The organism is Alkalihalobacillus sp. BA299, assembly GCF_017745675.1.
Taxonomy (GTDB): Bacteria; Bacillota; Bacilli; order Bacillales; family Bacillaceae_F; genus Alkalihalobacterium.
In genome coordinates this window covers 288,357-337,520 of sequence record NZ_JAFLJM010000004.1, presented here as the reverse complement: position 1 = coordinate 337,520, position 49,164 = coordinate 288,357, and the positions used below count along the sequence as shown (strand labels likewise).

General features: G+C 38.3%; 44 protein-coding genes (1 of these 44 cut by a window edge). 41 read left to right on the top strand and 3 right to left on the bottom strand.

The window, feature by feature from the left end:
* The first annotated feature begins 150 nt into the window (after positions 1 to 150).
* The 15 genes from ileS (at position 151) to J0N78_RS07670 (ending at position 18,478) form a co-directional block, all read left to right on the top strand.
* A complete protein-coding gene (gene ileS, locus J0N78_RS07740; RefSeq protein ID WP_209122455.1) occupies positions 151 to 2,916 on the top strand; it encodes an isoleucine--tRNA ligase in 2,766 nt (921 codons plus the stop codon).
* Between the two features lie 138 nt (positions 2,917 to 3,054).
* Positions 3,055 to 3,705 (top strand): TraR/DksA C4-type zinc finger protein, encoded by a 651-nt coding sequence (locus tag J0N78_RS07735; protein ID WP_209122454.1) that lies wholly within the window; start codon positions 3,055 to 3,057, stop codon positions 3,703 to 3,705.
* A 183-nt stretch (positions 3,706 to 3,888) separates the two neighbouring features.
* Complete coding sequence (gene lspA, locus J0N78_RS07730) at positions 3,889 to 4,386, top strand: signal peptidase II (RefSeq protein ID WP_209122471.1); 498 nt, start codon at positions 3,889 to 3,891, stop codon at positions 4,384 to 4,386.
* Positions 4,373 to 5,278, top strand: a complete 906-nt coding sequence (locus J0N78_RS07725; RefSeq protein ID WP_209122453.1) for an RluA family pseudouridine synthase — start codon at positions 4,373 to 4,375, stop codon at positions 5,276 to 5,278. Before lspA ends, J0N78_RS07725 begins: the two co-directional genes overlap by 14 nt.
* A gap of 275 nt (positions 5,279 to 5,553) precedes the next feature.
* Complete coding sequence (gene pyrR / locus J0N78_RS07720) at positions 5,554 to 6,102, top strand: bifunctional pyr operon transcriptional regulator/uracil phosphoribosyltransferase PyrR (protein ID WP_209122452.1); 549 nt, start codon at positions 5,554 to 5,556, stop codon at positions 6,100 to 6,102.
* A 156-nt stretch (positions 6,103 to 6,258) separates the two neighbouring features.
* Positions 6,259 to 7,566: a solute carrier family 23 protein gene (locus tag J0N78_RS07715; RefSeq protein ID WP_209122451.1), complete on the top strand. Its 1,308-nt coding sequence runs from the start codon at positions 6,259 to 6,261 to the stop codon at positions 7,564 to 7,566.
* Positions 7,567 to 7,720: 154 nt separating this feature from the next.
* Positions 7,721 to 8,608 (top strand): aspartate carbamoyltransferase catalytic subunit, encoded by an 888-nt coding sequence (locus J0N78_RS07710; RefSeq protein WP_209122470.1) that lies wholly within the window; start codon positions 7,721 to 7,723, stop codon positions 8,606 to 8,608.
* A gap of 4 nt (positions 8,609 to 8,612) precedes the next feature.
* Positions 8,613 to 9,893: a dihydroorotase gene (locus J0N78_RS07705; RefSeq protein WP_209122450.1), complete on the top strand. Its 1,281-nt coding sequence runs from the start codon at positions 8,613 to 8,615 to the stop codon at positions 9,891 to 9,893.
* A complete protein-coding gene (locus tag J0N78_RS07700) occupies positions 9,893 to 10,981 on the top strand; it encodes a carbamoyl phosphate synthase small subunit (RefSeq protein ID WP_209122449.1) in 1,089 nt (362 codons plus the stop codon). The genes J0N78_RS07705 and J0N78_RS07700 overlap by 1 nt, the downstream gene beginning before the upstream one ends.
* Positions 10,982 to 11,000: 19 nt before the next feature.
* On the top strand, positions 11,001 to 14,189 hold the full coding sequence (gene carB, locus J0N78_RS07695; RefSeq protein WP_209122448.1) for a carbamoyl-phosphate synthase large subunit: 3,189 nt from the start codon (positions 11,001 to 11,003) through the stop codon (positions 14,187 to 14,189).
* A 124-nt stretch (positions 14,190 to 14,313) separates the two neighbouring features.
* Positions 14,314 to 15,090: a dihydroorotate dehydrogenase electron transfer subunit gene (locus J0N78_RS07690; protein WP_307794910.1), complete on the top strand. Its 777-nt coding sequence runs from the start codon at positions 14,314 to 14,316 to the stop codon at positions 15,088 to 15,090.
* Positions 15,087 to 16,001, top strand: a complete 915-nt coding sequence (locus tag J0N78_RS07685; protein ID WP_209122447.1) for a dihydroorotate dehydrogenase — start codon at positions 15,087 to 15,089, stop codon at positions 15,999 to 16,001. The genes J0N78_RS07690 and J0N78_RS07685 overlap by 4 nt, the downstream gene beginning before the upstream one ends.
* A complete protein-coding gene (gene pyrF / locus J0N78_RS07680; protein WP_209122446.1) occupies positions 15,998 to 16,711 on the top strand; it encodes an orotidine-5'-phosphate decarboxylase in 714 nt (237 codons plus the stop codon). The genes J0N78_RS07685 and pyrF overlap by 4 nt, the downstream gene beginning before the upstream one ends.
* On the top strand, positions 16,708 to 17,340 hold the full coding sequence (gene pyrE / locus J0N78_RS07675; protein WP_209122445.1) for an orotate phosphoribosyltransferase: 633 nt from the start codon (positions 16,708 to 16,710) through the stop codon (positions 17,338 to 17,340). Before pyrF ends, pyrE begins: the two co-directional genes overlap by 4 nt.
* Positions 17,341 to 17,821: 481 nt before the next feature.
* Positions 17,822 to 18,478 carry a class I SAM-dependent methyltransferase gene (locus J0N78_RS07670; protein ID WP_209122444.1) on the top strand — a complete coding sequence of 219 codons (657 nt, stop codon included), beginning with the start codon at positions 17,822 to 17,824 and terminating at the stop codon, positions 18,476 to 18,478.
* Between the two features lie 376 nt (positions 18,479 to 18,854).
* On the opposite strand, the gene J0N78_RS07665 is transcribed toward J0N78_RS07670, so the two are convergent.
* On the bottom strand, positions 18,855 to 20,564 hold the full coding sequence (locus J0N78_RS07665) for an Rqc2 family fibronectin-binding protein (protein ID WP_209122443.1): 1,710 nt from the start codon (positions 20,562 to 20,564) through the stop codon (positions 18,855 to 18,857).
* 290 nt (positions 20,565 to 20,854) lie between these two features.
* Between J0N78_RS07665 and J0N78_RS07660 the strand changes: the two genes are divergently transcribed.
* The 14 genes from J0N78_RS07660 (at position 20,855) to spoVM (ending at position 36,949) form a co-directional block, all read left to right on the top strand.
* Positions 20,855 to 23,560 carry a cation-translocating P-type ATPase gene (locus J0N78_RS07660; RefSeq protein WP_209122442.1) on the top strand — a complete coding sequence of 902 codons (2,706 nt, stop codon included), beginning with the start codon at positions 20,855 to 20,857 and terminating at the stop codon, positions 23,558 to 23,560.
* Positions 23,561 to 23,696: 136 nt separating this feature from the next.
* A complete protein-coding gene (locus J0N78_RS07655; RefSeq protein WP_209122441.1) occupies positions 23,697 to 24,578 on the top strand; it encodes a YicC/YloC family endoribonuclease in 882 nt (293 codons plus the stop codon).
* Positions 24,579 to 24,724: 146 nt separating this feature from the next.
* The gene (remA, locus tag J0N78_RS07650) at positions 24,725 to 24,985 is read left to right on the top strand and encodes an extracellular matrix/biofilm regulator RemA (RefSeq protein ID WP_209122440.1); all 261 of its coding nucleotides are present in this window, start codon (positions 24,725 to 24,727) and stop codon (positions 24,983 to 24,985) included.
* A gap of 102 nt (positions 24,986 to 25,087) precedes the next feature.
* Positions 25,088 to 25,702: a guanylate kinase gene (gmk, locus tag J0N78_RS07645; RefSeq protein WP_209122439.1), complete on the top strand. Its 615-nt coding sequence runs from the start codon at positions 25,088 to 25,090 to the stop codon at positions 25,700 to 25,702.
* Between the two features lies 1 nt (position 25,703).
* Entirely contained in the window at positions 25,704 to 25,910 is a 207-nt protein-coding gene (gene rpoZ, locus J0N78_RS07640) for a DNA-directed RNA polymerase subunit omega (protein ID WP_209122438.1), read from the top strand.
* 220 nt (positions 25,911 to 26,130) lie between these two features.
* A complete protein-coding gene (gene coaBC / locus J0N78_RS07635; protein ID WP_209122437.1) occupies positions 26,131 to 27,345 on the top strand; it encodes a bifunctional phosphopantothenoylcysteine decarboxylase/phosphopantothenate--cysteine ligase CoaBC in 1,215 nt (404 codons plus the stop codon).
* Entirely contained in the window at positions 27,342 to 29,753 is a 2,412-nt protein-coding gene (priA, locus tag J0N78_RS07630; protein WP_209122436.1) for a primosomal protein N', read from the top strand. Before coaBC ends, priA begins: the two co-directional genes overlap by 4 nt.
* Positions 29,754 to 29,793: 40 nt before the next feature.
* On the top strand, positions 29,794 to 30,729 hold the full coding sequence (fmt, locus tag J0N78_RS07625) for a methionyl-tRNA formyltransferase (RefSeq protein WP_209122435.1): 936 nt from the start codon (positions 29,794 to 29,796) through the stop codon (positions 30,727 to 30,729).
* Position 30,730: 1 nt separating this feature from the next.
* The gene (rsmB, locus tag J0N78_RS07620) at positions 30,731 to 32,080 is read left to right on the top strand and encodes a 16S rRNA (cytosine(967)-C(5))-methyltransferase RsmB (protein WP_209122434.1); all 1,350 of its coding nucleotides are present in this window, start codon (positions 30,731 to 30,733) and stop codon (positions 32,078 to 32,080) included.
* A gap of 165 nt (positions 32,081 to 32,245) precedes the next feature.
* Positions 32,246 to 32,998: a Stp1/IreP family PP2C-type Ser/Thr phosphatase gene (locus J0N78_RS07615; RefSeq protein ID WP_209122433.1), complete on the top strand. Its 753-nt coding sequence runs from the start codon at positions 32,246 to 32,248 to the stop codon at positions 32,996 to 32,998.
* A 5-nt stretch (positions 32,999 to 33,003) separates the two neighbouring features.
* Positions 33,004 to 34,992 carry a Stk1 family PASTA domain-containing Ser/Thr kinase gene (gene pknB, locus J0N78_RS07610; RefSeq protein WP_209122432.1) on the top strand — a complete coding sequence of 663 codons (1,989 nt, stop codon included), beginning with the start codon at positions 33,004 to 33,006 and terminating at the stop codon, positions 34,990 to 34,992.
* Positions 34,993 to 35,067: 75 nt separating this feature from the next.
* Complete coding sequence (rsgA, locus tag J0N78_RS07605) at positions 35,068 to 35,949, top strand: ribosome small subunit-dependent GTPase A (RefSeq protein ID WP_209122431.1); 882 nt, start codon at positions 35,068 to 35,070, stop codon at positions 35,947 to 35,949.
* A gap of 2 nt (positions 35,950 to 35,951) precedes the next feature.
* Entirely contained in the window at positions 35,952 to 36,596 is a 645-nt protein-coding gene (gene rpe / locus J0N78_RS07600; RefSeq protein ID WP_209122430.1) for a ribulose-phosphate 3-epimerase, read from the top strand.
* A gap of 272 nt (positions 36,597 to 36,868) precedes the next feature.
* Complete coding sequence (gene spoVM / locus J0N78_RS07595) at positions 36,869 to 36,949, top strand: stage V sporulation protein SpoVM (RefSeq protein ID WP_075385605.1); 81 nt, start codon at positions 36,869 to 36,871, stop codon at positions 36,947 to 36,949.
* Positions 36,950 to 37,167: 218 nt separating this feature from the next.
* On the opposite strand, the gene rpmB is transcribed toward spoVM, so the two are convergent.
* Positions 37,168 to 37,356 carry a 50S ribosomal protein L28 gene (rpmB, locus tag J0N78_RS07590; RefSeq protein WP_209122429.1) on the bottom strand — a complete coding sequence of 63 codons (189 nt, stop codon included), beginning with the start codon at positions 37,354 to 37,356 and terminating at the stop codon, positions 37,168 to 37,170.
* Between the two features lie 226 nt (positions 37,357 to 37,582).
* Between rpmB and J0N78_RS07585 the strand changes: the two genes are divergently transcribed.
* The 11 genes from J0N78_RS07585 (at position 37,583) to rnc (ending at position 48,304) form a co-directional block, all read left to right on the top strand.
* Positions 37,583 to 37,945, top strand: coding sequence for an Asp23/Gls24 family envelope stress response protein (locus J0N78_RS07585; protein WP_209122428.1), 363 nt, complete (start codon positions 37,583 to 37,585; stop codon positions 37,943 to 37,945).
* Positions 37,946 to 37,965: 20 nt separating this feature from the next.
* On the top strand, positions 37,966 to 39,648 hold the full coding sequence (locus tag J0N78_RS07580) for a DAK2 domain-containing protein (RefSeq protein ID WP_209122427.1): 1,683 nt from the start codon (positions 37,966 to 37,968) through the stop codon (positions 39,646 to 39,648).
* A 142-nt stretch (positions 39,649 to 39,790) separates the two neighbouring features.
* Positions 39,791 to 40,453 carry an L-serine ammonia-lyase, iron-sulfur-dependent subunit beta gene (sdaAB, locus tag J0N78_RS07575; RefSeq protein WP_209122426.1) on the top strand — a complete coding sequence of 221 codons (663 nt, stop codon included), beginning with the start codon at positions 39,791 to 39,793 and terminating at the stop codon, positions 40,451 to 40,453.
* An 18-nt stretch (positions 40,454 to 40,471) separates the two neighbouring features.
* Positions 40,472 to 41,359 carry an L-serine ammonia-lyase, iron-sulfur-dependent, subunit alpha gene (gene sdaAA, locus J0N78_RS07570; protein ID WP_209122425.1) on the top strand — a complete coding sequence of 296 codons (888 nt, stop codon included), beginning with the start codon at positions 40,472 to 40,474 and terminating at the stop codon, positions 41,357 to 41,359.
* On the top strand, positions 41,356 to 43,398 hold the full coding sequence (gene recG, locus J0N78_RS07565) for an ATP-dependent DNA helicase RecG (RefSeq protein WP_209122424.1): 2,043 nt from the start codon (positions 41,356 to 41,358) through the stop codon (positions 43,396 to 43,398). Before sdaAA ends, recG begins: the two co-directional genes overlap by 4 nt.
* Positions 43,399 to 43,472: 74 nt before the next feature.
* Complete coding sequence (gene fapR / locus J0N78_RS07560) at positions 43,473 to 44,027, top strand: transcription factor FapR (RefSeq protein ID WP_209122423.1); 555 nt, start codon at positions 43,473 to 43,475, stop codon at positions 44,025 to 44,027.
* Between the two features lie 141 nt (positions 44,028 to 44,168).
* Complete coding sequence (gene plsX, locus J0N78_RS07555; protein WP_209122422.1) at positions 44,169 to 45,167, top strand: phosphate acyltransferase PlsX; 999 nt, start codon at positions 44,169 to 44,171, stop codon at positions 45,165 to 45,167.
* A 106-nt stretch (positions 45,168 to 45,273) separates the two neighbouring features.
* Positions 45,274 to 46,215 carry an ACP S-malonyltransferase gene (gene fabD / locus J0N78_RS07550; protein ID WP_209122421.1) on the top strand — a complete coding sequence of 314 codons (942 nt, stop codon included), beginning with the start codon at positions 45,274 to 45,276 and terminating at the stop codon, positions 46,213 to 46,215.
* Between the two features lie 2 nt (positions 46,216 to 46,217).
* Entirely contained in the window at positions 46,218 to 46,961 is a 744-nt protein-coding gene (gene fabG / locus J0N78_RS07545; protein WP_209122420.1) for a 3-oxoacyl-[acyl-carrier-protein] reductase, read from the top strand.
* A 122-nt stretch (positions 46,962 to 47,083) separates the two neighbouring features.
* Positions 47,084 to 47,317: an acyl carrier protein gene (gene acpP / locus J0N78_RS07540; protein WP_209122419.1), complete on the top strand. Its 234-nt coding sequence runs from the start codon at positions 47,084 to 47,086 to the stop codon at positions 47,315 to 47,317.
* A gap of 198 nt (positions 47,318 to 47,515) precedes the next feature.
* On the top strand, positions 47,516 to 48,304 hold the full coding sequence (rnc, locus tag J0N78_RS07535) for a ribonuclease III (RefSeq protein ID WP_209122418.1): 789 nt from the start codon (positions 47,516 to 47,518) through the stop codon (positions 48,302 to 48,304).
* An 80-nt stretch (positions 48,305 to 48,384) separates the two neighbouring features.
* Here rnc and J0N78_RS07530 read toward each other — a convergent pair whose 3' ends face one another.
* Positions 48,385 to 48,606 carry a DUF1128 domain-containing protein gene (locus J0N78_RS07530; protein WP_209122417.1) on the bottom strand — a complete coding sequence of 74 codons (222 nt, stop codon included), beginning with the start codon at positions 48,604 to 48,606 and terminating at the stop codon, positions 48,385 to 48,387.
* A 440-nt stretch (positions 48,607 to 49,046) separates the two neighbouring features.
* Here J0N78_RS07530 and smc point away from each other — a divergent pair, with 440 nt between their 5' ends.
* Positions 49,047 to 49,164: the 5' end (the start) of a chromosome segregation protein SMC gene (smc, locus tag J0N78_RS07525; RefSeq protein ID WP_209122416.1), read on the top strand. 3,449 nt of this gene lie beyond the right edge of the window; only the first 118 of its 3,567 coding nucleotides appear in the window; its start codon is at positions 49,047 to 49,049; the stop codon falls past the right edge of the window.

Genomic DNA, 49,164 nt, shown 5'->3' with positions numbered 1-49,164 from the left:
TGGACTTCGCTCTCCTCCTTACGATAAGGCAACATCGGTTCGCATGCGCTCTCCGTGTTTTCTTTATCTCATACGGAGGGCTTCAGTCCATACGTCGCTAAGCGGGTACTTCCGCTTTTCTTGTCTACATATTATTTAGGAGGATTAAAAATGGAATATAAAGACACATTATTAATGCCAAAAACAGAGTTTCCGATGAGAGGAAACTTACCTAATCGAGAGCCTGATATGCAAAATAAATGGGATGAAATGAACATTTATGAAAAAGTCCAACAACGTACAAAAGGACGCTCATTATTTGTTCTTCATGATGGACCACCGTATGCAAATGGTGATATTCATATGGGTCATGCGTTAAATAAAGTATTAAAGGACATTATTGTTCGATACAAATCAATGAGTGGTTACCATGCTCCTTACGTTCCTGGGTGGGATACTCATGGACTTCCAATCGAAACAGCGCTAACAAAAAATAAAAAAGTAAAACGTAAAGAAATGAGTGTAGCAGACTTCAGAAAGCTTTGTGAAGAATATGCTCTAGAGCAAATTAACCGTCAGCGAGAACAATTTAAACGTCTAGGTGTTCGAGGGGACTGGGAAAATCCTTATATTACTTTAAATAAAGAGTATGAAGCTCAACAAATTAAAGTATTTGGGGAAATGGCGAAAAAAGGTTATATCTATAAAGGTTTGAAGCCTGTTTATTGGTCTCCTTCTTCTGAATCAGCTCTTGCCGAAGCTGAAATCGAGTATCATGATAAACGTTCGCCTTCTATTTATGTAGCTTTTCCAATAAAAGACGGAAAAGGAGTTTTAGAAGGTGATGAAAAAATTGTCATCTGGACAACAACACCTTGGACGATTCCTGCTAATCTTGGAATTACTGTTCATCCTGATCTTGAATACAGTGTTGTTCAAGTAGAACAGGATAAGTTCGTTGTAGCATCAGGTCTGCTTGAGACGTTAGTCAATGAGTTAGAGTGGAATAACAATTATAAAGTGGTGAAAACATTTAAAGGTGATCAGCTAGAAAATGTAGTGGCAACGCATCCGATTTACGATCGTGATTCATTAGTCATGTGTGGAGAGCATGTTACACTTGATGCTGGTACTGGTTGTGTTCATACGGCACCTGGTCACGGGGAAGATGATTACATTGTTGGTCAAAAATATAATTTAGATGTATTATGTCCAGTAGACGATAAGGGTGTTATGACAAGTGAAGCTGAAGGCTTTGAAGGGTTATTCTATGACGAAGCGAATAAACCGATTACTGAGAAGTTAACGGAAGTAGGAGCGCTTTTAAAACTTTCATTTATTACTCATTCTTATCCGCATGACTGGAGAACTAAAAAGCCTGTAATCTTCAGAGCAACAGCACAATGGTTTGCTTCCATCAAAGACTTTCGAGAGGAATTACTTCAAGCGATTAAAGAAGTAGAATGGATTCCTACTTGGGGAGAAACTCGTCTTTATAACATGGTCCGTGATCGCGGGGACTGGTGTATTTCTCGCCAGCGTGCATGGGGTGTACCTATTCCAATTTTTTATGGTGAAGATGGAGAGCCGATTATTACAGATGAAACCATTGACCACGTTTCTGCATTGTTTAGAGAGCATGGGTCAAATATTTGGTTTGAATGGGAGACTGAGAAACTTCTACCAGAAGGGTTCACATCATCACATAGTCCAAACGGTAAATTTACCCGTGAAATGGATATTATGGACGTTTGGTTTGATTCTGGCTCATCACATCAAGCTGTTCTTGTCGAACGTGATGACTTGCAGCGTCCTGCTGACTTGTATCTTGAAGGTTCAGATCAATATCGTGGTTGGTTTAATTCCTCATTATCAACAAGTGTAGCGGTTTCGGGTAAAGCTCCTTATAAAGGCGTATTAAGTCACGGTTTTGCCTTAGATGGCGAAGGTCGTAAAATGAGTAAATCTTTAGGAAATGTCGTTGTACCTAATGATGTTATGAAGCAATTAGGAGCAGATATTCTCCGTTTATGGGTTGCATCGGTTGATTATCAAGCAGATGTTCGCGTATCAGATAATATTTTAAAGCAAGTTTCTGAAGTGTATAGAAAAATCAGAAACACATTCCGCTTCCTTTTAGGAAACTTAAATGGATTCGATCCAAAAACAGACGCTGTATCCATTGAAGATTTACCAGAACTTGATAAATATATGCTCGTAAAATTACATGATGTCATTGGTAAAGTAAATAAGGCGTATGAACAGTATCAATTCTCTAATGTTTATCATGCGTTAAATAATTTCTGTACGGTTGAACTAAGTTCATTTTATATGGATGTTGCAAAAGACACGTTATATATTGATGCACCAAACAGTCATGCACGTCGTTCTATTCAAACAGTTATGTATGAAACGGTTGTTGCATTAGCGAAGCTTGTCTCACCAATTTTATCTCATACGGCAGATGAAGTATGGCCGCATATTCCTGGAAGCGAAGGAGAAAGTGTTCAATTAACAGATATGCCAAACGCCGAAACATTTACGAATGTAGAAGACCTTGTTCAAAAATGGGATCATTTAATGAATGTGCGTAACGATGTCTTAAAAGCATTAGAAAATGCACGTAACGAAAAGAAAATTGGTAAATCTTTAACTGCACAAATTGCTTTATATCCTACAAAGAATTTAATGACTATTCTTGAAAATGTTGATTTACAAAAATTGTTTATTGTATCTCAAGCTACAATCGCTGGAGAGAAAGTAACTGCACCGGAACAAGCTGATATTTATAATGAACTCGCTATCGTCGTTGAAAAAGCTGAAGGAAAAACGTGTGAACGTTGTTGGGTCGTTTCAAAAACGGTTGGAGAGAATGAAGATCACCCGACATTATGTACTTCTTGTGCAACTATTGTTACTGAACATTATAGTGGTTAATTGGATGGAGGCTGACGATATGTCAGCCTCTTCTTCTATAATTAACATTCGATTACAAATGTTGTTTCGGCTAACAATAATCAATTCGGTCAAACTAAAGGTGTACATGTTCATTGTGTACCAAAAAGGGGGAGAAGAATGGGACAGTATGACCAACTTAAAAGGGAACTTGAGCAACGCAAAGCAAGCTTAGAGGAAAGAAAAAAAGAAGCCGATCGTTATGGGTTAGCAGTTACTTCAAGCTTCTCAACAGGAGAGTTGTCACAATATGATAATCACCCAGCTGATACTGCTACTGACTTATATGAACGTGAAAAAGACATTGCCATTTTCGAAAAACTGGAGAAGGAATTGGAAGATGTGAATTATGCGTTAAATAAAATAGAAAATGGTTCGTATGGGACATGCGAAGTAACAGGTCAACAAATTCCTTATGATCGATTAGAGGCAAACCCTACGGCGAGAACTGTTGTTGAGTACTCAAAAGGTCAATTAGCTAATCACCGTCCAGTCGAAGAAGAAGTGTTAGGCAATTTTGATCAATATAATTTTGACAACCGTGATGATGAAACAGAATTTGATGCAGAGGACGCATATCAATCAGTCGCGTCTTTTAATGAAAATAGTATGGTCTTTGAAGATGCATCTATAGACCGTACGGGTGAATTAGTCGGCTATGTAGAAGAATTGGAAGCATTTGCTTCAACTGACATTTATGGATATCAGGGTGATGAATCGGTTGATTTTCAAAGAAACATTCATTATGATCAATATTTAAATGACAAATAAAAGAAGCTGAGTGATGCTCGAGTGCCAAGTACCTCTATGTTTATACATTTCACAAAATACTGTTGGAAAATTTAGGGGTGCTTGCACTTTGAGTTAAATAACAACAATCTTTTAGAAAAGAGTCATACTAAAAAAAGACACTTTCATCATTTTATGCTAAAATGCTAACGTATGTATAAAGAGATGGAGGAAATGACTTTGATTTGGTTATATTATGTTATTGCAATTTTTATTATTGTGTTTGATCAATGGACAAAATGGATTGTCGTAAAAACAATGGAATTAGGTGAACGAATCCCACTTATTGAAAATGTCCTTTATTTTACATCACATCGTAATCAAGGTGCAGCTTTTGGAATTCTTCAAGGACAAATGTGGTTTTTCTATATTATTACACTTATCGTCGTCGGTTTTCTTGTATATTATATTCAAAAAGAAGCAAGGAAGAGTCTTTTGCTTGGCATTTCGCTAGGATTAATTTTAGGTGGAGCAATTGGAAATTTTATCGATCGCGTGTTTCGTGGAGAAGTTGTAGATTTTATTGATACATTTATCTTTACATACAATTTCCCTATATTTAATGTAGCTGATTCTGCCCTATGCGTTGGAGTAGCATTAATTTTCATTAAAATTATTAACGACGAAAGAATAGCAAAGGGGAAGAAGAATGGAAAATTATGAATTCCTAATCACCGATGAACAAGCAAATGAACGAATTGATAAATTAATGACAACCTTTCATCCAGAGTGGTCAAGAACACAAATTCAACAATGGATCAAAGACGGAAATGTTACTGTTAATGGTCAGCAGGTAAAAAGTAATTATAAAGTCCAGTTAAATGATACTTTAGAGTTAGAGATACCAGAGCCAGAACTTTTAGAAGTAGAGCCAGAGCCTATCGATTTAGATATTGTTTATGAGGATGAGGACGTCATTGTTGTCAATAAGCCACGAGGAATGGTTGTTCATCCAGCACCTGGTCATTACACAGGAACATTAGTAAATGGCTTAATGTACCATTGTAAAGATTTATCAGGAATAAACGGTGTCATACGACCAGGGATTGTTCATCGTATTGATAAAGATACGTCTGGATTATTAATGGTAGCTAAAAATGACATGGCACATGAATCTCTTGTTGAGCAATTAAAAGCAAAAACGACAAAACGAGTATACAAAGCAATTGCACATGGTGTTATTTCACATGATTTTGGTACAATTGAAGCACCAATTGGTCGAGATAAGAAAGATCGACAAAGTATGACTGTTACAGAAGATGGTCGAGATGCGATCACACATTTTACTGTACTTGAGAGATTTGATGATTTTACGTACGTTCAATGTGAACTAGAAACTGGAAGGACACATCAAATTCGTGTGCATATGAAATATATTGGGTATCCATTAGCTGGAGATCCGAAGTATGGACCGAAAAAAACGTTAAATATTGAAGGGCAAGCACTTCATGCTGCCGTTTTAGGCTTTACTCATCCGCGAACAAAACAAGAACTACTATTTGAAGCACCACTGCCTCAAGAAATTGTGACTTTACTTGAAGAGTTAAGAAGATAATTGTAAGAACTGTCTTACTATTTTTAAATTAGAAAAACGAATTGACTTTATTGTCGAATAGTGGAATAATAACGATAACAACAATATGATATGATCCTTTAATTACAGTCCCGTGAGGCTGAGAAGGAAGCGGAATTAAGTTAATTTATGGGTGAAGTATGTCCATTAACTAACAACCACTAAACCTCTCATCGTAACGGTGAGAGGTTTTTTTAATTAATACCAACCGCTTTCATGATAGGACAGTAATAATAAAAAGTGTGGAGGTGTTTACTATGGCGAGAGTAATTCTTGATGAACAAGCTATTAGAAGAGCGACAACTCGAATTGCACATGAAATTATCGAACGGAATAAAGGTATTGATAATTGCATTCTTGTAGGAATAAAAACACGCGGGATTTACGTAGCGAAAAGATTAGCAGATCGAATTGAACAAATTGAAGGTGAAAAAATCCCAGTAGGAGAAGTCGATATCACTCTTTACCGAGATGATCTAACTGTTAAGACAAATGATCAGGATCCATTATTACGGGGATCACATATACCTGCTGATATTGCCGATCGTAAAGTGATTTTAATTGATGATGTCCTTTATACTGGTAGAACCGTTAGAGCTGCTTTAGATGCTCTTATGGATTTAGGAAGACCATCACAAATACAGCTTGCCGTATTAATTGATAGAGGTCATCGCGAATTACCGATCCGCCCTGACTATGTTGGCAAGAATGTGCCTACATCAAAAAGTGAAATTATTGCTGCAAAGTTAAAAGAAGTAGATGGTAAAGATGAAGTAAGTATTATTCAATACGAAGCAACTAAATAGATCCTCTTTAAATTAGTCCTGTGAGGCTGACAAGAGACTTTTTATATAGAAAATCGGGAGCTATTCTGTCATTTTCTGTATACATGCCCTCTTTGTCAAGTGTATGGACGAAGAGGGTTTTTATTAACAACAGGAATTAAAGGGAGGAGAAAAATTATGTCACAGCAAAAAGAAATTGGTATCAAAGAGGTACCTCGAATCGATAAATGGTTTATTTTTAGTATTCAACATTTATTTGCAATGTTTGGTGCAACAATATTAGTACCATACCTAGTTGGTTTAAGTCCTGCAGTCGCTTTATTCTCAAGTGGTTTAGGAACTTTAGCTTACTTATTCATTACACGAGGAAAAATACCAGCTTATTTAGGGTCATCCTTCGCATTTATCGCACCCATTATAGCTGCTTCAACGATCGGCGGTCCAGAAGGGGCGATGATCGGAAGTTTTCTAGCTGGGATTATTTATGGAGTGGTTGCTCTATTAATAAAGGCAAGTGGAGTTAATTGGCTGTTTAAAATATTACCTCCTATTGTTGTTGGACCTGTGATTATGGTTATCGGACTAGGGTTAGCAGGTGTTGCCATTAACATGGCGATGAATGTTCCAGGTACATCAGAGTATAGTGGAGTATTGTTCTCTGTGGCGATTGTTACTTTAGGTATTACGATATTATCGGCATTTTTCTTGAAAGGCTTCTTTGGACTAATCCCATTTCTTTTTGGAATTTTTGGAGGATACGTTTATGCATATATTATGGGTGTTGTAGACCTCACACCAGTGAAAGAAGCGGCTATCTTTGCAGTCCCAGACTTTATTATTCCATTTGTAACTTATACACCTAGCTTTAACTGGCATATTGCTGCCATTATGGTACCGATTGCGGTCGTAACAATATCAGAGCATATTGGGGACCAGATGGTTCTAAGCAAAGTAGTTGGGAAAAACTTTATTAAGAAGCCTGGTTTACATCGCTCTTTACTAGGTGATGGAGTTGCGACGATGATTGCATCTCTCCTTGGAGGACCACCTAACACAACGTATGGAGAAAACATTGGAGTATTAGCAATTACAAGAGTATTTAGTGTGTTTGTAATCGGTGGGGCTGCAGTACTAGCAATGACTCTAGCTTTCTTTGGAAAATTCGCAGCATTAATTCAAACCATTCCAACAGCGGTGATGGGTGGTGTTTCGATCCTACTCTTTGGGGTAATTGCCTCATCTGGTTTACGTATGTTAATCGAAAACGGAATTAATATGGGATTAAAACGCAATCTAATAATATCTTCAACGATCCTTGTTATTGGGATTGGGGGAGCATTCATCCAAATTTCAGATGAAATACAAATTGCTGGGATGGCATTAGCGACGATCATTGGGATTGTTCTTCACTTAGTTCTTCCAAATAAAGAACTAAGTTACGGATCGAAATCGATGTTTGAAGACGATCAACAAGTTAATAATTAACTATCCTTTAACATAAGTCCTGTGAGACTTTGAAGGGTTTAGAGACGGACAGTTGATTTACTACTGTCTTTCTTTTAAGCACCCTTCTCTAAAAAAAGGGTGCTTTTTCTAGAAATAATAAAGTAGAGTGAAAATCAAGGAGAGGAAGATGAATATGCACGTATTAACGATGCCATTACTTAAAACGAATGAAATTCATCACATTTTGCATGAAGCTCAAGCATTCTTAAATGGTGACCGTTGGATGCCGAATCGAGAAACATTTGTAGCCAATCTTTTCTTTGAACCAAGCACAAGAACGAAATTTAGTTTTGAAGTTGCAGAAAAGAAACTTGGCCTTCAAGTGTTAAACTTTGAAGCGCAAACATCAAGCGTTACAAAGGGGGAAACCCTATACGATACGGTAAAAACGTTGGAGGCAATTGGAACGAATATCGTTGTTATCCGCCACCAACAGGATCATTATTTTGATGAACTTGTCGGAAAAGTTTCAATTCCAATAATTAATGGTGGCGACGGTTGTGGACATCATCCTACTCAATCTTTACTTGATTTATTAACAATAAAGCAAGAATTTGGAACATTTGAAGGTTTAAAGGTCGTTATTGTAGGTGATATTAGGCACAGTCGTGTTGCTCGCTCCAATGCAGAAGTTCTTCATCGATTAGGTGCGAGTGTATGGTTTTCAGGACCGCGATCATGGATTGATGACTCGATCCCGTATGGCAACTTTATAGATATTGACGATGCTGTTGAAATGGCCGATGTGATGATGATGCTTCGTATACAACACGAGCGGCATGCGGTAAAAATGGTAACGACCAAAAGCGACTATCATCAACAATATGGTTTAACAATAGAAAGAGAACAACGTATGAAAAAAGACAGTATTATCATGCACCCAGCTCCAATTAATCGAGATGTAGAAATTGCAAGCGAACTTGTCGAATGCGAGCGATCTAGAATTTTTAAACAAATGACAAATGGTGTAGCAGTTCGAATGGCAGTATTGAAACGTGCAATTGATAAAGGGAGGGCTTAATAAAATGAAAACTTTAATTAAAAACGGAAAATTACTTAATGAAGCTGGAGAACTTATTGAAGGTGCTGTCCTTATAGAGGACAAAAAAATTGTAAAAATCGGAAGTGAATTAGTAGAAGAAGCTGATGAGGTCATTGATGTTAACGGTAATCTAATCATTCCAGGAATGATTGATTTACACGTGCATTTAAGAGAACCAGGTGGAGAACATAAGGAAACGATTGAAACAGGAACATTAGCTGCAGCAAGAGGTGGATTTACAACAGTAGCTCCAATGCCAAACACACGACCTGTTCCAGATACAAAAGAACAGTTAGATTGGTTGCAAAACAGAATTAAAGAAACCGCACATGTTAGAGTGCTTCCATATGCTTCGATTACGATCCGAGAATTAGGTCAAGAACTAACCGATTTTGAAGCACTTGCAGAAAGTGGTGCGTTTGCTTTTACCGATGATGGAGTTGGGGTACAAAATGCTGACATGATGCTTCAAGCTATGAAAGAAGCAGCGAAAACTAAAAAAGCGATTGTAGCACATTGTGAAGAAAATACACTAATTCATAAAGGCGCTGTACATGAAGGAACATTTTCTGCGAAACATGGAATTAATGGAATTCCGTCGGTATGTGAGTCAGTACATATTGCTCGTGATGTGCTGCTTGCTGAAGCTGCAGATGCTCATTATCACGTATGTCACATTAGTACAAAAGAATCAGTACGTGTCGTTCGTGATGCTAAAAGAGCGGGAATTAAAGTCACAGCAGAAGTAACACCACATCACTTACTGCTTTGTGATGAAGACATTCCAGGTTTAGATCCGAATTATAAAATGAACCCGCCATTAAGAGGGAGGACAGACCTTGAAGCATTAATTGAAGGTTTACTTGATGGAACGATTGATTTCATCGCAACTGACCATGCCCCTCATGGTTCGGAAGAGAAAGCATTAGGAATGGAAAAGGCACCGTTTGGAATTGTCGGTCTTGAAACGGCCTTCCCGCTGCTATATACAAATATGGTTGAAAAAGGAATAATTACGTTAAAACAGTTAGTAAACTGGTTAACCATTAAGCCTGCCGATGCTTTCGGTTTACCATACGGTACCCTTGTTGAAGGTGTCGAGGCAGATATTACTGTCATTGATTTAGAAACAGAAGAGGCGATTAACCCAGAAACGTTTGTATCAAAAGGAAAAAATACACCATTTGCTGACTGGAGCTGTAAAGGTTGGCCGACACATACATTTGTCGCTGGTAAGCTTGTATGGAAAAAGGGGGAGCAGTAATGAAAAGACAGTTAATTTTAGAAGATGGAACCGTATTTGTTGGAAAAGCATTTGGAAGTGAATTTGAAAAAGAAGGCGAAGTTGTTTTTAATACAGGAATGACAGGATATCAAGAAATTTTATCAGACCCGTCTTATTGCGCACAAATCGTAACATTAACGTATCCATTAATCGGAAACTATGGAATTAATCGTGATGATTTTGAGTCAATTGAACCCGCGATCCATGGGCTAATTGTCAAAGAAGCAGCGATACACCCAAGCAACTGGAGAAGTGAAGAATCGATCGATAATTTATTAAAAGCAAAAGGAATTCCTGGCTTAGAAGGAATCGATACGAGAAAACTGACAAGACTCATTCGTAAGCATGGTACGTTAAGAGGCAGACTTTGTAGTATGGAAGTAAATGTGGAGGAAGTTGTTAACCAATTAAATACCGGAGAAGAGCCAAAGGACCAAGTAAAACGAGTTTCAACGAAAGATCCATACCACTGCCCTGGAAGAGGACATCGTGTCGTCCTCGTTGATTTTGGAGCAAAACACGGGATTATTCAAAACCTAATTCAACGAGATTGTGATGTAATTGTCGTACCGTACAATACAACCGCTGAAGAAATTTTAAGATTATACCCAGATGGCATTATGTTATCGAATGGACCTGGAAATCCAGTTGATGTACCAGAAGGGATTGAAATGATTAAAGGCTTACTCGGTAAAGTTCCGATTTTCGGAATATGTTTAGGGCATCAATTACTTGCATTAGCTAGTGGGGCAAGAGCGGCAAAATTAACTTTTGGACACCGCGGTTCAAACCATCCAGTAAGAGAATTAGAAACAGGTAAAATTGATATCACTTCACAAAACCATGGGTATACGATTGAGGAAGACTCGCTTGAAGATACACGCTTAATTGTTACGCATAAAGCAGTTAATGATGGAACGGTAGAAGGTGTAGCCCATTTAGATTATCCTGCTTTTAGTGTTCAATATCATCCAGAAGCATCACCTGGACCAGAAGATTCAAACCATTTGTTTACTAAATTTATTAATTTAATCGAAGAACATAAACAAAGCCGAGTGCGCATTTAACAAATAAGGGGGAGACAACATGCCAAAACGTACGGATATAAATAAAATTTTAGTAATTGGGTCAGGACCCATTGTCATTGGGCAGGCAGCTGAATTTGACTATGCAGGAACACAGGCTTGTCAAGCGCTGAAAGAAGAAGGGTATGAAGTAATACTTATTAACTCGAACCCAGCAACGATTATGACAGATACGACAATGGCTGACCGAGTATATATTGAGCCGATTACGTATGAATTTGTGAGCCGAATTATTCGTCAAGAACGTCCAGATGGTCTTCTGGCAACATTAGGTGGTCAAACAGGTCTAAATATGGCTGTTGAACTAGAAGAATCAGGAATTTTAAAAGAGTACAATATTGAATTATTAGGAACACATCTTGATGCGATCAAACGTGCGGAGGACCGTGATTTATTTAGATCATTAATGAATGAATTAAATGAGCCCGTTCCAGAAAGCGATATCGTTCATAATTTAGAAGAAGCTTACCGGTTTGTGGAGCGTGTCGGTTATCCGATAATCGTTCGTCCGGCTTACACGCTTGGCGGTACTGGTGGCGGTCTCGTATATAACGAAGAAGACCTTATCGAAATTGTTACGAGTGGTCTAAAATATAGCCCTGTAACTCAATGTTTATTAGAAAAAAGTATCGCAGGGTTTAAAGAAGTAGAATACGAAGTAATGCGCGATGGCAAAAACCAAGCGATCGTAGTATGTAACATGGAAAATATCGATCCAGTCGGTGTTCATACAGGAGACTCGATCGTCGTTGCACCGAGTCAAACGCTATCTGATCGTGAATATCAAATACTTCGAAACTCATCATTGAAAATTATTCGTGCATTAGGAATTGAGGGGGGCTGTAACGTACAGTTCGCACTGGATCCTGATAGCTATCAATACTACATTATCGAAGTAAACCCGCGGGTAAGTCGCTCTTCAGCACTTGCATCGAAAGCAACAGGTTATCCAATTGCAAAGATCGCTGCTAAAATTGCAGTTGGCTACGCATTAGATGAGATCATGAACCCGATTACGAAAACAACATATGCAAGTTTTGAACCAGCTCTTGATTATGTCGTAAGTAAAATCCCGCGTTGGCCATTCGATAAATTTGAGTCAGCGAACAGAACTCTCGGTACTCAGATGAAAGCGACAGGCGAAGTAATGGCAATCGGTCGTAATTTAGAAGAGTCACTTCTAAAAGCGATCCGTTCATTAGAAGCAGGTGTTTTTCATCTCGAAAGAAGCGGGTTAGAAAAGCTTGAAAACGATGAATTAGAAAAGCGAGTAGCTGTAGCAGATGATGAACGCTTGTTTGTTGTCGGTGAAGCGTTCCGTCGCGGTTATACTGTGGAGCAATTATGGGAGCTAAGTAAAATTGATCGTTTCTTCTTAAATAAAATGAAAGATATCGTAGAGCTAGAAAAATCACTAAAAGAAAATAAAGGCGATATCGAACTTTTAACTGAGGCAAAAGAAAAAGGCTTTGCTGATGTAACGATTGCTCAGTTGTGGGAAATGGAAGAAGGAGAAATTTTTGATCTACGTGATCAAGAAGGGATCTTACCTGTTTATAAAATGGTTGATACATGTGCAGCTGAGTTTGAATCGGCAACTCCTTATTTCTATGGAACTTATGAAGATGAAAATGAGTCGTTCATTTCAGATAAAAAGAGTATTCTTGTCTTAGGATCAGGGCCAATCCGTATCGGTCAAGGGATTGAGTTTGATTATGCGACAGTTCATACGGTATGGGCGATTAAAGAAGCTGGTTATGAAGCCATTATTATTAATAACAACCCAGAAACTGTTTCAACTGATTTCAGCACATCTGATAAGCTTTACTTTGAGCCTTTAACACTTGAAGATGTCATGCATGTCATTAAACAAGAACAACCTGAAGGTGTTATTGTTCAGTTTGGTGGTCAAACAGCGATTAACTTGGCAGATGGGTTAGCTACCCGTGGTGTGAAAATTTTAGGAACGGCGCTTGAAGATATGGATCGTGCTGAGGATCGTGATAAGTTCGAGCATACTTTACAAGAGTTAGGTATACCACAACCATTAGGTAAAACAGCGACTTCAGTAGATCAAGCCGTTAATATTGCTAGTGAAATTGGCTATCCAGTACTAGTTCGACCGTCTTATGTCCTAGGTGGTCGAGCAATGGAAATTGTCTACAAAGAAGCTGAATTACTAAGTTATATGGAAAATGCGGTAAAAATTAATCCGAAGCATCCAGTATTAATTGACCGTTATTTAACAGGAAAAGAAATCGAAGTCGATGCGATTTCAGATGGTGAAAACGTCTATATACCTGGGATTATGGAGCATATTGAGCGTGCTGGTGTTCACTCAGGTGACTCGATTGCTGTTTATCCACCTCAAACATTATCAACTGAGATTAGAGAAAAAGTAATTGAGCGTACAATTGCATTAGCTCGTGGCTTGAACATTGTTGGTCTTTTAAATATTCAATTTGTCTTACATGAAAATGAAGTGTACGTACTTGAAGTGAACCCTCGTTCAAGCCGTACCGTTCCATTCTTAAGTAAGATTACAGGGGTGGCGATGGCAAACTTAGCTACAAAAGCGATTTTAGGTAAGAAACTACCTGAGCTAGGCTATGAAACAGGTTATCACCCAGAAGGAAAAGAAGTATCTGTTAAAGTTCCAGTCTTCTCATTTGCAAAACTTCGTCGTGTGGACATTTCACTTGGGCCTGAAATGAAATCGACCGGGGAAGTAATGGGACGTGACTATACATTAGAAAAAGCATTATATAAAGGCTTAATTGCCTCTGGGATGAAAATTCCAAAGTTTGGTTCGGTTCTTTTTACAATCGCTGATAAGGATAAAGAAGAGGGATTACAATTAGTGCATCGCTTCCACCGAATTGGCTATAACATATTAGCGACAGAAGGAACAGCAAAAATGATTAAAGACATAAACATTCCGGTTACAACGGTTAATAAAATTGGTGCGGAAAAGCCGAACTTACTTGATGTTATTCGTCAAGGGCAAGCTCAATTTGTCATCAATACATTCTCAAAAGGAAAACAACCTGCTCGTGATGGTTTCCGTATCCGTCGTGAAGCTGTTGAGAATGGTGTTGTTTGTTTAACATCACTTGACACAGCAGAAGCATTATTAAAAGTTATTGAGTCGATTACATTTGCTTCAGAAAGTATGCCAGCAATGCAATAGGAAAAGCGCAAGCGCCCGTTCAGCGACGTCGGAGTTGAGGGAAGTCTCGCTAGTCGCTGGGCGCTGAGCTGGACATCTTTGAATTTTATACTTTCTTAACTTTTTAAAAAAGGGGGATGCGCTTGTGCTTAAGGATAACTTAACGATCGTTCACCAAGAGAAAATTGCAGATCGAATATTTGAACTTGTACTTGAAGGTGAACTCGTTTCGAAAATGACAACACCTGGTCAATTTGTTCATGTCAAAGTTGACCGTGGGATTGATCCTCTGTTACGTCGCCCAATTAGCATTTGTAACGTCGATCTAAAGAAAAAACAGCTTACGATGTTATATCGTGCTGAAGGAAAAGGTACGTCACTTTTATCTGAACGTGTGAAAGGGGAACTTGTTGATATTATGGGTCCCCTTGGCACAGGTTTTCTAGTAGAAGAAGCGAAAGAGGGAGAAGTAGCATTATTAGTAGGTGGAGGAATCGGTGTTCCCCCACTATACTATCTTTCTCAACAATTGAAGGCAAAAGGAGTAAGGGTTGTTCATGTTCTAGGATTTGCCTCTGCAAAAGATGTTTTTTATGAAGAGAAATTTAGTGAACTTGGGGATACGTATGTAGCAACTGTCGATGGAACGCATGGGACGAAGGGGTTCGTGACAGATGTAATTGAACAACAAGGGCTAAATTTTGACATTTTATATTCATGCGGCCCCATTCCTATGCTAAAAGCTTTAGAAGAGCGCTTCTATGATAAGAAAGCATATTTATCCCTTGAACAAAGAATGGGTTGTGGAATTGGAGCATGTCTTGCTTGTGTTTGTCATCTTCAAGACGATCCAACAGGAACTTCATATAAAAAGATATGTACAGACGGCCCTGTATTCCCGATCGGGGAGGTGATCCTATGAGCCGTTTACAAATAGAACTACCAGGTTTATCAATGAAAAATCCAATCATGCCAGCATCTGGTTGTTTTGGTTTTGGAAAAGAGTATGCGAAGTTTTACGATTTAAGTAAACTCGGTGCAATCGCTGTAAAAGCAACTACTGCTGAACCACGTTACGGAAATCCAACACCACGTGTAGCGGAAACAGCAGCAGGAATGCTAAATGCGATTGGTTTGCAAAACCCTGGACTTGAAAAAGTTGTAACTGAAGAGCTTCCGTGGCTTGAAAAGTACGATGTTCCGATTATCGCCAACGTCGCTGGATCGGAAATGGAGGATTATATCGAAGTCGCCGAACGTGTATCGAAAGCATCGAATGTAACGGCGTTAGAGTTAAACATCTCATGTCCAAATGTTAAAAAAGGTGGAATTGCGTTTGGGACGATACCAGAAGTAGCTGCTGAACTGACGAAGGAAGTTAAAAATGTTTCGTCTGTGCCTGTTTATGTCAAATTATCGCCTAATGTTGCGGATATTGTTGGGATGGCAAAAGCGGTTGAAGCAGCGGGTGCAGACGGTCTATCCATGATCAATACACTCCTTGGCATGAGGATTGATTTGAAATCAAGAAAGCCGATCTTAGCCAATGGGGCAGGTGGACTTTCTGGTCCGGCAGTAAAACCAGTTGCGATTCGAATGATCCACCAAGTTAGTCAAGTTGTTTCCATCCCAATTATCGGTATGGGTGGTATCCAATCGGCTGAAGATGTGATCGAATTTTTCTTAGCAGGAGCTGATGCGGTTGCGGTTGGGACAGCAAACTTCGTCGACCCGTTCATTTGTCCAGAGATTATCGACGCTCTTCCAGAATTATTAGATCAGTTTGGTGTTGAGCATATATCAGAAATAACTGGAGGGAGCTGGAAACAATGAAACGACCTGTTATTATTGCCTTAGATTTTTCCAGTACCGATGCAGTTGAAGAATTTTTAACAAAAATGCCGAATAAGCCCCTTTTCTTGAAAGTAGGGATGGAGTTATTTTATAACACGGGTGCATCGCTCATTCATCGTTTGAAAGAAAACGGTCATCGTATTTTTTTGGATTTAAAATTACATGACATCCCGAATACCGTCCAACAGGGAATGAAAGCTCTTGCTCGTTTAAATGTCGATATCGTTAACGTTCATGCAGCAGGTGGTTCTGAAATGATGAAACGAGCAGTAGAGGGTTTAGATGCAGGAACGCCAGCAGGAATAGATCGTCCGAAGCTTATTGCGGTTACGCAATTAACGAGCACAAGCGAACTAGTGATGCAGCAAGAGTTGAGAATTCACGGAACACTAAAAGAAGCGGTACAAGCTTATGCGAAATTAGCGAAGACGAGTGGATTAGAGGGGGTTGTTTCGTCACCGCTTGAAGTACCATTCATTCACGAAGCGTGTGGTGAAAAATTTTTAACGGTAACACCTGGAATTCGTTTAGCAGGAGATGCGGTAGGAGATCAAAAACGAGTAACAACACCAACTGATGCAAGAAAGTTAGGTAGCTGGGGAATCGTTGTTGGTAGAAGCATTACCGCAAGTTGTGATCCAACAAAAGCTTATGAAAAAGTAATAGCAGAATGGGAGGAACAATCATGAGAGAACAAATTGCATCACACCTATTAGACATTAACGCTGTATATTTACGCCCGAATGATCCATTTACGTGGAGTTCTGGGATGAAGTCTCCCATTTATTGTGATAATCGTTTAACACTTTCTTACCCTATCATTCGTAAGGACATTGCGAACGGGTTAAAACAATTGATTGAAAAAAATTATGCTGATGTCAATGTGATTGCAGGAACAGCAACAGCTGGTATTCCTCATGCGGCTTGGGTAAGTGATTTAATGGAAAAACCAATGGCCTACATCCGTAGCAAAGCGAAAGGTCACGGGAAAGGAAATCAAATCGAAGGAAGAATTGAAGCTGGCGATAAAGTGGTAATTGTAGAAGATCTTATTTCAACTGGAGGCAGTGTTATTACAGCTGCTGAAGCTGTTCGCGAAGCTGGTGGAATTGTTATCGGGGTCGTTGCAATATTTACATATGGGCTTGAAAAAGGTATTACTCAGCTCGAAAAAGCAGAATTACCATTTCAAGTACTCACTGACTACGAAACGCTTCTTCAAGTATCACTCGAGAGAAATGATATCAATAAAGACGAACTAGAAAAACTTAAACAATGGCGTGAAAATCCATCATCAACAGATTGGATGAACGCCTAATAAAATAAAAAGGCCGACTCGGTGTCGGTCTTTTTATTTAAGAATAAGAAAGCATAAATTTCGAGGATGTCTAGCTGCAGGTGTCATCGGCTCGAGGTCGCTTCGGTCCATCAAATGTGTCTAAAAATCAAGACACTAATTGCTGGCCCTCCAGCGCTTGTCGCCGATAAGCAGACACCTTCCGCTTTTCAATGTCTAGCTACAGCGCCCAGCGTCTAGTGGACTTCGCTCCCCCTCCTTACGATAAGTCAACATCGGCTCGATGAATCTCGCCGTGTTTCCTTTATCTCATACGGTGGGGCTCCAGTCCATACGCCGCTGAACGGGCGCTTGCACTTTTCTTGTATCATTGGCTGGGACTACCGATGAGTTGGAATGATATATTTTGATTAAAACGCGATATAATTGGAATTAGACTCGATATATCTTGACTTACAACCGATATATTCTAAATCTAATGAAAACATGAGGTGGGAATCAGATGAGAAAAATGAATGGGGAAGAATTTGATCCACTAGTTCCATTTTTTGATGCGATGGCGTGTACAAGCTGGTTAAGTGATGTCCACCATCAAATCAAGCGAGTAACTGGAAGCTGGACTGGGAAAAGAGTACTAGATGTTGGATGTGGAACGGGTCGCTTACTACTTAGAGGTGTAGACGAAGCTCGTCAAGTCGTAGGTATCGATTTGTCTGAAGGAATGGTTCAAGCAGCTACTGAACTTTTTGCTGAAAAAGGGAAAAGTGATCAATCATCCTTTCAAGTCGGAGATGCTTATAACTTGCCTTATGCTCAAAATGAATTCGATTTAGCTCTTTCGACGTGTGTCCTTTTTCTTTTGCCAGAACCTGAAAAAGGAATGAAAGAAATACTTCGAGTTGTTAAAGACGGTGGGATGATTGCGATGTTAAATCCATCCGAACATATGAATCAACAAGCAGCAGCCGATTACTGTCAACAGAACAATATTACTCAATTTGAGGAAACGACATTGCTGAAGTGGTCGAATATTTCTACGTTAAGGCATCGTTACAATTCAGAAGAATTATCTACCTTTTTATTAGGATGTGGAGCGAAACAAGTGGAACATTTTCCAGTTGTGGGTGGTTTGGCTTTAATCACTATTTGTAAGCTTTGATTTATTTATTGCCTGGGAATTATTTAGACAGAAAAAAACTTCGTCTAAGTTTAATTTAAACGAAGTTTTTTTCTTAAAGAATAAGAAAGCATAATTTTCGAGGATGTCTAGCTTCAGCGCCCAGCGTCTAGTGGACTTCGCTCTCCTCCTTACGATAAGTTAACATCAGATCGCTTACGCTCTCTGTGTTGCCTTTATCTCATACGGAGGGCTCCAGTCCATACGCCGCTGAACGGGCGCTGCCTCTTTTCAATGTCTAGCTGCAGGTGTCATCGGCTCGAGGTCGCTTCGGTCCATCAAACGTGTCCAAAAGTCAGGACACTAATTGCTGGACCTCCAGCGCTTGTCGCCGATAAGCAGACACCTTCCGCTTTTCTTATTTCCTCAATTTTAAGACTAAATCCTCATCAGGGGTAACATACAATGTCGTTTGATTGTCATAAATAACAAATCCTGGCTTTGAGCCATTTGGCTTTTTAACATATCTTATTTTTGTATAATCAACAGGTACCCTGCTCGATTGTCTTGCCTTACTATAAAAAGCAGCAACTGTTGCAGCCTCAGTTAATGTCGTCTCATCAGGTTTTGTGTGACGGATGACGACATGAGATCCTGGAATGTCTTTTGTATGGAGCCATATTTCGTCTTGGCGAGCAAAGCGATTCGTTAAATATTCATTTTGTTTATTGTTTTTACCGACAAAGAATTCAACTCCGGTCGATGAAATGTAAGCTTCAATTTGTGGTTTCACAGGCTTCTTCTTTTTCTTCCCGTCTTTTTGCCGACGTCTTACATAGCCTTCTTCAATCAGCTCTTCACGAATTTCCTCAACATCTTTCGGTGACGCTGATTCCATTTGTTGAATTAATTGATCAAAATATTGAATTTCTTGCTGTGCTTTTATGATTTGTTCCTCTACAACAGCAACCGAGTTTTTCGCTTTGTTATACTTGCGGAAGTAGTTTTGTGCGTTATCTGATGGTGTTTTTTGCGGATCTAATGGAATGGTAACTGTACCGCCGTTCTCATCATAATAATCGATCACTTCAACAGCTGTATCCCCCCGTTTGACTTGGTGAAGATTAGCGGTTAATAATTCCCCAAAGCGTTGATGTTTTTGTGCTTTTTCAGCATCAACTAATGTATTTTCGAGTTTTATAATTTTCTTTTCATTTTTTTGAAGTTCATTTCGTAAGAACCGTTCTAAATCATGTGCTTGCTGTTTGACTCGGTCGCGCTCACCTTTTCCATAGAAGAAGCGGTCTAGTAGTTCACTTATCGATGAAAAATACCGTACATCCCCTTGAAGATATGTGAGTGGAAAAAGTGAAAATGCTACTTTATTATCTCCAACAATCATTTGTGGTTCATATTTCTTTTCTTTTAATGGTTCGATCACCTCAAAGAATGCTGCAGCAATTGCTTTCTGTTGTGATAGCTTGGCGCGATGAACAATTTCTTTAGTAACTTGTGGCGAAATTCCAGCAAACTTTTCAAGAATTTGTTTATCTAATTTTCCTTGATTAAAGTCGAGCTTTCGCAGGAAACTTTCTTCGTCTACTGAAAAAGGGTCAGTTTTTCCTTGTGCAGGTGGAAACTCGTATTGATGACCTGGTATTACCGTTCGTACACTACTTTGCGATGGTGAGATATGTTTGATGCTATCGATAATTTTTTTGCTGTCTTTATCGATGAGTGTAATATTACTATGGCGACCCATGATTTCGATAATTAATGTTTTATAAGTTGTGTCTCCTAGTTCATCCTTTCCCTTAATATCGATTGTAATAATCCGTTCCATTTCGATCTGTTTTATTTTTTCAATAAAACTTCCTTCTAAATGTTTGCGAAGAAGCATGCAAAACATCGGTGGTTCTTGCGGGTTTTCATATTTTTCAGTTGTTAAATGTATTCTCGCAAATGAAGGGTTTGCAGAAATGAGTAATGAATGATTATTTCCTTTAGCACGAATAGTTAATAATAATTCCGTTTTATAAGGTTGATAGACACGAGAAATTCTACCCGTTTCTAGTTTTTCTTGTAATTCATTTGTTATTGCTCTTGTCATTAGTCCATCAAATGACATATGTTCACCAACTTCCTAAATCGATCTTTTAATAAGTGTTTAAAAAGGAAGACAAAAAGGTCCGAGAAGTTCGAGGCGTGCAGTTGCGAGTACAGAAGCGTATTCTTTAAATACGTAATAAACGCAGTAGCAAACCAACGAAGAAAATTCGACAGAGATTTTTCCCAGACTTTTTAAACATCCTCTCAAAAATTTAAATTTCTCATTCATTCCCATCATCAGTATAGCATTTTTTAGGACGTGCCTGAATAAGATGCTTGTATAAAGTGTACAAGATGTGGGGTGTCGTCATGAAATGGTATGAGATGGAGGTAAATGAAGTTGAAAAATCAACAGGAACTAACGGAGCAACTGGTTTATCTATTAAGGAGGCACAAAAACGATTAAAGCAATATGGAGAAAACAAACTAGATGAAGGTGAAAAACCATCAGCACTTTTAGTTTTTTTAGGTCAGTTTAAAGATTTTATGGTGCTTGTTTTACTCGCTGCGACTCTCATTTCGGGTCTTTTAGGAGAATACATCGATGCCATAACAATTATGGTAATTATCCTTTTAAATGGTGTATTGGGGTTTGTTCAGGAACGAAAAGCAGAAAAGTCTTTGACAGCCTTGAAAGAGTTATCTGCTCCGCAATTAGTCGTACTTCGAGATGGTGAGTGGACGAAAATTCCATCAAGTATGGCTGTTGTAGGTGATATTGTTAAGATTACAAGCGGTGACCGGATTGGCGCTGATATGCGTTTGCTACAAGCAAATGGTCTACAAATTGAAGAATCATCACTTACAGGGGAATCGGTACCTGTTCAAAAAAGTGAGAAAGTTTTGCAAGGTGAAGACCTTGAACTGGGTGATCAATCGAATATGGCGTTTATGGGTACGCTCGTTACTCAGGGAAATGGGGTCGGTGTCATCGTTGCAATTGGCATGAAAACAGAAATGGGTAAAATTGCCCATTTGCTTCAGTCGACCGAAACATTAATTACACCTTTACAAAGAAAACTTGAACAGTTAGGAAAAATACTAATTGGTGTTGCTTTACTCCTAACGGCTCTTGTTGTTCTTGTTGGGGTTTATCAAGGTCATGATGTGTATACAATGTTCCTAGCTGGTGTTTCGTTAGCGGTTGCAGCTATTCCTGAAGGGCTGCCTGCTATTGTAACAGTTGCATTAGCACTTGGTGTACAACGAATGATTAAACGAAAAGCAATTGTTCGTAAACTACCTGCAGTCGAAACATTAGGTTGTGCTTCTGTTATTTGTTCAGATAAAACAGGAACATTAACACAAAATAAAATGACCGTGACCCACCTTTGGATTGGTGGGAAAACATGGAATGTAACAGGATCAGGTTATGAACCAGTGGGTGAATTTTTAACAAATGGAGAAAAAGTAAATATCCACAAAGAACGAGCACTCCAACAAATGCTCGCATTTGGCTACTTATGCAATCATGCGAAGGTAAATGAAAAAACAGTAAAAGAAGGCCTATTAAAAAAGAAAAAAACAGAATATGTATTAGACGGTGATCCGACAGAAGGGGCACTTGTTGTAGCAGCGATGAAGGCGGGGATATCTGCAGATGCACTTCAAAAGCAGTTTACGATTATAAAAGAATTTCCATTTGAATCAACACGAAAAATGATGACCGTTATTGTTCAGGATAAAAATGGAAAAAGATTCGCTGTAACAAAAGGAGCACCAGATGTTGTCTTAGCGAATAGTAATAAAATATTTTTTAATTCACGTGAAGAAGCGATGACAAATAGGAATCGTACATTAGTTGAAGATGCGATTACAACGCTCGCTAGTCGAGCGCTTCGGACGATTGCTATCGCTTATCGTCCGCTTACAATTCAAGATAAAGTAGATTATCCTTTAGATGTAGAAAAAGACCTAACCTTTATCGGTCTTGAAGGAATGATAGACCCACCGCGACCAGAAGTGAAAGCTTCGATTCGTGAATGTCGCGAAGCTGGGATAAAAACAATTATGATTACAGGTGATCATTCAATTACAGCGAGGGCCATTGCAACGCAACTTGATATTTTACCTGAAAGTGGGAAGGTACTAGAAGGACAAACGCTTTCAAGAATCAGCGTTGAGCAGTTAGAAGAGATTGTAGATGATGTATATGTTTTTGCCCGCGTATCTCCTGAACATAAATTGAAAATTGTTAAAGCCTTACAAGCACGAGGTCATATCGTTGCGATGACAGGTGATGGTGTCAATGATGCTCCAGCCATAAAGGCAGCAAATATCGGAATAGCGATGGGAATTACAGGTACAGATGTTGCAAAGGAAGCCTCATCTTTGATTTTAAGTGATGACAATTTTGCCACGATTAAAGCCGCTATTAAAGAAGGACGTAATATATATGAAAACATTCGAAAATTTATTCGTTATATGCTCGCTTCTAACGTTGGGGAAATTTTAGTCATGTTATTTGCTATGATTTTGGGATTACCTTTACCACTCGTCGCCATTCAAATTTTGTGGATTAACCTCGTAACAGATGGGTTACCTGCAATGGCACTTGGGATGGATAAACCAGAGGGCGACGTGATGAAGCGACCACCGCGAAGTCCTAATGAAGGTGTATTTGCTCGTGGTCTCGCTTGGAAAATTGTAACACGAGGGTTTATGATTGGAATCGTAACACTCGTTGCATTTATGATAATGTTAAATGCAAACCCAGATGATTTAACGAAAGCACAAACCGTAGCATTTGTTACATTAGTTATGGCACAGCTCATCCATGTTTTTGATTGTCGTAGTGAATATTCTGTATATCATCGTAATCCTTTTGAAAATATGTATCTTGTTGTTGCGGTTATTTCATCTATATTGCTAATGCTTGTCGTAATTTATTATCCACCGTTACAAACGGTTTTCCACACGACGTTCATGGACGTTCGAGATTGGCTACTGATCCTTGGTTTGGCGGCAATACCAACAGTCGTATTAGGAGCTGGGCAGTTATTTGGTAAGCGATAAGCTTTTAGACTTGCTATTTTAATAAAGTTTCGTTAGGCTGTTAAAGGTGACTTTACAAACCTTTAATGGCCTTTCTTTTCTTTTTGACATTGAAGGTGTTAAAATTAGATAGAATAGAAAAAGTGGATGTGATAAGATGATTACAAGTATGACAGGATACGGGCAAGCGGTCTTAGACAATGGACGCTTTAAGGTTTCAGTTGAAATGCGTTCCTATAATCATCGTTTTTTTGAAGTAATGGTACGAATGCCTAGACAGCTTTTACCAATTGAAGAACAATTAAAGAAAGCTGTTCAAAGCCAAGTGAATCGTGGGAAGGTCGATGTTTTTATCAACATTGACGGAGAAGGTCTTGTTAAAAAGCGACTTGACGTAGATTGGGATTTATTTAATGAATACATTCACATTGCAAATGAAATGAAAAAGCAAGCAAATTTCACTACAGAACCGACAGTAGACGGACTTCTTCTTCATGATAAGATAGTCAGTGTTCACGAGCAAGAACAAACGGACGAAGGGCTTTTCTCTTTGCTGACCAAGGCTACAAAAGAGGCTGCATTGAAGTTAGTGGAGATGAGACAGCGTGAAGGACGTACATTATATGCTGATTTAAAAACGAGAGTTGAATTTGTTAAACAGTTAGTCTATGAGTTGCGGCAGTATGCTCCAAAAGTGGCTGATCATTATCGCTCAAAGTTGCAAAAGCGTGTTGAAGAATTTTTGCAAGGGCAAGTGGAGTATGATGAAAGCAGATTACTAAATGAAGTGGCTTTCTTTGCCGATAAAACGAATGTAGATGAAGAGTTAATACGACTCGATTCCCATACGGTTCAATTTATAAAAATAATTGAAGATGGTGGCGTTGTTGGCAGAAAGCTTGATTTTCTCATACAGGAAATGAACCGTGAAGTAAATACGATTGGTTCAAAAGCAAATGACATACATATTAGTCGTCAAGTGGTAGAATTAAAGAGTGAAATTGAAAAAATTAAAGAACAAGTGCAAAATATTGAATGATTTTATAGAAAAACACCCGCTCTTCGTATATAGTAATTTTAGAGTGGGAAAAATATGAGAGTGAGTTTTTTCTTTTTTACATAAGACACTAGCATAAATGGCTAAAGTGCTCCTAATCACTCCTCTCAAAAAGCGAGGGAGAAAAGATGAATATTAAGTTAATTAATATAGGCTTTGGTAACATCGTATCTGCAAATCGGATAATCTCAATTGTAAGTCCAGAGTCTGCTCCAATTAAGCGAATTATTCAAGAAGCAAGAGAACGTAATATGTTGATTGATGCAACGTATGGGAGACGTACTCGTGCTGTCATCATTGCAGATAGTGACCATGTCATTTTAAGTGCAGTTCAGCCTGAAACGGTGGCACAGCGTCTAACGAATAAGGATGAAGCAGAAGACGCATAGACATACATACACAAACTACTCGGCAACCGCCGGGTTTCTTTACACTTTTTAACTAAGAACTTGTCTAGGTTAAAATGTATGACAAGTTAAACGGAGGTATTTATGAAAAAGGAAAAAGGGTTGTTGATTGTTCTTTCAGGCCCTGCAGGAGTAGGAAAAGGAACAGTCTGTTCAGCACTTCGACAAGAGAACACAGACATACAATATTCAGTGTCTGCAACCACTCGGGCTCCACGTGCAGGAGAGGTAGATGGTGTCAATTACTTCTTCAAATCAAGAGAAGAATTTGAAAATATGATAAAAAATGATGATCTTTTAGAATGGGCTGAATATGTCGGGAATTATTATGGTACGCCGATTGATTATGTGAAAAAGACCATTAATGAAGGTAATGACATTATTTTAGAAATTGAAGTACAAGGTGCATTAAAAGTGAAAGAACGCTTACCTGAAGGTGTATTTATCTTCTTAATGCCACCGAGCTTAGCAGAATTAAGAAAACGTATTGAAGGCCGAGGCACAGAACCAGCTGACGTCATTAATAAAAGAATGACCGTTGCTAAAGAAGAGATTGATATGATGAAAAAATATGATTATGTCGTTGAAAACGATGAAGTGCAATTAGCTGTTGATCGAATTAAAGCGATTGTAACAGCTGAACATTGTAAGCGTGAACGATTAATCGAGAAATATAAACAGTTAGTGGAGGTTGAGTAGCATGCTTTATCCATCAATTGATTCATTATTAGATAAGTTAGACTCGAAATATACATTAGTGACTGTATCATCAAAACGTGCACGTGAAATTAAAGAAGATTTAAGCCGTGGGCCGTTAGTAGCAAGACCTGTTTCTCATAAGCCAGTAGGGGTTGCTTTAGAGGAAATCGTATCAGACCAACTTCAATATGAGCGCCTTGAAAAATAACAACCTATTCTTAAAATAGGTTGTTTTTTCTTAAAAAAATAAGAAATTCGAAAGCGATCTAGCGCAAGCGCCCAACGCCTAGTGGACTTCGCACTCCTCCTTACGATAAGTCAACATCGGCTCACTACGTTTACCGTGTTTCCTTTATCTCATACGGAGGGCGCAAGGACTACGTCGCTAACCAGGCGCTTACGCTTTTCTATACAAGGGGGAAGAATTGATGTTTAATGGAAAAAATATTTTGCTTTGTGTGACAGGTGGTGTAGCGGTATTTAAAGCAGCGGCTTTAACGAGTAAGCTTTCACAAGCAGGTGCTACGGTTAAAGTAATGATGACAAAGTCAGCTGAAAAGTTCGTTACCCCTTTAACATTTCAAACACTTTCAAGGCAACCTGTTTATAATGATACTTTTGATGAAAAAGATCCGAGTGGTGTGGCGCATATCGATTTAGCGGACTGGGCAGATGTTGTACTCATTGCACCAGCGACTGCAAATATGATCGGAAAGTTAGCAAATGGGATTGCTGATGATATGATATCTACGACGTTACTTGCAACAACAGCACCAGTATTTGTAGCACCTGCAATGAATGTACATATGTATGCTCATCCTGCTGTCAATCGTAATTTAGAAACGCTTAGTCAATTCGGTTATCGGTTTATTGAGCCTGATGAAGGTTTTTTAGCTTGTGGATACATAGGTAAAGGGAGATTAGCGGAGCCTGAACAAATCATGGAGCAATTAAAACAGTTTTTTCAAATCCAAGCTTACGAACCGCTAAAGGGAAAAAACTTTCTTATAACAGCTGGACCGACGCAAGAAAAGATAGACCCAGTACGTTATATTACAAACCACTCTTCTGGCAAAATGGGTTACCAGCTAGCAGAAGTAGCAGCAGAACTCGGCGCTACAGTTACTCTTATTTCTGGGCCTACTCAACTAGATACCCCTAAAGGAGCAACGCGAATTAACGTACAGTCAGCAGAGGATATGTTTAAGGCAGTGATGGATTATTTTGATGCTACCGACGTCGTGATTAAGACAGCAGCGGTTGCCGATTATCGCCCGAAAGTGGTTCACACAGAAAAGATGAAAAAAAAACCAGGGGATGCAGTTATAGAGCTTGAACGAACAACAGATATATTAGCAACATTGGGTGAGTTGAAAACGGGTCAAATTCTTGTTGGATTTGCAGCAGAAACGGAAAAAGTCGAAAAGTATGCCAAAGGGAAGCTAGAACGAAAAAACTTAGATATGATCGTAGCTAATAACCTTACAGAAGCAGGGGCAGGATTTAAAGGAGATACGAACAGAGTAACGATTTATAAAAAAAATGGTGAGACAATCGAACTTCCGATAATGACAAAACGAGAAGTAGCCGAGCAAATTCTCAGTGAAGTTATAAATCATCATAAAGGAAGTTCTCGAGAATGATTGCGAGGGTCGTTGTCGATGTCCCGAGTGGACAAACCGATCGCTTATTTGATTATCAAATCCCAACGGAGTGGAATCATATTATTGAAAAAGGGATGAGAGTCGTTGTTCCATTTGGTCCAAGGGCAATACAAGGTTTTGTTGTTGAGGTCACCGAAAGTTCAACTGTTGATAATTTAAAAGAAATTAAGGACATTTTAGATGTTACACCTGTATTAACAGAAGAGCTTCTTGAACTTGGGAATTGGTTAACCGATCAAACACTTTCTTATAAAATTTCAGCATATCAAGTGATGTTACCTGCAGCATTAAAAACAAAAGTAGAAAAACAATTACATTGCTTTGGAGACCATTCCCAGTTACCTGCTCCGCTCCAACCGTTTTTTCTAGACCAGCCATTAGTGAAATGGAATGACATTGTTGACACTAATCAAAACTTATTAAAGTTAATAAAGGATGCTGTGAAGGAAGGGTTACTTGAAGTTCAATATTCAGTGAAAGATAAAGGTAAAAAACAAACACACCGGATGATAGCCTGTCCGCTTTCAAAAGACGAATTAACTAAGATTGTAGATACAATACCACAAAGAGCAGAAAAGCAAAAAGCAATTGTCCAATATTTTACTAACCATGTAGGACAAGTTCCTTTAATTCGCTTGATGGAACTAACAGGCAGTAGTCGTTCAACAGTAAAAAACCTTGTTGATAAAGGAATCCTCATTGAAAAAGATGAAGAGTTTTATAGAGATCCATTTATAAATGAGAGTTTTGAACAAACAAAACCGTTGCCGTTAACTGAGCACCAGCAAAAAGTGACGGTACCTATTCTACATTCAATTGAGAATAACGTTCATCACACTTTTTTATTACATGGGGTTACTGGAAGTGGAAAAACTGAAGTTTACTTACAGGTCATTGACCGAGTGTTATCTCAAGGTAAAGAAGCGATCGTGCTCGTTCCAGAAATCTCGTTGACTCCACAAATGGTTGAAAGATTTAAAGGGAGATTTGGTTCGCAAGTTGCTGTTCTTCATAGTGGTCTTTCGCTAGGCGAAAAATATGACGAATGGCGAAAAATTCATCGAAAAGAAGTTAATGTTGCTGTTGGGGCCAGGTCGGCCATTTTTGCTCCGTTTGAGAATTTAGGCATTATTATTATTGATGAAGAACATGAAGGTAGTTATAAACAAGAGGAAATGCCAAGATATCATGCCAAAGATGTAGCCATTTTTCGTGGAAAGTATTATCAATGTCCCGTTGTTTTAGGTAGTGCGACACCTTCGCTAGAAACCTTTGCAAGAGCTAAAGTTGGTAGGTATGAATTACTTACCTTAGGAGAGCGAGTCAATAAAGGTCCCCTTCCTTCCGTTAAAGTCGTCGATATGCGTGAAGAATTAAGGGCAGGTAATCGCTCGATGTTTTCCAGTGCACTATTTGAAAAGATGCAAGATCGCTTAAATAAAAAAGAACAAATGGTTCTATTGTTAAATCGGCGTGGGTTCTCTACATTTGTAATGTGTCGTGATTGCGGATTTGTACCAACGTGTGAACATTGTGATATTTCATTCACGTACCACAGGACAAGTCACACACTTAAATGTCATTATTGTGGTCATGAAGAACGAATGCCTACAACTTGTCCATCATGTGCAAGTGAGCACGTTCGTTTTTTTGGAACAGGAACGCAACGAGTAGAAGAAGAGTTAGGGAAAGTATTGCCAGAAGCCCGTGTCATCCGTATGGATGTAGATACGACTAGACGTAAAGGGGCTCATCAAAAGTTGTTGAAAGAGTTTGGTGAAGGAAAAGCTGATATACTTTTGGGCACACAAATGATTGCAAAAGGGCTTGATTTCCCCAATATCACTTTGGTGGGCGTGTTATCAGCAGATACGATGCTACATTTACCTGACTTTCGTTCTTCCGAAAGAACATTTCAACTGTTAACTCAAGTGAGTGGCAGAGCTGGTCGACATCAGTTACCTGGAGAAGTTATCGTTCAAACCTATACGCCTGAGCATTACAGTATTGAGCTTGTGAAAGATCATGACTATATTACTTTTTTTCAACGAGAGATGTTTATCAGAAAGGGAAGCGGGTATCCGCCGTATTATCATATTGTTTTAATTAATATCTCTCATCAGGAGTTGCCAAAAGTTATCCATGTAACAGAAAAAATTACTCATTTTATAAAAGAACACCTTACAAAAGAAGCGACGATACTCGGCCCGGTCGCATCGCCAATTGCTCGGATTAAAGATAGATATCGTTATCAATGCATGATAAAATACAAAAATGAACCAGAACTTGGTAATGTATTACGTGAAATTCAACAGCATTATAGTCGAGAGGTAGCTCAAGGCGAATTGCTGATTTCAATAGATATGAATCCACAAATGTTTATGTAAAAGATGTGTTTGGATATATGAAAGGTAGGTAAATAGATACATGAAAATTGTTTTTATGGGTACACCGGATTTTTCCGTTCCTGTATTACGCCAGCTAGTTGAGGATGGCTATGAAATTGTTGGTGTTGTTACACAACCAGACCGTCCTAAAGGAAGAAAGCGAGTTCTAACACCACCTCCCGTTAAAGTTGAAGCAGTAGAACATGGATTAACTGTCTTACAACCTGAAAAAATAAAGGAACAGGAAGAACTAGGTAAAGTGATTTCACTAAAGCCAGATTTAATCGTTACAGCTGCATTCGGACAAATTTTACCGCGGGAAATTTTAGAAGCACCAAAATACGGTTGTATTAATGTCCACGCCTCATTGTTACCTAAATATCGTGGGGGAGCGCCTATTCATCAAGCAATAATAGATGGAGAAGTAGAAACAGGAATAACAATTATGTATATGGTGGAAAAACTAGATGCAGGAGATATTTTAACACAGGTAGCTGTTCCTATTGAAGAAGAAGACCACGTCGGTTCATTACATAATACGTTAAGTGCAGCAGGGGCGAAATTATTATCTGAAACAATTCCAGCTCTTGTTCGAGGTGAAATAAAGCCGATTGAGCAAAATGAAGAAGAGGTTACATTTGCTAAAAATATTACGCGGGATCAAGAGAAAATTGATTGGAACAAAACAGGTGAAGAAATTTACAATCAAATACGTGGGCTTCATCCGTGGCCTGTTGCTTTTACGATGTTAAGAGGGCAACCAATGAAAATTTGGTGGGGACAAAAAGTACCTACTGTAAAAAAAGTGATACCAGGCACCGTCGTCGCAATCGAAGATGATGGATTTATTGTAGCAACAGGAAATGATGTGGCAATAAAAGTGACAGAACTGCAACCAGCAGGTAAAAAACGAATGCTTGCCGGTCATTTTTTGCGAGGGGCAGGTATTACAACAGGAGATAAACTAGGAGAATAGTATGAAACCAAAAACAATTCGTGAAGTGGCACTTGACGTGCTGCTTCAAATCGAAAAAAATCAAGCGTATAGCAATTTGCTTTTAAATCAAACCGTTAATAAAGCAAGTTTAGACCCCAGAGATGTTGGATTATTAACAGAAATCGTATATGGAACCGTACAACGCCGTGATACTCTCGATTATTACTTAGAACCATTTATTAAAAAAGGTGTAAAAAACTTAAATGATTGGGTCCGGGTATTATTACAATTATCATTATATCAAATGGTGTATTTAGATCGAGTACCAGACCGAGCGATTGTACATGAAGCTGTAACCATTGCGAAACGAAGAGGACACCAAGGCATTTCAGGAATGATTAATGGAGTGTTACGGAATGTGAGGAGACAAGAGTTGCGGTCGTTTGATGAAATAAAAGATGAAACAACTCGACTAGCGATTGCGACAAGTCATCCGGTATGGTTAGTAAAGAGATTGGTTAAACAGTACGGGGTAGAGGAAGCAGAACAGATTTGTTTAACAAATTTGCAACCTCCTCAAGTAACTGTACGAGTTAATCAAACGCTAGCATCTGTGGAGGAAGCGATCGACCTTCTTCAAGAAGATGGAGTTGAGGTAAAGCGTGGTCATCTTTCTGAAGATGCTCTTATTATTAAAAAAGGAAATGCCACCCATACGCAAGCATTTAAAAGCGGGATTATCACGATCCAAGATGAAAGTTCGATGCTCGTAGCAAGAGCACTTGATCCAGTAAAAGGGATGGATGTATTAGATTGTTGTGCTGCACCAGGAGGAAAGTCCACACACTTAGCAGAGCGAATGAAGGATAAAGGTCGTGTAATCGCCCTTGATTTACATGAGCATAAAGTGAAACTTATCGATCAATTAAGTAACCGTCTGCAACTAAATTCCGTTCAGGGTCAAGTGATGGATGCCAGACAAGCTAGTAAACATTTTGAAAAGGCAAGTTTTGATGCGATATTAGTTGACGCACCATGTTCAGGTTTAGGTGTTATCCGGAGAAAGCCAGATATAAAATGGACGAAAAATGCCAAAGATATTGAGGCTATCCAAAAAATTCAAAAAGAAATCTTATCAGCAGTTGTTCCTCTTTTAAAAAAAGGTGGGCGTCTTGTTTATAGTACATGTACGATCGACCGTACAGAAAATGATAAAATCGTTCAGTGGTTTCTAAAGGAACATCATGAATTTATTATGGATCCATCAGTTATAGAACGTCTACCTCATCACATTTCTGAAAAAGCAAAAATAGAAGAAGGTAGTTTAACGATTTTGCCGCATCATTTTAATACAGATGGCTTTTTTATTACAGCTATGCTTAAACAATAACTATGACATAAGTGGTCACAAAAAGAATAATGGTTCGCTGGTAAAATAATCTTGAAAACTCGAATGATAAATGTAACGATTTGAAGAGAATAAGGTCATAATATTGATCTGTATGTGGTTAGCTCCATGAAAAGGAGCGTAAAGAGGAGACGAGGTGAGTATAAAATGAAATTTGCGTTTAATTCAAGTGTTGGTAAAGTAAGGCCGCATAACGAAGATAGCGGGGGTATTTTCCAACACCCAACTGGTGCAGTGTTAGCAGTTGTTGCAGACGGTATGGGGGGACATCAAGCTGGCGATGTAGCAAGTCAAATGACAAATGATATTTTAAAAGATAGGTGGTTATCTACATCAGAGTTGTCTAAACCAACAGAAGTTGAAACATGGATTAATGAATCAATTCAAGCGGTTAATAAAAGCCTTTTTATACATGCAAAGGAAAATCGAGAATGTCAGGGAATGGGTACAACAGTTGTTGTTGCAGTATGTACAAAGGAATTCGTTTCATTAGGGCATGTAGGTGATAGTCGTGGGTATTTGCTAAATAACTGTGGTTTTCAACAAAAAACCTCCGATCATTCATTAGTCAATGAACTGGTTCGAACAGGTCAAATTACAGAAGAACAAGCAGAGCATCATCCAAGAAAAAATGTTCTTCTTCGTGCACTTGGAACAGAACCATCTATAAAAATAGATGTTGAAACGATTGATTGGGAAGAAAATAATGCGATTCTTCTTTGTTCTGATGGACTTTCTAATAAAGTTATGGATCATGAATTAGAAGAAATTTTGAGTATGAGTCAAAACATTAATGAAAAAGTAGAAAAACTTATCGAAATGGCGAATGAACGTGGAGGAGAAGATAACATTACCGTTGCGATTGTTCACTATTCTCATGACCGTCAGGAACGGGGGTGACGATTATGATAGGTACACGTATTAACGGTCGTTATCATATTTTAGAAACGATTGGTGGAGGTGGGATGGCATATGTGTACAAAGCACGTGATGTCATTCTCGATCGAATCGTTGCAGTCAAAGTACTACAACCACAGTTTTCAAGAGATGAACAGTTTATTAAACGATTCAGACGTGAAGCTCAAGCAGCTACAAGCTTGGCACATCCAAATGTCGTTAGTATTTTTGATGTAGGTGAAGAAGAAGATTTATATTATATCGTGATGGAGTATGTAGAAGGGCCTACATTAAAAGAACTGATTCAAGACCGTGGTGCACTTTCGCTTGAAGAAACGGTTGATATTATGTCACAGGTCACCTCAGCGATTGCGCACGCCCATGCTAATCATATTGTTCATCGAGATATTAAGCCACATAACATTCTTATTAGTTCCACCGGAGATGCTAAAGTAACGGATTTTGGAATTGCGCGAGCGATGTCGAGTGCAACAATTACTCATACCAATTCTGTGATGGGTTCAGTCCATTACCTTTCACCTGAACAAGCAAGAGGTGGAGTCGTTACGTATAAATCTGATATTTACTCTCTAGGTATTGTTCTATATGAGATGGTTACTGGACAAGTTCCTTTCTCTGGAGATACAGCAGTAACGATTGCCTTAAAGCATTTACAGAACGATGTTCCTTCTCCGAGAAAAATCAATCGGTTGATTCCACAAAGTGTTGAAAATATTATTTTACGTTCGACCGCCAAAGATGCATTTCATCGTTATGAAAGTGCGATGGAAATGGGGGAAGATTTAGAAACATCTTTAGACCCATCTCGAGTTAATGAACCAAAATTTATGATTCCTACAAATGATGAAGATGTAACAAAAGCAATTCCTGTCATTAAAGATCATGATGATGTTAAAAACTTAGATGAAACAATTGAAGCTAAACCATCAGTCAATAAAGATGATAAAAATAAGACAGTCCAGCAACCACCAAAAAAGAAAAAACGGTGGTTAACAACTTTAATTGTTTTATTATTTTTAATGATTGGCTCAGGAGTAGCTGCATTTGCACTTTTTCCAAGTCTCTTTAAAGTAGATGAAGTAGAAGTAACAAATGTAATTGGTGATGATATAGCTGAAGCTGAAGCACTATTAAAAAACCTTGGTCTTATTGTGGAACAAGAGAGGCTTTATGATGAAGAAGTACCAGAAGATCATGTTATACGACAAGATCCTGTTGGCGGTTCCATTGTAAAAGTGGGCAGCACTGTGAAGCTGTTTGTAAGTGATGGCAGAGAAAAGGATGAAATGCCTGAAGTCATTGGTATGCAAAAAGATCGAGCAGAGCGAATTCTTCGTGATTTTGAAAATATAGAATATCAGGAAAGACAATCGGATGAGCCTCCAGGCATAATACTGACTCAAGTTCCAGAACCAGGCACTCAAGTTATTGCTGAAGAAACGACGGTTTACTTAACATATAGTGTGGACCAAATGATTACTCTTAATCATTTACGTGGGTTAACAGAACAAGAAGCTTACAAATATTTAGATGGCGAAGGCCTATTAGCAAAAGTAACGTATGAACATTCGGATAGTGTTCAGAAAGATCATATCATTTCCCAATCCCCTAGTGCCTTTACACAGGTTAAAAAAGGTTCAGAGGTGGCACTCGTTGTTTCTAAGGGGCCAGAGCCGAAAAAGCCTGAAGGTGGGGATGAAGAGGAAAAAGACAATGAAGTAGAAGATGATAAGGAGCCGACGAAATCAATTGAAAGTGTACTTCCTGTCCAAGTCGATGAAGGGAATTCACCGCATATTTTAATACGTTATGAAGATGCTACGACAGACGGAGAAAAAGTCTTCTTTGATGATACGATTTCAGAGTCAAAGACATTTCGAATTCCTTTAATTGTGACTCCAAGTAAAGATGGCTCTTATAAATTGTATATCGATGGAGATCTTTATAATACGTATACATACACGTATACAAATTAATTAAAAAAGAGGTGGTTTCAAAAGGAGGTGTCAGGCACCTCTACATGAAACAGCCTTAAAAATCAGGAGGATTTCATGCCAGAAGGAAGAATAGTCAAAGCCTTAAGTGGCTTCTATTATGTCCAAAATGAGGATGGTATGTTTCAATGTCGAGGACGGGGGGTGTTTCGTAATCAAAATATTAAGCCACTCGTTGGAGATTTTGTTCATTTTGAAGCTGAAAATCGAACCGATGGATATATTTTAGATATTTATGAACGAGAAAATGAAATGATTCGTCCACCAATTGCTAATATTGATCAAGCCATTTTAGTTTTTTCTGCTTTAGAACCAGATTTTAGCCCACTACTATTAAATCGTTTTTTAGTTCATATTGAGGCACACTTTATCGAACCACTCATTTGTATCAGTAAGGTTGATTTATTAGATGAGGATAATCAATCTAAAATTAAGAAGTTTAAAGAAGATTATGAAGGAATTGGCTATAAAGTCATTATGACATCAATTGAAACGAAAGAAGGTATTGAAAAATTAATCCCATTCCTAAAAGATAAAGTGACTGTCATTGCTGGGCAGTCAGGAGTAGGAAAGTCATCCTTATTAAATACTTTACACCCTGAATTAGATATTGAAACAAATGAAATTTCTACTCATTTAGGGCGTGGTAAACATACGACAAGGCATGTCGAATTATTAGCAGTTGGAGACGGTTTAGTTGCAGATACACCAGGATTTAGTTCCTTGGACTTTGTTGATATCGAAGCAGAAGATCTTTCTCTTTATTTCCCTGAAATGAAAGAAAAAATGGGAGCTTGCAAATTCCGTGGTTGTACTCATACGAGTGAACCAAAATGTGCGATCAAGGCAGCAGTTGAAGCTGATGAGATCCTAAAATATCGTTATGACCATTATTTACAATTCTTAGAGGAAATTAAAAGTCAAAAACGGAGGTACTAGTCATGATAAAAATTGCACCATCCATTTTATCGGCAGATTTTGCAAAGTTAGGTGAAGAAATTAAAGATGTGGAGCGTGGAGGAGCAGATTATATTCATATTGATGTAATGGATGGCCACTTTGTTCCAAATATTACGATCGGTCCATTAATTGTTGAAGCACTTCGTCCTGTAACGAAGCTGCCATTAGATGTCCATTTAATGATTGAGAATCCTGATTTATATATCCCGGAATTTGCTCGTGCTGGTGCAGATATTATTACGGTTCATGTTGAAGCATGTCCTCATCTTCACCGTACTGTTCACTTGATTAAAGAACAAGGGGTAAAAGCAGGGGTCGTATTAAACCCTGCAACACCTGTAGATACGATTCAACATGTTATTAATGATGTAGATATGGTTCTGTTAATGACTGTGAATCCTGGATTCGGTGGTCAGAAATTTATACATAGTGTATTGCCCAAAATTACGGCTGTTTCCGAAATGGCCAAGTCAAAAAAGCTTAATATTGATATTGAAGTGGATGGTGGCGTTAACGAAGAAACAGCGCGGCTTTGTGTTGAAGCGGGTGCAACTGTACTTGTGGCAGGGTCAGCAATCTATAGTAAAGAAGATCGCTCTCATGCTATACGAGCAATTAGGGGATAATTCATAGTCTCTTTCCAACGATGACTGCTGCATGAAAAATAATGAAGGCTGTTTGTCCTATTTTTATAAACCAAGTTGCATAACAGAGGTAGTTTTGCATATGAATGGTTGTAGGGCAAATAAAAAAAGATCGACCTTAGATAGGAACTCACATGAAAAAATGGGTACTATTTTGTTAGTGATGAATATACTAGTATAAATGAGCATTCTTCATGTCATCATCCTTCATTTATTCGTAAGTCGGTGGCAATTCATGTTGAGGAGGAGGAGCTATGAAATTTTATACGATCAAGCTGCCTAAATTTATTGGCGGGTTTGTCAGAGCGATCCTAGGTTCATTTAAAAAAAATTAAGATCCAAAAATGCACCGTAACTGCCTAAAGACGGTGCATTATTTGGTTAAAAATGGATAATACCCAAAATGGCTGGGTTTATTGTTTCATTATCGTTTTCTTAAAGAAGCTACTTTTTTTTCCATACAAAAAAACAAGAGGTCGACATGGTGTCAGCCTCTTGTTTTTTAAACGAAGCTAGAAATAGCTTCGTTTCGTCTACTTTTAAATAGACTTTCTTATACGCGCTCTACTTTACCAGACTTTAACGCACGAGCAGAAACATATACTCGCTTTGGTTTACCGTCAACTAAAATGCGAACTTTTTGAACGTTAGCGCCCCATTTGCGCTTAGTTTTATTCATCGCGTGTGAACGCTGGTTTCCTGTGCGTGCTTTTCTACCAGTAATATAACATTTACGTGCCATAATACGCACCTCCTTAAACCCAGTTAATCCAATCGAAGCAGCTGTTCGATTTCTAATTCATACTCGAATATCTTAGCATAGGGATTTTTAGAATGCAACAGTTTCCAACAATTTTTATCAAGTAATGTTGCTTGACAGCAACCTTTGATAGAGTAAGCTTTTAAAATAAGTAATAGTATAGTAAAATGACGTTACCCAAACATTTTATAAAAGGGGGATCATATTAATGCCTGTAGAATTAAAAACGCAAATGGGAGTAATTGATGTTTCTAAAGATGTAGTAGCGACCATCGCTGGAGGAGCTGCTGTTGATTGTTATGGAATTGTAGGCATGGCGTCACAAAAGCAATTAAAGGATGGCTTAAGTGAAATTTTAGGTAAAGAAAACTTTCAACGTGGTGTTGTTATTCGTGAAGAAAATGAAGAAATTCATATCGATATGTACATCATTGTAAGTTATGGTACAAAAATTTCTGAAGTAGCTCATAATGTACAAACGAAAGTAAAATACCAACTAGAGAAAATGTTAGGCTTGGTTGTAGACTCAGTGAACATCTTTGTTCAAGGGGTGAGAGTGATCAACCCTTAGTGAATTAGGAGGAAAGTTTTGTGTCAAGTTTAGAAATTGATGCTAGTCAATTAGCACAAATGTTCATTCAAGGTGGCGCTAATTTAACAAAACACGCAAAAATTGTTGATGCATTAAATGTTTTTCCAGTACCAGACGGAGATACGGGAACGAACATGAACTTAACGATCACATCTGGAGTTAATGAAGTTAGACAAGCTCCCCTTCAAAATGTTACTGATGTTGCTCAAGCTTTTTCTAAAGGGCTCTTAATGGGGGCGAGGGGAAACTCTGGGGTTATTTTATCTCAACTTTTTAGAGGGTTTGCTAAAGGTGTTGAAGGAAAAACAACAATAGATGGTAATGAGTTAGCGTCTGCATTTAAATTAGGTGTAACAACGGCTTATAAGGCTGTGATGAAGCCTGTTGAAGGGACGATTTTAACTGTTGCTAAAGATAGCGCAATTGCGGCTGAACATGCAGCGGAAAAAAATGAAGATCCGAGGGTTGTTATGGAACTCGTGCTATCTGAAGCAAGAGCATCGTTAAAGCGAACACCAGATCTTTTACCAGTTTTAAAAGAAGTAGGCGTAGTTGATTCTGGTGGACAAGGCCTCGTATATATTTATGAAGGATTTCTTACAGTTTTAAAGGGTGAAAATATTTCAGTTGAACAAGTGGAAACGCCTTCAATGGAAGACCTTGTCAAAATTGAACATCATAATGCTCAGAGTATGTTGGCGACAGAAGATATTGAGTATGGTTACTGTACGGAAGTAATGGTTAAATTCGATGAGGAAAAGTTAATTTCATCACCTTTTATTGCAAGCGAATTTCGAAAAGAGTTGGATGCATTAGGTGATTCTCTTCTTGTCGTTTCCGATGAAGACTTACTTAAGGTACATATACACGCTGAAACACCCGGAGAGATTTTAAATCGGGCGCAACGTTTCGGAAACCTGATTAACATAAAAATCGAAAATATGAGAGAACAACATACTCATTTATTAGATGAAACGAAGGCGATGGATGGGCAGGAAACATCTATCCGCCCCCCAAAAGAAAAGAGTGAGTATGGCGTTGTTACAGTGTCTATGGGGGAGGGAATAGAACTATTATTTATTGGACTTGGGGCAAATGTTGTTATTCCTGGTGGTCAAACGATGAATCCAAGTACAGAAGATATTGTTACAGCGATACATAAAGCGAATGCTCGCAAAGTAGTAGTACTTCCGAATAACGGCAATATTATTATGGCTGCAGAGCAAGCTGCTGAGGTTGCTGACGCTGAAGTAGTTGTCATTCCTTCAACAACGGTTCCTCAAGGGCTGGCCGCTTTACTTGCATTTAACCCTTCAACATCTCTAGAGAGTAATAGTGCTACGATGAAGGATGCGATGTCCTATGTAAAAACAGGTCAAGTTACGTATGCTGTACGAGATACGAATATGGATGGAATTGAAATTAAAAAGGGCGATTTCATGGGAATTGCTGAAAAAAACATCGTTTCTTCTGGCCCGTCATTAGTAGATACGACCAAACAATTGTTAGAAGGAATGCTAGACGAAGAATCAGAATTGTTGACAATAATTTGGGGAGAAGGAGCGACAGAAGATACAGTAGCTGAACTAACTTCATTTGTAGAAGAAAGCTTTGAAGATGTAGAAATAGAAGTTCATGAAGGAAAACAGCCATTGTATTCGTTCATTTTCTCAGTTGAATAAAAAATGTTTAATGAGACTATCTCAAAGTGTCTGTGTTCCCTTACGTTAACACGATAAAGATTCGTGGTGAGGTACCTGGCACTTTGTTTTTGCTGGTTAAGTAAAATTAAATTAAAGGGAAAATGGTTAGAGGTGAAAGACGTTGAAATATCGTACAGTTTTTGACATTATTGGTCCAATTATGATCGGTCCTTCTAGTTCTCATACAGCAGGTGCAGCAAGAATTGGTCGTGTAGCTAGAACGTTATTTGGAAGAGAACCTAAATGGGCGAATATATATTTTTATGGTTCGTTTGCAAAAACGTATAAAGGTCATGGTACGGATGTTGCCATTGTAGGTGGTCTATTAGATTTTGATACATTCGATAACCGAATTACGAATGCAATAAAAATTTCTGAGTCAAAGGGGATTCAAATTAACTTTTATGAAGAAGAAGCGGTAACGGACCATCCAAATACAGCAAAAATTGTTCTTGGTGATGATAAGGATAAGTTGGAGTTAGTTGGTATTTCGATTGGTGGAGGTAAGATTGAAATTATTGAACTAAACGGCTTTGAGTTGAGGCTTTCAGGTAATCATCCCGCAATACTCGTTGTTCATAATGATCGTTATGGGGTTATTGCAAATGTGTCCAACATTCTAGCGAAATATCAAATTAATATAGGGCATATGGAAGTGTCGAGAAAAGAAAAAGGACAAGAAGCATTAATGGTAATTGAAGTGGATCAAAATGTTGAGGGGCCTCTACTAAAAGAGATGGAAGCTTTACCCAATATAAATAAAGTAACAAAAATCCATGACTAACTACTTGGAGGGTTAATAATGTTTCGAAATGTTGCGGAGTTAATTGAATTAGCTGAATCAAAACAAATTCCCATTTCTGAAGTGATGATCGAGCAAGAGATGGAAGTTACGGAGAAAAGTCGTGAGATGGTATATTCTTTAATGGAAAAAAACCTCGATATTATGGAAGAAGCAGTCAACCGTGGAATAAAAGAAAATATTAAATCAGTTTCTGGTTTAACAGGTGGAGACGCTGTATTATTACAAGAATATATTAAATCAGGAAAATCACTAGCTGGTGATGTGTTATTAGATGCTGTCAGTAAAGCGGTAGCTACGAACGAAGTGAATGCAGCGATGGGAACGATTTGCGCTACACCAACTGCTGGTTCTGCAGGGGTAGTACCTGGTACATTATTTGGACTTCAAAGTAAGTTAAACCCAACTAAAGAGCAGAAAGTAAGATTTCTTTTTACGGCTGGAGCTTTTGGGTTTGTTGTTGCGAATAATGCCTCGATTTCAGGAGCGGCAGGTGGATGTCAAGCGGAGGTAGGCTCTGCTACAGGGATGGCAGCAGCAGCGATCGTAGAAATAGCTGGTGGAACACCTAGTCAATCTGCAGAAGCGATGGCGATTGCTTTAAAAAATATGCTAGGACTTGTTTGCGATCCGGTAGCTGGTCTTGTTGAGGTGCCTTGTGTAAAAAGAAATGCTATGGGTGCTGCAATTGCCATAACAGCTGCAGACATGGCATTAGCAGGAATCACGAGTCGTATTCCATGTGATGAAGTAATTGATGCCATGTACAAAATTGGGCAAACAATGCCGATTGCTTTACGTGAGACAGCTCAAGGTGGACTAGCGGCTACCCCAACTGGCCGAGAATTAGAAGCAAAAATATTTGGGATTTCTCTTGATAAGAAATGAGTCAACTAGCTCAACCTGTAACGGTCATAAAGGGAGTAGGAGAAGAAACCGCAAAACAGTTGGGGAACTTAGGAATTCATTCGGTAGGCGATTTAATTGAGTATTATCCATTTCGATATGAGGATTACCGAATAAGAGAAATCCGTGATGTAAAGCATGATGAACGAATTACGATAGCTGGAGTTATACATAGTGAGCCGTCTGTACGATATTTTGGCAAGAAGAAAACGAGGCTATCTGTCCGGGTATTGATCAATAATGTCTTGATTACAGCTGTCTTTTTTAATCAAGGATTTATTAAAAAACAATTACAGATTGGTAGTTCGATCACTTTAACCGGTAAATGGGACCGACATCGGTTAACGTTAACTGTAAATGAGTTCAAGCTAGGTGAAGTGACAAGGCAAAATGAACTTGCACCTGTTTATTCTGTAGGTGGAAACTTAAAGATCGCTACACTAAAAAAAATTATCTATCAAGGACTAAAGGAGTATTCAAAAGAAATTCAAGAAATACTCCCTCCTTTTATACTAAAAAAATACAAACTTCTTCCCAAAAAAGATGCCGTATTAAGGCTTCATTATCCTCAAACGACAGAACTTGTTAAACAAGCTCGTAGGCGAATGGTGTACGAGGAATTTCTACTTTTCCAATTAAAGATGCAAGCGTTTCGAAAATTTAAACGAGAGCAAACTAAAGGCTTACCGATGCCGCTCGATCATACAAAAGTACAGAAGTTTATTCAATCCTTGCCGTTTCCGTTAACAGGGGCACAACAACGAGTTGTAGATGAAATCATGAAGGATTTAAGTTCCGATTATCGAATGAACCGTTTATTGCAAGGAGACGTTGGTTCAGGTAAAACAGTTGTTGCTGCCATTGCAATGTATGCAACTGTGCAGGCTGGTTTTCAGGCGGCTTTAATGGTTCCGACTGAAATTCTTGCTGAACAACATATTAGTTCGATAACTGAATTATTATCACCCTTAGGTATAGAAGTGGCATTGTTATCAGGATCGGTAAAAGGAAAGAAAAGACGAGAACAGCTCGAAAAGCTTAAAGGTGGAGACATTCATGTTATTGTTGGCACGCATGCGTTAATCCAAGAAGATGTCCACTTTCAAAAGCTTGGTTTAGTTATTACAGACGAACAACATCGTTTTGGGGTTGAGCAACGGCGGATTCTACGTGACAAAGGAGAAAATCCAGATGTTTTGTTTATGACCGCTACCCCTATTCCAAGAACATTAGCTATATCGGTTTTTGGTGATATGGATGTTTCGACTATTGATGAAATGCCAGCAGGAAGAAAGACAATTGAAACATATTGGGTCAAGCATGATATGTTAGAACGAGTTTTGCATTTCATCGAAAAAGAAGTAAATAAGGGACATCAAGCGTATGTTATTTGCCCGTTAATTGAGGAATCAGAAAAGCTAGATGTGCAAAATGCAATTGATGTTCATGCCATCTTACAAGCACATTTTAAAGAATATCAAGTGGGTCTAATGCACGGGAGGCTTCATCCTTCAGAAAAAGATGAAGTGATGGAGGCTTTTAGTAGGAACGAATCGCAAATCCTTGTTTCTACAACTGTTGTAGAGGTAGGAGTAAATGTCCCAAATGCAACGGTTATGCTTATTTATGATGCTGAGAGATTTGGATTGGCGCAACTTCACCAGCTCAGAGGTCGGGTTGGAAGAGGGGAGCACCAATCTTATTGTATACTACTAGCCGATCCTAAATCTGATGTAGGAAAAGAAAGGATGCGGATTATGACGGAAACGAATGATGGATTTACACTTTCTGAACGTGATCTTGAACTCCGTGGTCCTGGAGATTTTTTTGGACATAAACAAAGTGGACTCCCTCATTTTAAAATAGCAGATGTCGTCCATGATTATCGAGCGTTAGAGGTAGCAAGACAAGATGCCGTACAGTTTGTGAATTCTACTAGCTTTTGGGAAGAAGATGAATATAAACCGCTTGTTTATTATTTAGAAGAGCAAGGAATATTAAGTGGAGAAAAACTAGATTAACTATTGATATTCAGTAGTTGGAATTATATACTACTATTAGTACCTAGTCATATATTTTGGATGGTGGCGTGTACATGAAAAAATCAAAGCAAGAACGCCAAAAGCTATTGCAAGAGACGATTGAAAAAAATCCTTTTGTAACAGATGAGGAACTAGCTAAATCATTTTCGGTCAGTGTTCAAACGATCAGGTTAGACCGAATGGAACTTTCTATTCCTGAGCTAAGAGAACGAATTAAAGATGTTGCAAAACAACAGCTAGATGAAGTGCGAGCATTACCGATAGAAGAAGTTATTGGAGATATCATCGATCTTCAACTAGATGAAAGTGCCATTTCAATTTTGCAAATTAGAAATGAACATGTGTTCTCCCGTACACAGATTGCACGAGGGCATCATTTATTTGCTCAAGCGAATTCACTTGCAGTTGCTATTATTAATGATGAACTTGCATTAACTGCTAAGGCAACTATTCGTTTTACTCGCCAGGTGAACGTTGGCGAGCGAGTGATTGCTAAAGCGAAGGTTATAAAACATGATAAAGACAGGACGATCGTGGAAGTAAATAGTTTTGTCGACCAAGAAAAAGTGTTTTCAGGTGAGTTTGTGATGTATAGATCAAAACAATAGTAAAGAAAAGATCGATTGTTAGCAATTTTTAGGTATGGTTGTCAAAAGGTTTTACCACTTTTTTAAACGTAAAAAGAAGGAAATGTGGAAATCGATATTTAAACTAATATTGACAGATGGAAGAAAAGAGGTTTGCTAAACATGAAACTCGCAATTGATGCTATGGGCGGAGACAAGGCACCTAAAGCGTCTATAGATGCAGCAATAAAGGCGTTAAATAAATTTCCTGATCTAGCAATTACATTAGTAGGAAATGAACAAGAAATTTTGAAGTATATGCAACCAAATGATCGTATTACGATATTACATACGGAAGAAAAAATTGAGGATGATGACTCTCCAGCAACAGCAGTTCGTAGAAAACGAGATGCTTCCATGGTGTTAGCAGTTAAGGAAGTAAAAGAAGGGCGTGCTGACGCTTGTATTTCTGCAGGAAATACAGGAGCATTAATGGCGGCTGGACTCCTTTATGTAGGGAGAATTCAAGGAATTGATCGTCCAGCTTTAGCACCAATGCTACCAACTGTAAATGGAAAAGGCTTTTTAATCCTTGATGTTGGGGCAAATATGGATGCAAAACCTGAGCATTTAAACCAATATGCGATAATGGGAAGCATTTATATGCAAATGGTACGTAAAGTGAAAAACCCTAAAGTGGGATTACTTAATGTGGGAACGGAAGATGGTAAAGGAAATGAGCTAACTAAGTTGACATTCCCATTGTTAAAAGGACTAAATTTAAATTTTGTTGGTAATGTTGAAGCTAGAGATTTATTAAGTGGTACTGCTGATGTCGTTGTTTGTGATGGTTTTACCGGGAATATTGTTTTAAAAGCAACAGAAGGTGCTGCAGCTTCGTTATTTACCATATTAAAAAGAGAGTTGACGAGTAATCTTTTTAGTAAGCTTGTAGCAGGGTTACTAAAACCTAGTTTCTTAAAAATAAAAAAGACGATGGATTATTCTGAGTACGGCGGAGCTGCACTATTTGGCTTAAAAGCTCCTGTTATTAAATCGCACGGTTCGTCTGATGAAGTCGCTTTTTATCATACAATTGTTCAAGCTAGGGAAATGGTTGAACATCAAGTAGTAACAACTATTAAGAATGAAGTAGCCAAACATAACCGACCTGCCGAGTAATATTAAAGGTTCTTCAAAAAGACTAGGAGAATAGTGCAAAGTTTTGTCTGGGTGTACCTCTTAACCTCTTTTTTTGAACCAATTTAATCGTAAAGGAGAAAAAATTATGGGGAAAATAGCGTTTATCTTTCCAGGTCAAGGATCACAATTTGTAGGGATGGGACAAAATCTCATTGATCATAAACAAGATATCCAAGCTGTTTTTAAAACGGCTGATGAGCAGTTAGGGTATGGACTGTCTAATATAATGTTAAATGGTCCAGAGGAAATGCTTAAACGTACAGAAAACACACAGCCAGCATTATTAACAATGAGTGTAGCGGTTTTAGAAGCATTAAAAGCATATGATATTACCCCTGATTACGTTGCAGGCCATAGTTTAGGGGAATATAGTGCTCTCGTGTGTGCTAAAAGCTTATCCTTTGAAGAAGCTGTTTATGCTGTAAGACAACGTGGGTTGTTTATGGAGGCAGCAGTACCAGCTGGTGAAGGAGCAATGGCTGCGATACTTGGAATGGACCGAGATCTGTTGCAAGAAGTGACAGAAGCCGTTTCAAACAATGGTGATGCTGTACAATTAGCGAATTTAAATTGTCCAGGACAAATTGTTATTAGTGGAACAGCTGAAGGAGTACATAAAGCTTCAGAATTAGCGAAAGAAAAAGGTGCTAAGCGGGCAATCCCATTACAAGTAAGCGGGCCGTTTCACTCTTCTTTAATGAAACCTGCTGCTGAAAAATTAACAAAAGTCCTTGATGAAATTACAATTTCAGAAGCAAAAGTTCCTGTGATTGCAAATGTAACTGCTGACGTTGTAACGGATGCTACACAAATAAAAGAAAAACTCATTGAACAAGTTTATTCTCCAGTTTTATGGGAAGATACGGTACGCCGCCTACTTGACCTAGGAGTAGACACATTTATTGAAGTTGGTGCTGGAAATGTGTTAAGTGGTCTAGTCCGTAAAGTAGAACGAAGAGTAAATGTTTATGCAATAAGTGACATCGAATCAATCGAAGCGATGGTAACGAAGCTGAAAGGAGAATGAATATGCTAAATGGAAAAGCTGCTCTCGTAACGGGTGCTTCAAGAGGAATTGGAAAAGCAATTGCGCTTGAGTTAGCACAAAATGGTGCAAAGGTAGCAGTAAACTATGCAGGGAGTAAAGATAAGGCTGAAGCTGTCGTTGCTGAAATTGTTGCAAATGGCGGTGAAGCAATTGCGATCCAAGCCGATGTGGCAAATAGTGAAGCCGTTCAAGACATGGTTAAAGAAGTAATTTCTACGTATGGTTCACTCGATATTTTAATTAACAATGCAGGGATCACTCGTGATACACTCGTTATGCGCATGAAAGATGAGGATTGGGATGCAGTAATAAATACGAATTTAAAAGGTGTTTTTATCTGTTCTAAAGCTGTTACACGTCAAATGATGAAGCAACGCGCAGGGAGAATTATTAATATTTCATCCGTTGTCGGTGTGTTAGGAAATGCCGGCCAAGCTAATTATGTTGCTGCTAAAGCAGGTGTTATTGGACTAACAAAGTCGTTAGCACGTGAATTAGCTAACCGCAATATTACGGTTAACGCAGTTGCACCAGGATTCATTGAAACTGATATGACCGATCAACTAACCGATGAGATTAAGGGAAGTATGTTAAATCAAATTCCATTAGCTAAACTGGGACAACCTCAAGAGATTGCTCGGGTCGTACGCTTTCTGGCGTCTGAAGATAGTAGTTATATGACTGGCCAAACGCTTCACGTAGATGGTGGAATGTACATGCCATAATAAAACTTCTATTTTTATTAAGAAAGGATTTGCTTTTATTTATCCTTTCATGCAAAATAGATACGATGTTATTTTGTACATAGAACAAGATATATAAGCTTTTGAGAGGAGGTGAACGGAAGATGGCAGAAACTTTAGATCGTATTACTAAAATTATCGTTGACCGTCTGGGAGTTGAAGAAGCAGAGGTAAAGCCTGAATCTTCATTCAAAGATGATCTTGGTGCAGATTCATTAGATGTTGTTGAGCTTGTTATGGAATTAGAGGACGAGTTTGACCTTGAGATTTCTGATGAGGAAGCTGAAAAAATTTCTACTGTTCAAGATGTAGTAAACTACATTCAAAGTCAACAGTAGTTCTTAGATAGGGTGTTCAAAAAGTTAAGGTGAATAAAGCAGTTGAAATTGCTTTTTCTAACTTTTTGAACCCTATTAGTATGAGGCTAACTCAAGCTAGAGTGTCAGTCATCTCTATTTTGTTACATAAAATGGGGAAGCTTGCACTTATGAGTCAGCCTCTTACTTCATTACAGCTTAGCAGTTTGGAGGTAGGACATGCCAAATTCTTCAAGGAATTATAGAAAACGATACAGTAGTAATCAAGGAGACCGAAAAAGACATGCCCGTAGACTTACTTTGTCTTTGAAGCAAAAAGAAAAGTTTGATGCGTTGTTGAAAAAGATCGGTTTAGAATTTCAAAATAATAAATTGCTTATTCAAGCTTTCACTCATTCATCCTATGTGAATGAGCATCGAATTAGCTCAAGTCAAGATAATGAACGACTTGAATTTTTAGGAGATGCAGTCTTAGAGTTAGCGGTTTCTCAATATTTATATAAAAAGTTTGATACGATGAGTGAAGGAGATATGACCAAGCTGCGTGCTGCCATTGTCTGCGAAGCTTCCTTAGCTAATCTAGCCAATGAGTTATCTTTTGGAGAATTAGTATTATTAGGGAAGGGCGAAGAAATGACAGGTGGAAGACAACGACCTGCGCTGCTTGCTGATGTTTTCGAATCTTTTATAGGGTCACTTTATCTTGATCAAGGGTTAGATGCAGTATACTGTTTTCTCGATAAGACGATATATCCGAAGATTAATGACGGTGCTTTTTCGCATATGATGGATTTCAAAAGTCAATTACAAGAGTTTGTCCAAAGAGATAATATCGGTCAAATTCATTATGAAATTGTCCAAGAAAGAGGGCCTGCACATAGTCGTGAATTTGTTTCAGAAGTGTTATTAAATGAGCAAATCCTTGGAGTGGGAGTGGGACGGTCAAAGAAAGAAGCTGAACAACATGCCGCTCAGCAAGCATTATTAAAATTAAGTGAGAAATTATAAAGACTCCTCATAAGGGTAGTAATAATGAATAAAACACTCGGTTATCCGAGTGTTTTATTTTGCTATCGAGTGAGGTTATGTTATCTACGAAGGCGGCCTAATTCAGAAACGATGGCGTCTAGTTCACTGACACTAAAGTTACTTTGACGTTGTACTAAATCATAGATGTCTTTTAACTCTTCGTACTTGTCCGTTTCAAAGCTCTTTGCTTTCAATGCGCCTGCATTTACGATTTGTAGTTTCTTTTTTATTTCCTCAAGCATAAATTCGATATTTTCACGGTTGCAAACAGATAAGTCCATTTTAGCATTCCTCACTTTATTAAAGGTATCGTTGCGGTTATCATAACATAGAATATCACATTTGTCTTAAAACATTCATTCAGTAACTTTTTGAACAACTTCTATTAGTGGTATGATAAAATAGGAAAGTTGTTATTAAACATGGCTGTTTTTCGTAAACTGTGTTGCTTTTGGACCGTTTTTTGAAAATAAAATCGCCTTTTCAAGACAAATTCATTTGTCTGATCGGCTATTTTATTTTCAAAACCTTCACGCTATGCGTGAAGAGCCAAGCATCCGCTTGGCTTACGGTCCAAAAGCTAAAAGCAACAATCTTTGAGAAAAGAGCCTTAAACATTAAGAAAGCTTACTTTTTTAAAGGATTTAAGTATAAGAAAAAACATCGATTTTCGCCATTCTTGGCTATAAATCATGTTCTAAAAATTGAGGGGGAAGGAATCATGTTCCTCAAACGATTCGAGGTAATGGGCTTTAAGTCATTTGCTGACAAGATGACAATTGAATTTGACTCTGGTGTAACAGCAGTGGTTGGCCCTAATGGAAGTGGAAAAAGTAATA

Bases quoted from the DNA above. Each gene is read 5' to 3' on its own strand.
- ileS (WP_209122455.1), top strand. From the start codon at position 151: ATGGAATATAAAGACACATTATTAATGCCAAAAACAGAGTTTCCGATG.
- J0N78_RS07735 (WP_209122454.1), top strand. From the start codon at position 3,055: ATGGGACAGTATGACCAACTTAAAAGGGAACTTGAGCAACGCAAAGCA.
- lspA (WP_209122471.1), top strand. From the start codon at position 3,889: ATGGAGGAAATGACTTTGATTTGGTTATATTATGTTATTGCAATTTTT.
- J0N78_RS07725 (WP_209122453.1), top strand. From the start codon at position 4,373: ATGGAAAATTATGAATTCCTAATCACCGATGAACAAGCAAATGAACGA.
- pyrR (WP_209122452.1), top strand. From the start codon at position 5,554: ATGGCGAGAGTAATTCTTGATGAACAAGCTATTAGAAGAGCGACAACT.
- J0N78_RS07715 (WP_209122451.1), top strand. From the start codon at position 6,259: ATGTCACAGCAAAAAGAAATTGGTATCAAAGAGGTACCTCGAATCGAT.
- J0N78_RS07710 (WP_209122470.1), top strand. From the start codon at position 7,721: ATGCACGTATTAACGATGCCATTACTTAAAACGAATGAAATTCATCAC.
- J0N78_RS07705 (WP_209122450.1), top strand. From the start codon at position 8,613: ATGAAAACTTTAATTAAAAACGGAAAATTACTTAATGAAGCTGGAGAA.
- J0N78_RS07700 (WP_209122449.1), top strand. From the start codon at position 9,893: ATGAAAAGACAGTTAATTTTAGAAGATGGAACCGTATTTGTTGGAAAA.
- carB (WP_209122448.1), top strand. From the start codon at position 11,001: ATGCCAAAACGTACGGATATAAATAAAATTTTAGTAATTGGGTCAGGA.
- J0N78_RS07685 (WP_209122447.1), top strand. From the start codon at position 15,087: ATGAGCCGTTTACAAATAGAACTACCAGGTTTATCAATGAAAAATCCA.
- pyrF (WP_209122446.1), top strand. From the start codon at position 15,998: ATGAAACGACCTGTTATTATTGCCTTAGATTTTTCCAGTACCGATGCA.
- pyrE (WP_209122445.1), top strand. From the start codon at position 16,708: ATGAGAGAACAAATTGCATCACACCTATTAGACATTAACGCTGTATAT.
- J0N78_RS07670 (WP_209122444.1), top strand. From the start codon at position 17,822: ATGAGAAAAATGAATGGGGAAGAATTTGATCCACTAGTTCCATTTTTT.
- J0N78_RS07665 (WP_209122443.1), bottom strand. From the start codon at position 20,564: ATGTCATTTGATGGACTAATGACAAGAGCAATAACAAATGAATTACAA.
- J0N78_RS07660 (WP_209122442.1), top strand. From the start codon at position 20,855: ATGAAATGGTATGAGATGGAGGTAAATGAAGTTGAAAAATCAACAGGA.
- J0N78_RS07655 (WP_209122441.1), top strand. From the start codon at position 23,697: ATGATTACAAGTATGACAGGATACGGGCAAGCGGTCTTAGACAATGGA.
- remA (WP_209122440.1), top strand. From the start codon at position 24,725: ATGAATATTAAGTTAATTAATATAGGCTTTGGTAACATCGTATCTGCA.
- gmk (WP_209122439.1), top strand. From the start codon at position 25,088: ATGAAAAAGGAAAAAGGGTTGTTGATTGTTCTTTCAGGCCCTGCAGGA.
- rpoZ (WP_209122438.1), top strand. From the start codon at position 25,704: ATGCTTTATCCATCAATTGATTCATTATTAGATAAGTTAGACTCGAAA.
- coaBC (WP_209122437.1), top strand. From the start codon at position 26,131: ATGTTTAATGGAAAAAATATTTTGCTTTGTGTGACAGGTGGTGTAGCG.
- priA (WP_209122436.1), top strand. From the start codon at position 27,342: ATGATTGCGAGGGTCGTTGTCGATGTCCCGAGTGGACAAACCGATCGC.
- fmt (WP_209122435.1), top strand. From the start codon at position 29,794: ATGAAAATTGTTTTTATGGGTACACCGGATTTTTCCGTTCCTGTATTA.
- rsmB (WP_209122434.1), top strand. From the start codon at position 30,731: ATGAAACCAAAAACAATTCGTGAAGTGGCACTTGACGTGCTGCTTCAA.
- J0N78_RS07615 (WP_209122433.1), top strand. From the start codon at position 32,246: ATGAAATTTGCGTTTAATTCAAGTGTTGGTAAAGTAAGGCCGCATAAC.
- pknB (WP_209122432.1), top strand. From the start codon at position 33,004: ATGATAGGTACACGTATTAACGGTCGTTATCATATTTTAGAAACGATT.
- rsgA (WP_209122431.1), top strand. From the start codon at position 35,068: ATGCCAGAAGGAAGAATAGTCAAAGCCTTAAGTGGCTTCTATTATGTC.
- rpe (WP_209122430.1), top strand. From the start codon at position 35,952: ATGATAAAAATTGCACCATCCATTTTATCGGCAGATTTTGCAAAGTTA.
- spoVM (WP_075385605.1), top strand. From the start codon at position 36,869: ATGAAATTTTATACGATCAAGCTGCCTAAATTTATTGGCGGGTTTGTC.
- rpmB (WP_209122429.1), bottom strand. From the start codon at position 37,356: ATGGCACGTAAATGTTATATTACTGGTAGAAAAGCACGCACAGGAAAC.
- J0N78_RS07585 (WP_209122428.1), top strand. From the start codon at position 37,583: ATGCCTGTAGAATTAAAAACGCAAATGGGAGTAATTGATGTTTCTAAA.
- sdaAA (WP_209122425.1), top strand. From the start codon at position 40,472: ATGTTTCGAAATGTTGCGGAGTTAATTGAATTAGCTGAATCAAAACAA.
- recG (WP_209122424.1), top strand. From the start codon at position 41,356: ATGAGTCAACTAGCTCAACCTGTAACGGTCATAAAGGGAGTAGGAGAA.
- fapR (WP_209122423.1), top strand. From the start codon at position 43,473: ATGAAAAAATCAAAGCAAGAACGCCAAAAGCTATTGCAAGAGACGATT.
- plsX (WP_209122422.1), top strand. From the start codon at position 44,169: ATGAAACTCGCAATTGATGCTATGGGCGGAGACAAGGCACCTAAAGCG.
- fabD (WP_209122421.1), top strand. From the start codon at position 45,274: ATGGGGAAAATAGCGTTTATCTTTCCAGGTCAAGGATCACAATTTGTA.
- fabG (WP_209122420.1), top strand. From the start codon at position 46,218: ATGCTAAATGGAAAAGCTGCTCTCGTAACGGGTGCTTCAAGAGGAATT.
- acpP (WP_209122419.1), top strand. From the start codon at position 47,084: ATGGCAGAAACTTTAGATCGTATTACTAAAATTATCGTTGACCGTCTG.
- rnc (WP_209122418.1), top strand. From the start codon at position 47,516: ATGCCAAATTCTTCAAGGAATTATAGAAAACGATACAGTAGTAATCAA.
- J0N78_RS07530 (WP_209122417.1), bottom strand. From the start codon at position 48,606: ATGGACTTATCTGTTTGCAACCGTGAAAATATCGAATTTATGCTTGAG.